Genomic DNA, 57,671 nt, shown 5'->3' with positions numbered 1-57,671 from the left:
CTGTTCGGTACCGGAACGACGGTCGCGTATCAGGCGAGCCAGGATGGCAGCGGCGGCACGCTGACTGTCTCGGACGGTACGCACAATGCCACGCTGCACCTGCTCGGCACTTACGATGCGAACGGCTTTAAGCTCGCTAATGACGGTCAGGGGCACACCGTCGTAGCCTACAACCCGGCGGAATTCACGCTAATCGGGGTCGGCGGTGGAACGAGCGAGTTCACGGTATGATGGAAAGAAGGTGAGCCCGCGGCCACGCGCGGCTCACCTCGTTCCCCGGCAGCCGAGAATTCAAGCTTACCAATTAAGGTTTACGCAAGGTTTACGAGCGGATCGCTTGGCTCGGGAGTAGGATCGGTTTGGGCACGCAGTTTGGACAGGGGGCGGTTCTCCGCTGGGTATTTTGAGTCTCGACAGAAAATCCAAGATTGTCAGGGAAGCGCTTCTCGCCTGCCGCCGCTATTTTCTGTTCGCGGCGGTGTTCAGCCTGGCGATCAACCTGCTTTACCTCGCGTCACCGCTGTACATGCTGCAGATCTACGACCGTGTCGTCACCAGCGGCAGCGAGACGACGCTGGTGATGCTCACCCTCGTGCTGCTGGCCGCTTTCCTGGCGCTTGCCGGCCTCGACCTCGTGCGCGCCGCGATCCTGACGCGCGCCAGCGCCCGGCTCGACCGGCTGCTTTCGGCCAGGATCCTGGCGACCTCAGTCGAGACTCCGTCAATGGGCGCTGCGCAAAGCCAGCCGATCCGCGATTTCGACATGTTCCGCCAGGTGATCACCGGCAGCGGCATCCATGCCCTCTTCGATCTACCGTGGTCGCCCATCTATATCGGGGTTATCTTCCTTCTGCACCCTTGGCTGGGTTTCTTCGCGCTGGGTTCGTCGCTGATCCTCATCGCCATGGCGGTGCTCAACGAACACATCGTCAGGTCACCGCTGAAGCAGGCCAACGACCTCGCCACCGCCAACTACAATTTCACAGAAATGAGCCTGAGGAACGCGGAAGTCGTCCGCGCCATGGGCATGATCGACGGCCTCGTCCGCCGCTGGGGGCGCGACCGCAGCATGGCGCTCCGCCGGCAGGGACAGGCCAGCGACCGGGCGGCGCTGATGTCGGGGATCATCCGTTTCCTGCGCCTTACCATGCAGTCGCTGATCCTCGGCCTCGGCGCCTATCTGGTCATCGAGCGGCAGATCACCGGCGGCTCGATGTTCGCGGCGAGCCTGCTTCTGGGCAGGGGGCTGCAGCCGGTCGAGCAGATCGTTGGACTGTGGCGCAGCCTGATCCTGGCGCGTGCCGCGCTCGGAAGGGTCGAGAATCTGCTTGACGGCAGAGCGCAAGGGGAACGGTCGTTCAACCTTCCCAAGCCCACCGGCAAAATCGCGGTCGAACAGCTTACCTTCGCCATTCCGAACCTGCAGAAGGTGCTGTTGCGCGATGTCTCGTTCAAGCTTGAGGCCGGCGAGGCTCTCGGCATCGTCGGACCGTCCGGTGCCGGTAAGTCGACACTCGCCCGTCATCTCGCCGGCATCATGCAGCCGAGCCGGGGCACGGTCAGGCTGGATGGCGCCGACATGACGCAATGGGGCAGGGAAGCGCTCGGCGACCATATCGGGTATCTGCCGCAGGACATCGAGCTGTTTTCCGACAGCGTGGCCGCCAATATTGGCCGCTTCAAAACCGATGTCGACCGCGAGGTGATCGAGGCCGCTCGGCTCGCTGGCGTGCATGAAACGATCATCCGCCTGCCGCAAGGCTATGAGACACAGATCGGCGAGGGCGGCGCAGTGCTGTCGGGCGGTTACCGGCAGCGCATCGCGCTTGCGCGCGCAGTTTTCGGCTCGCCAAACCTTATCGTGCTCGATGAACCGAGTTCCAATCTTGACGCCGACGGCGACCGTGCGCTCGCCGAATGCGCGCTGGAGCTCAAGCGTCGCGGTAGTACCGTAATCATCGTCTCGCACAGGCCCTCGACCTTGGCCAATGTCGACAAGATCCTGCTCCTCAGGGATGGCAGTGTCGAGGCCTTCGGCATGAGGAACGAGATCGTGGCGCTGCTCAACCAGCGCGCCGCGCCGATGGCTGTGGCAACCCAATGACCGATGTCGCCGCCACGTACCGCAGTCTGCCCGACGTCGTCAACGCGGGCGCCGACGCGGATTCGATCCGAGGGCCCGTCTGGGTCGGTTTGCTCATCATCGCTGCGTTCTTCGGCGTATTCGGCGGCTGGGCGGCGGTCGCGCCGCTCAACGGCGCCGTGCTTGCCGACGCGATGGTGAAGGTCGAGGGCAACCGCAAGAGCGTTCAGCACTTCGATGGCGGCACCGTGAAGGAAATCCGCGTGAAGGACGGCGACATCGTCAAGGCAGGCGATGTGCTGGTCGTGCTAGACGACACGCGTGCCCGTTCGGAGTTCAACCTCTACTCCCAGCAATATGCGCTGCTGCGCGCAACGGATGCGCGCATTCGCGCCGAGCTCGACGGCAGCGCGGCGGTCGCCTTCCCCAAGGATATTGCCGCTGAGCATCAGGGCTATCTGCAGGACGCAATGGCCAACCAGATCACCGACCTCGAGAGCCAGCGCGCCTCGATGGCCGGCGCCACGAAGATCCTGCAAAAGCGGATCGCCGAACTCGAGGAGCAGATCGAGGGCAAGGAGGCGCGCGTGGAATCTTACCGCGCGCAGCTCAAGTCGACCGTTGACGAGAAAGCGGGTCTAAACAAGCTGCTGAAGGCCGGTTTGACGACGCGCACCCGCATTTTGGAACTCGACCGCTCCGCATCCGACCTGCAGGGCCTCATAGACCAGGCGCTCGGCGAGATTGCCGGGAATCGCCAAAACAAGGCGGAACTCCAAAGTCAGATCGCGCAGCTGACCAATGAGCGTCGCGCGAAACTGTCGGCCATGTTGATCGACACGCAGTCGAACCTTTCCGACCTTGTGCCGAAGATGTTTGCCGCGCAAGCCACCGTGAACCGGGCCGAAGTGCGCGCGCCCTATGATGGCCAGGTGATGGACCTGACGGTCTTTTCGACCGGCGCGGTCGTCACCCCCGGCCAGACCATCCTCGACATCGTTCCGACGAGGAATTCGCTGATCGTGCAGGCCCAGGTCCGGGTCGAGGACATATCCAGCCTGCGCCAGGACATGACGGCCGAAGTCCGATTTACCTCCTACAAGCAGCGCACGACACCGGTCATCCGCGGCCGCGTTACTCGCATCTCGGCGGACCGTGTGACCGACGCCAAGACTGGTTTTCCGTATTATGTCGCCGACATTGCGGTGGACCAGCGGGAACTCGCCGCGACACCACAGATCCAGCTCTATCCCGGCATGCCGGCGCAGGTTACGATCGTGACCGAGGAACGCACCGCGCTGGATTATGTTCTGGGACCACTGACGGCGTCCTTGCACACCGCGTTCCGGCAGAAGTAGGCCATGCTACTATCACCGCATGCGATGTTGGCGCCCTGCCGAAGGTCTGATTCTGTCAGAAGTATACTGCGGAATTCGAGCAGACGCGCCTCTCCATGAGATCTAGCGGCGTAGAGAGGCCGAGGAATCATACAGGGACGATGGCGTGCGCTTGCCGAAATTGGCGCGCAACGCCCGCCAACTGGAGGCTTTTCGAACTTTCTGTCTGGCACTTCCAGCCGAATTGCTGGCGCTTGCGAAGGAGATTGGAAATTCTGAATCCGACACGGTGCAAGCTTGATCGGCACTGGCTGTGCGGGGCGAGACGGTCGAGGGACACCGTAAACAGCGGTGCGTACGTGTGCTGAGGGGGAGCTTTCAACCGCGGAAACTCGGCTCCGAATCAAGTCCCCGCAACCAATTTTATCATAAATCAATTACCGTCCCCGTCTAACCGGGGCGGCTTTTGTTGGATGGGTGTGTCTAGCCTACGTCGTTGAGGATTTAGGCCAACGGCGAATTCACCATCGTTGACGGCCAAATCCCAACCGAAGAATGCAATCCACACGAAATCAAAATGAGGAAGCGTGACGTTGCCCCCAGTTTCTATCCAGTTTTGAGTTCGTTCTGGCCCATCGAGAGGACCAGGACATGAAGCGCAGCCGCTTCTCTGAAGAGCAGATCATTGGAATTTTGAAGGAGCATGAGGCCGGGGTCTCGGTCGCCGCGCTTATCGGCGGACACCCGCATGTCAGCGCCCGCACCCTGTCAGAGTTGCTGCTCCCAATTCTACGGCTCCTGCAGTCCGAACGCCAAGTGACTGCTGCCCAGGGCGCGGCCACCGCCGCTACAGTGGCGGCCAAGCAGACCAGTACGCTTGCCGCCAGCCTGGATGAAGCGCGCCGTCGACTTTCCGAACAGGCGACGCAATTGCAGAATGCGCTCAATGAAGCCGCGCGGCTCAATCGCGCACTGACCGAGCTTACTCACGATTTAGAACAGCGCGTCGAAACGGCTTTGGCCGAGCGTCGGCTTCTCGCCGAAATTGTCGAGAATAGCGACGCGTTGGTGATGGTGGTGGATCTTGAGTATCGCTGGCTCGCTATTAACCGGACCGCTGCAGATGAGTTCGAGCGAATTTTCGGCTGGCGACCCGAGGTGGGGACGAATATGTCCGATCTCATTGCCGGCCGATCCGAGAACAAGGCCGCCATCAAGGGGCTTTGGAGCCGCGCGCTCGGCGGCGAGGAGTTCACTACAATCGAGGCGCTTGGCAATCCGGGGCGCGATCAGCGCCACTACGAGATGAAGTTCAGCGTCCTGCGCGACAAGGATGGACGCCGCATCGGAGCCTACCAGTTTGTCTATGACGTGACCGATCGTCTCGAGGCGGAAAAGCGGCTCGCCGAGGCGCAGGAGGCATTGCGGCAATCCCAAAAGATGGAGGCTGTCGGCCAACTCGCTGGGGGTATCGCCCACGATTTCAATAACCTGCTCACAGTCATCATCGGCGGATTGGGGCAGTTGGAGCGAGGGATCGCGTCAATTTCCGACCAGAACCTGACGACCCGATTGCGGCGCTCGTGCGAGATGGCACAGCAGGCGAGTCAACGCTCGGCCAAGCTCACCGCGCGTCTGCTCGCCTTCTCGCGACGCCAACCGTTAGATCCCAAGCCGATCGATGCCAATAGGCTCATTGCGGACTTGGCAGACATGCTGGCGCGGACCTTGGGAGAGGAGGTTCGCCTAGAAGTTATCACAGCGCCCGGTCTCTGGATGGCGCACGCGGACGTGAACGAACTCGAAAACGCAATCTTGAACCTGGCGGTCAACGCCCGGGACGCCATGCCGGAGGGCGGCCGCCTCACGATCGAGACAGGGAACACCTTCCTCGATGACGATTATGTTTCGACAATTGCAGAGCCCGTCGCCGCAGGCCAGTACGTACTGATCGCTGTGACCGACACCGGGGTGGGCATGGATGCCGGCACGCTCGCGCGCGTCTTCGAGCCCTTCTTCACGACGAAGCCCGTTGGCCAGGGCACGGGCCTTGGGCTAAGCCAAGTCTACGGGTTCATTCGCCAGAGCAATGGACATGTGCGCATCTATTCCGAACTTGGCCAGGGCACGACGGTGAAGCTTTATCTGCCAAGATTTGCAGCGTCGGCGCAACCGGACCGACACGCGCCTGATTCCACGGGGAGACTCGGAGGCGATGAAACGATTCTTGTTGTCGAGGACCACGACGATCTAAGGAGCTATTCCGTCGGCGTGTTGCAGGAACTCGGCTACCGCGTTCTTGAGGCGCCGAACGGCCCAGCGGCGTTGGATCTCCTCACTCGCGTCGACCGTGTTGACTTGCTCTTTACCGACGTCGTGCTCCCTGCGGGAATGGATGGACGACGCTTGGCTGATGAAGCGTTGCGGCTCAGGCCGGAATTGAGGGTGCTGTTCACGACGGGCTACTCGCGAAATGCCATTGTGCACAACGGCCGGCTGGACCCGGGCGTCCAGCTGTTGCCTAAGCCTTTTACTTTCGATGCACTTGCCGCCAAGGTCCGATCCGTTCTCGACCAGCCTAAGACTACTCTATAGGCGTTTTCCCGCCCTTAAGGGCGGCTGACGCATTGGTGGTGCGACCGGCGTTTTTGCTTCCCCGAACCACTTCGGTTCAGCAGTCTTCACGATTACCAAAATCCAAACTAAATCCAATTCGACTTGTCGCAGCCCGCGTCCGAATTATGGGAAAAGCGCCGTTACCCCGACAGCTTGTTTAGGCGGAGCCGAGAAGGCTGCTATAGCCCGAAGGCACGCAAGACGGCGAAAGCGAGCTGGAAATGGTGAAGCGCCACATCCGGGGCAGGACTTGAGCACATTGCAGGCCAGTATCAAATCATCGAAGAGATTAAGCTTTCCCAACCCAGGAATCGGAAGAGATGTGGCAACGCTGCTGGACTTTCTGCGCCAGCACGAAACGCATTTGGCGCCCTCCGAGAGAAGTTAGGCCTGCCAAACCAAAAGTGATGCACTACCGTGGCGGGGGGCTATCTTGACAGCCTGCGATAGCACAGGCCAACCTCGCGCAGTTTAGGGACTATCGACCTTGGGGAGTTTCTATGAAGAAGACCTATGAGAAGCCTGTGCTTGTTCGCAAGGCGAAACTCTCCGCTATTGTCGCAGGGCCGTCAGCGCCGCCTCCGCCCTGACGTGATCTCAGCAGATGAAGATCTACATAGCCCGCTGGCTTCGGCCGGCGGGTTTTTGTTACCCGGAGCCCCAACCCCGAACTGTTCCGCTGACTAGATGTTTGGGCCCGGCGTGCTGCCGGAGTTGACCGTGGCGCTCGTAGTAGAAGCGCGTGACGATAGCGTCCTTAATGGTGCGGTTCATCCTTTCGAGCTGCCCATTTGTCCGCGGGTACCTGGCCTTACCGACGATTCTGCGCTTGACGGGATCTTCCTTGCACCGCTGCCTGCCCACAAACATGGGGGAACATTCCACGCGAGATTAGGTTCAGTCGCCGTGACGCATGCCCCTCCCAAGCATTGCATTGGGACTGTCGAGTCATCCTCTGCGAGAAATGCCGCGCTGCCGCCAACTCTAACACCCGAAGCAGCGGAAGCGCGGGCCTTCCTGTCCGTGGAACTTTCGACTGGCCGTCGGTTTAGCCGCGACCCAATTTCACCTCGGCGACGTCATCCTTGTAGTCTTCCTTTGGATCACCCACGCCCAGGAACATCTTCACGCCGGCGACAAGGCTTGACGCATCCTTCCAAACTTCAGCTGAGCCAGGATCGAAACGCAGCAGGCATAGCTTCGGATCGTCCTTTCCGCCTTCGAACCACGCCGCCACAAAGCGATTCCAAAGCCGCTCGATCAGTTCCGGATCGTTGCGCACCTCCAACGTGCCATCTACCGTCGCGAATAGGTCATGGCCTTTCGCGGCGTAAATCAACTGCGCCTTGGGGGCAGAATCCGCTGCTTTCGCAAGGTCCGTCTCTTTGGAAGTGAAAAAGTAGATCACAGGCTGCGCGCCATCAAACTGCGCGGTCATAGGCCGGGGCCTCACCGATCCGGCCCCCACCATGGCCGTCATGTCGGATCGGATTGAATGCCAAAATTTATCGACAAACTCGTTATTTTCCTGCATCTCCGGGATACCTCCATTCCGCTAGAGCCAACGTTGCCTCTCATCGATTGTTCCCGTCCGCACAGTCTCGCCGTGCGGGGGGCGACAATCCGGTTAAGGCTCGACAGCCGGACGGTACCCCCAAGCGCTGTCATAGGTCTTCGAGCAAGAACCGGCACAGCAAGGGGCTGCGGCGCACGCCGAGAGCATGGCGAAGCTCATCCGCATCGGCGACGAGCGCGCAAAGGCTTTAGAACTGTCGACTTAGGTCGGCGGCTTCCCGCACTCCATGAAAGTCAAGCCGAGCGGCTGCGCCGCGAGATCCGACTATTTCTGGGTGTATCCATCAAAAGATAATTTGCTTGGCGGCTCGATCTGCCAGATCGGCGCGATGTACATGAGCAAAGTAGAATATAGCCAATCTTCGGGGTGTGCCGTCTGTCATGGCGGCGCCAAGATATTTGTTTGCAGCCGGTGGGAGACTTCGGGCGGAACCTGCTGTCCGGCTGGAACGCACAAGCAAGGTTGCCCGGGGCGAACAATGACGTGCACCTACTGCGGGGCAACCAACGTCAGAAGGTGGGTGCCAGCAGATTGAGGTGCGACATGCCGCCCGGCGCCGACCCGGCACGCTGCTGCTCCATCCTAACGGGACCACCAGATGGAGAAGCTTCTCACGCCCGGCGAGCCGTGCGCGCTATTCTGCACGAGGCGGCCCCGTTCAGTTTGGAGATTCTGTCGCTTCCACAGTGAGCGCGTGCGCGGGATAGCGTGCAGAGCAGCGGAAGGGCTGGACTTTGGTCATAGCAGCGGCCTGACAGTTCCACGTGTTGGGGTGCGTTGGCCTGAACCGCCGGGCCTAGCCGGCTCGGGTTGGGAGTCGGCCGACAGCACGTTAAATTGGCATTCGCGCATGGATGCATCACTCATTTGATGCATACCCGCCGATTTTTGCCTCTCTTAAGGTATTTGAAAGGGCAGGTGAATTAGCGTTATCTAATGCGATTTGCCGCGGTGCTCTTTGGTTGGGTGGCATTCTTTGGCTGGGATTTGACGGCCAATGATGGTGCGTTCGTGCAAACGATCGGTACCCGGATTGTTCATCTCATGCACCTGACGGGCCTCCTCTGAGGCAGTCCAGCTTGTCGAGCGTGGAAAGATTGCGTGCCTCATAGATCATCTCCGTCGTCGGGGCGATGTTCCCTGATGCTTCCAAAATCCCGATAAATCCCGTCGTCGGGGTGCTTTCTCTCATGCCAGGCGATCGACCATAACCGGTCTCTTGGAGCTCCTCCAGGACGCGGACTCGATCAGGATCGGTGGAAATTGCGCTTTGAGAAGGCTTGACTGCATCTACCCCACCGTCGCGATAGGCTCATAGGCATGTATCGTGGGACATCTCTTATCCCCGCAAGGCTTGCAGAAGCAACATCGCGCAACGTACGCAAGGGCTGCGTAGAGAGACAACGGCACCAGGAGGCCTTGAATTAGCCTATTATGAAGGGCATCAGCGCTGCGGCGATGTCGGCACAGCGCAGACCCGACCGGTACTCGATTGCTCATCTGATGCGCACCGGCTGGTTCCGCCAAGCCTACATCAAGTCGCAGGCTTACTACCGCACGAAGCTTCTCTTGACGCACCGGCGCAACCTGAAGGCCAAGTTCCTCGACCTGGAGAACGCCATCCGGCACTCGCTGAAGGCGTTCGACATTCGCCTGAGCAAGGTCGGACGGGCGGCTTTCGAGCAGGCTGTGCGCACTGCGGCGGCAGACGATCCGCTCTCGGCCGAACTGATGGACGCCATGCTGACGGCGCGCGCGGCACTGTGGAAACAGTATTGCCGGCTGCACGATGTCGTCGTGAAGATCGTCGCCCGCAACGAGACCTGCCGGCGCTTCATGGCCATCCCGGCGTCGGGCCGGTGACGGCGCTCTCGTTCATGACCGCGGTCGACGACCCGTCGCGCTTCCGTCGCTCGCGTGACGTCGCGGCCTACTTCGGCTTGACCTCGCGTCGCTGGCAGTTCGGCTCGACGATCGACGTCCAGGGACGCATCTCGAAGGCCGGCGACGCGGATATGCGGCGCGCGCTCTACGAGGCGGCGTCCGGATTGATGACGCGCTTCAAGGGCGCCGACAAGGTCAAGAGCTGGGGCCAGGCGCTCGTACCACCGCAAGGCCTGTGTCGCGGTGGCGCGCAAGCTGGCGGTGATCATGCATGCCATGTAGTGCGACGGAACGCTCTATGTCGGCGATGCTGCTGCAAGCCAGGCGGATGCCGGCCGGCGCGAGCACGACAAGGCCCGCAAGCTGTTGGGGGCGCATCGATGAGCAGAAGACCGACCGTTCAAACGCATGGCGCCCGCACGCTGATGGGCGCCATCTGAGACCAAGGAGATCCGCTCCGGCGGATGAGGACCGATGCAGACCAGGAACGGCGGAACGCACGTTATCCTGCCTGCGGCCGCGCCGATCGAAAGACGGCCGGACCGCGCTCGATTGCCTGTGACGCTGCTCCGTCAGACCCATGGCAAATTGCGCCACGACGGCTCGAGCGCTGCAGAAGTGCAGCCGAAACACCCCGTCGCAGAGCGCGGAAGACTGCACGGCGCATCGGAACTCGACCTCCGAATCCCGGATCGTGACGCAGAGAATAGATTCGTATATTATCGCACTCTGGAAGAGGAACGACAATGTTGCAGAAGTCTCTCGAAGCACAGCCGATTAAGACGGCAGGATAAAAGGGCGCACATTGCGCGCCATGGCGGTCGTTTGTTTTCAATGGGCTGGGTGGCAATTTCACAATGTATGAACATTCGCTGCACCCTGCGGCGATGACGATTTCTGAATGGTTTCGGAGGCTTAACGCAATGTGCGGCGCTTCGGGGATGGCCGAGCAAATTTCAGCCGGGAAGGGTGAGTGCCGAGCGGCCGCATGCCGATGGGCCATTCATCCGTCGTCTTCGCCTCGACGGTAACGACAACGGTCCCCTCATTCGCAATTTCGCTCTTGGTCGGCTTGGTCCTGATCATCGCGACGGCCTGGATGCGCGCGCCGCCGGCACTTCCTGAAAAAGAAGCATGTCCGCCATTGGGGGCGCGGCGCCACACCCAGCAGTTTCACTATTCGTTCACATATGTGCGCCTACTAATATTGGGTGGCAGCGAATACGCGCATTTGGGATCTAATTCGGGAAATCCGCCAGGGAGCTGGCGGAAACGTTGCGACCATCTTCGCGCTGACCCTGCCCGTTGTCGTCGGCGGCGCAGGACTGGGTGTTGAGACCTCGTATTGGTATTATTCGAGCCTAAAGCTGCAGGCGATCGCCGACGCTGCCGCCTACGCCGGCGCGCTGGAAAGGGTTCAGGGGTCAGATACGACGACCATCACCGCGGCTGCCACGTCGTCAGCGGCCTCGAACGGACTGGGCAGCGGCACCATCGTCGTCAACACGCCGCCAACCTCGGGGCCGAACACTGGCAAGAAGGCGGTGGAGGTGATCCTCAACCAGAACCTCGACCGGATATTCACCTCCATCTTCACCCAGACCAAGGTGCCAGAACAGGCGAGGTCAGTCGCGCTAATCACGGACGCTTCAAAGGCCTGTGTTCTGGCGCTAAATCCCTCAGCCTCGAAGGCGGCGCTGTTTTCCGGCAACACGAGCGTTAAGCTCACCGGCTGCTCGGTCATGGCGGATTCGATTGCCAGCGACGCCATCAAGGTGCAGGGCTCGGCAGGCCTGCAGGCCGACTGCCTCATCTCTGCGGGCGGCATTTCGCTGAACAACCCGGTGACCACGGTTTGCAAGTCACCGATCACCGACGCGCTGCCCGTCTCCGATCCGTTCGCCAGCCTGCCGGCACCCGCTGCTACCAACCCCTGCCAGACCATCAACAACGGCAAGCAAGCGCAAACGCTCCAGCCCGGGACCTATTGCAGCGGCATGAGTCTGAGCGGCACCGTCACGCTTTCCCCCGGGGTGTATGTCGTCCAGGGCAATATGAAGATTAATGCCAACGCGGTTGTTTTAGGCAGCGGCGTGACCATCTTCATGGCCGGCAGCAACACCGTAAGCATTAACGGCAACGCCACCGTGACGCTGAGCGCGCCCACCTCGGGCACCTATTCGGGAGTGCTGTTCTACGGCGACAGAGCAGGCAGCAGCGCCTCCAGCACCTTCAACGGCACCGCGACTTCGCTGTTGACCGGCGCCATCTACTTTCCCAAACAGCAGGTCAGCTATCTCGGCAATTTCTCTGGCGTGAACGGATGCACGCAGGTCGTCGCCGACACTATCCAGTGGTCGGGCAATTCGACCATCAACCAAGACTGCTCAAGCTTGGGGATGAAGGACATGCCGGCCGCCCAGTCGGTTGCCGTGGTCGAGTAAATCAGCGGGACGATTGAGTATACAATCCTCGACAGACAGGCACGATCACAGAGTTGTAAGTCGTTTAGGCCTCGCCTTTTAGGTTTAGCCTCCAGAGCGGAGACTCGCGAAATCGATATTCTAACCGCTTCGCCGGGAATGGTCTTCGCCCCGCAAAATGAGGGCAACATGGCGAATTCAAAAGCTCTTTTCTGCAATGGACGCCGAAGTCTTGCGATTAGCCTTCCAAACCGAAGTCCGTGACAAGAAAATGCCCGAAGGTGAGTGGCGGCCGTTAGCCGAGGCGCTTGTCCGGACCTACACAGGGTCTCAGTCCATCGATCCTCAATTGCTGGATTGGATCGTCAGAAAGTAATGCCTCGTCGCGAAACTCCACTGCAAATTGCAGAGCCATGGCAGAGAAGGCGCGGCGCTGATCGCTCCCAGCGCACCCTCATCGACAGGTTGGCCAGGGACGGTCACCCGACCGACGAAGCGCAAGAATTCCTGAAGAACTTCTTGGAGGCCGAGGCGGAGCACATCGCTCATTTGCAGCGGCTTTTCAATTCAAACTGATCGGTGCGGTTACGCTGAAAGGTGCCCGGCTTGTCCTCTCTTGGCGGAGATGGTTCGGCTATGGAGCGTTGAACAAGCCGGGCAATGCGCTGGTTAGAGCGGTGGCGGGCTCTAAGGCCTGCGCAGGGTGAGAATGGCTGATTTGCTATTCAGCTTACAATTGCGACCTAGGTCTGATCGGCGCGGCGCATAGGTCCGATTCCCGCAACAGATGGTAAGTGCACGGCATCAGTCCCTTCTCGCCGGGAAGCGCGGCCGTCTGCATCGTTGGTGAAGAGGAAGATTCCAAAGCCATTCTGCTGCCGATGAAACCTAGTCGGGCCGGTCCGCTTATCATGGTGACACAGGATTTCACGGACCGGTCCGAGCCCCGCGTTGGGGCGGAGCAGCATATCTCAGCCAGACAGAGGCCAGGATTTCAAGATCGTTAAAACCTTCGAGCATTGACGGCGTTACGCTTCGCACGCGTGCAGCAGGAGGATGCCATTTGAGCAAACCAATAGAAAGCCGGCAAAACAGCTTCACGGCACCCGAACTGGCCGCAAAATTCGGCCTGACCCTCGATCAGGCTCGTGTCGTTATCAGCTCCAACGGCCCTTCGCGACACGGATGCGAGATCGGCGCGGCAGCGTTTCGCAATGCCCTCAAGATGCGAACCGGGCGAACGGCGCGATCGCCAGGTGTCATCACTTCACCCGAATCGACTCACGACAAGACCACCGCATGAAATGATCGCGAGTTGTCTTGAGCGCCGGCTCGTTGGGATAGAGTAAGAGGCCCGCCACGAAATGGCGGGCCTCCTACGGTAGCCGAAGTGGAATTCGGCGCCCGTTTTGATCCGGGGGTGTGGATCGCCTTGACACTTAGAGCAAACGGCGAAGCGAGACGATTTACAACTCTGTGATCGTGCCGGCCTTAGGCGCCCACCGCCCTGAAGAGACAGCGCGCTCCCGCCCAACCGTCTGCAAAGATGCACGGGAACGAATTGTCCCGAATGGCGTTTCTACAGGTTTTTTCTAAAGAGGGCTGGGGATGAGAGAACTGCCGCTGGGCACAGCTATCGCCGAGGGCAACGCCGGTGACGACGCGAAGTTTGACTACCGCGATTTCTTCGAGAACGGTGCCGTCGCACTGCACCTGGTCGGCACAGATGGCGTGATTCTTCATGCCAACAAGGCTGAACTCGAGATGATGGGCTATCCCGCGGAGGAATATGTCGGCCGGCACATCGCCGAGTTCTATCGTGACCGCGACGTGATTGAAGACATCCTGGGCCGCCTCTGCCGTGGCGAAAAGATCGTGAGGTATCCGGCGCGCGTGAGAGCCTCCAACGGATCGATCAAGCATGTCGAAATCACGTCGAGCGGCCATTTCCGCGATGGCAAGCTGATCAACACCAGATGCTTCACCGTCGATGTAACAGACCTGGAGCTTGCTCGCGGCGAGGTGAGGCGCAGGGAAAGCGCCTATTTCCAGATCCTGGATGCGCTTCCCATGGCCATCTACACGACTGACGCGGAAGGGACGATCACTTACTACAACCGCGCCGCAGCAGACCTCGCGGGCCGGAAGCCCGAAATCGGCAAGGACAAATATTACGCCACATTCAAGCTGTTCACGCCTAACGGCAAGGAACTGCCTCACGACGAATATCCGATGGCGATTGCGCTCAAGGAGAACCGGCCCGTATACGACCGGCGGGCCATAGCCCAACGCCCGGATGGGTCCTTCTTCCCGTTCCAGCCCTACCCGACACCGATACAAGACGAGGATGGCAATCTGATCGGTGCGGGCAATATGTTGCTTGACCTGACGGAGCGCGACCGGGCCGAGGATGTCCGCAATCGTCTGTCGGCCATCGTGGAATCCTCGTTCGATGCCATCGTCAGCAAGGATCTGAACACGATCATCACGAGCTGGAACCACGGTGCCGAACAGCTGTTCGGCTACACGGCCGAGGAGGCCATCGGGCGGTCCGTGACGATGCTGATACCAGACGACCGCCAGGATGAAGAGCCCCGCATCATTGAACGGATCCGCCGCGGGGAACGGGTCGACCCCTTCGAAACGGTACGACAGCGAAAGGACGGCAGCATTGTTCCAGTCTCGCTGACGATATCGCCTGTGCGCAATGCGGCCGGGCAGATCATCGGCGCTTCGAAGATCGCCCGGGATATCACGGCAACGAAGGAGCATGAGCATCGCATTCGCATGCTGATGCGCGAGGTCAACCACAGGGTCAAAAACCAATATTCCGTCATTCTCTCGATGATCAGGGAAACCAACAAGCGGGCGGACAATCCCACAGCTTTCGAACGGCAGGTTCGTGAGCGGATCATGGCCCTGTCACGCTCGCATGATCTCCTTGTCAGCGGCGACTGGAAGGGAGTGACGGTCTTCGAACTCCTGCTGTCGCAGGCTGAGCCGTTCGGCAGCGAGGGACGTATCTCCATGTCCGGGCCGACCATCGTTCTCAACCCCAATGCGGTTCAGCATATCGGCATTGCCTTCCATGAACTGGCCACCAATTCAGCCAAATACGGCGTGCTTTCGGGAGACGACGGAGCGATTTCGGTAAGCTGGGAGATTTCGGGTTCAGGAGCTCAGCGGCTATTCCGGCTTACGTGGAATGAGACAGACGGCCCAAAAGTTCAGACCATTGGACAGGGCGGATTTGGATCGGTGGTGCTGAAGCGGGTAGCTCCCCAGGCGGTCTTGGGCAGCGGCAACCTGGACTACGGCGACCATGGCATCGTCTGGACGCTGGAAGCCCCCCTGCCGGCAGTGGAGGCTTCGATTGTCAGTGGGGCCTAGAAGGGGAGAAGCGACTCGCAAAAATCTGCGAAATTGCTTAAATATGTCAACTCATCATGGCGGGTTGAGGGATTTGCCATGGAAGCGCCGATAGCTCTCGTCCTCGAAGACGAAATGCTCATCGTCCTCGACGTAGAAGCGCATTTGGCCGAAGCTGGCTTTGCGGTGATAGTGGCGCGGTCCTGCGAGGAGGCCGATCGGCTCCTCGGCGATCTCACGCCAAATCTGGCTATAGTCGACGTCGAGCTGGCGGACGGCTCATGCAACGCTATCGCCGGCACACTTGCGGAAAGAGACGTGCCATTCATAGTCCATTCCGGAACCCCTCTGGATGAGAGGACCGACGTGTTCCGCAAGGGCCATTTTCTCCTGAAGCCGGCCTCCATGCCGAAGCTCGTCGAGATTGCCAAGGCGATGGTCGAGAACTGAGGGCTATTCGACACCCAGGTGGACATTAGGCCTGCTGTGACACTCACCGGCCCACCGCGGCACGGCGGCATTGAGCCCGAAACTAAAAGACCGCGGCCGGGGTCAACGGGTAAAAGTTGGCCGTGGTCTCGACCGTACACTGACAAATTTTAATGCGCTTCCACCCTCGCGGACGCATTCTAACCATTCGTCCTCCTGAGCTTGCCTGGAGTGCTTTGTCAATAGTCAGCAATATGCGATCAGGATCGATTGCTACCACCCGGTTAGCGAAAGATGGACTAATTTCATTCATAGTCATCGCAAGTTACCGATGCCGAGGACCACGCTCCCACCAACACACTGGACTTCAGAGCGGCCGGTCTGCCTTAGGCACGAAGCAGTCAGGAGAGGATGACCGCCAAGCTCTCATCCGACCTTAAGAGCAGCTAATATGCCGGGAAACGGCGATGGCAAAGGCGCTGCTTGCCGGTATGCGTGATCGTTCCATTCGCGAATATTCGCAAGACTTCCAATACTGAACTCGGCCCTTTAGAACCGGCACTGCCGACAGTGGATATCCGATCACATCATAATTGATTGCGGAATTCACACGCTTGCCGCACTCTTTGCGCTTGGTAGCTTTCAAGGAGGAAAGGCTATGTTGTATCCGGGCCAGGTCGTCACGAGTGACGAACTCGAAATGCTTACCCGCGTATACAGGAGCATCAGCCAGGAGCGGGGTATTCCCGCAAACAGTCCGCGTTGCGAGAAAGTTGCCGTCCACATCTTCAAACTCTTTATGAACGGGCTGACGGAGGAGGATGAACTCCTGTTTGCCGTGCGTAATCGAGGCCCGCTTGTACCGGCCGACCAGATCGAGCAGGCGCACGTGAACTAGCGGCTATCGTTCCGGCACAGGATCTCATTCGACTTGGCACGCCCAAGACCTCGACCACCGGAACCGATTACGATCTGAAGACGTGGAAGCTCAATGCCGGCGTCGACGGCCTGCTGCATGAGAGCGAGGCCGGCATCCTGCTGGGCAGCAGCCTTGCCGCCGATTGAGTTAGGGTCCAAGGAGACAGACAGAGCCTCAAGGTAGCGGCCGACGCAGCGCCTGGATGAGAAAGTCTTTATATCGGGACTCTTACCGTCGGCCCGCGATGGACCACACTCTCGAGCCCTAGAACAGTTGGACCAACGGTCATCTGCCATCCAACCGGTGGACAAGTCGGACGCCTGGTCCCCCACCATTCTCCGGTATGAATTCGACGCCAGCTGATTCAAGAGCGCGGCGAAGAGCTTCGACAGTAACTTGGTTGGCCCGAAGGGGACCCGATAGCGGTTCCAAGCGCTTTATGGTCGCGGTTGAAACTTTTGATGCTAACGCCAGTTTCTTCTGATCCCATTGCAGCAGAGCCCGTGCCGCCCTCAACTGCTCACTCGTAATCATCGATTATGATTCCTATGGCATCATATGATGCTAAAAGAATTGAAAGCGCTTCCTGCATCATTTATGACTGTTCGTTGTAAAGCGGCCGAACAGGGTGGTGCGACACCCTATTCGGCCTGACCACAACCCAAGCTGTTAGGAGCTCGGATCATGGCTGATTCCGACAATACCACGCCTTTGTCTTTCGTCACCCGGCGGCGGCTGATGACGCAGATCGTTTCGGTGGCTGGATTGTGGCCATTTGGCGCTCGGGCGCGAGAGGATATTTCGATCAAGGGTCGGCAGGACGATCCAGCTCTTCGGTTGTGTGAGAGCTGGCACGAGGCTCACAGCTCGACCTTGGCGCTGTGCCAGAAACAACAGCAGTTGGAGACATATCTCGTCAAAGTGATCGGGTTTCCCTGTGCTAAGATGCAGCTTGCCGGCGGCGGGGAAAAGACGGTCCACTCCGTCGAGAGTCTCGACGAACTCTATTCTCCCGAAAACGAAGTGGCATGGGGCAGAGCGTTTTCGGAGCTAGAGGCACATCAGGCGCGCTGGGACGCTGCTGATGCCGAGATCGGGTTTTCGAGAACTGACGAACTAATACAGAGGGCGGAAGCGGCGGAACAGGCGCTCATGGATGACCTGCCGCTGACTCCGGCATGCTCCGTTGAAGGCGTCTTGGCTAAGCTCTTGGTTATCCTGCGCTACGGTGAACATTGGGAGGATTCAGACGAATTCCCCTGGCGTCACATCCGGTCGGTGCTCGATGACCTTGCCCGCTACCATCACATTGATCCGACAACCATCATCGCTTCATGCGCGCAAGGAAGGCATCAGGAGTGCAAAGGAAGCGCTGGCGTATCGGGGATTTCGCCGTAACGGCGATCGCGTGGGTGTGCTCTGGCGGCCATTGCGGAGACGACATAGGGAATCACCTTGGTTTTAAGTGTTCGAGTGTCTGCAACTGCTCTCACCAAAACCAGTTGGAACGCACGATAGTCCCGGTCAACGGGTGTCCCTTTAACTGAGCGCTATCGCCTCTCTCGGCGATTAGCTGGGAGACGAAACCGCCCGGCGCAAGTCATTGTACGCTGTGGCCCTACGACATCAACTTTGTGCTTTCCTTCGCCGTCCGAAGGACTCTGATGGCGGGTCGATCCACCATTGGGAGAGCGACCGCGATGGCAGAGGAAACCAGCACTGGGCCGAAGGCGTTGGTTCCGGCGAACGACAATGGCGACCTCGTGAGCCCAGAGGGGCGCTCCGAACTCACGGCGGCGGCCAGGATGGACCGGGTGGTTCTGGATATCGCCCGGCTGATCGGCCGGCAATTGGCGCGGGAAGCATTCGAGGCGGGGCCGGCGGCGAACGACAATCGGCCGGGCCGCCGAGAGGGAGAGGGCAGGGGGCAGGATGGCAGCCCCCTTGGGACCAGGAGAGAGGATCTGCCGCCATGACCCGTGTCGCACTCTATGCCCGCTATTCCTCCGACAGCCAACGGGATGCCTCGATCGAGGACCAGTCGAGGCTGTGCCGCGAGCAGGCGGCGCGCGAGGGTTGGAGCGTGGTGGGAACCTATCAGGATGCTGCGATCTCAGGCGCCAGCACAGTCCTGCGGCAGGGCATCCAGCATCTGATACGCGATGCGCAGCGCGGCCGCTTCGATGTGGTGCTGGCCGAGGCGCTCGATCGCATCAGCCGCGACCAGGCGGACGTCGCCACTCTCTTCAAGCATCTCAAATTCGCCGGCGTAACCATCGTCACTCTGGCCGAGGGCGAGATCAGCGAACTGCATGTCGGCCTCAAGGGCACGATGAATGCCCTGTTCCTGAAGGACCTTGCCCTCAAGACCCATCGCGGCCTGCGAGGCAGGGTGGAGAAGGGTAAGGCCGGGGGCGGGCTGTGCTACGGCTACCGGGTGGTGAAGAAACTCGATGCCGCAGGCGAGCCCGTCCGTGGCGACCGCGAGATCGTGCCGGAGGAAGCGACCATCGTGCGCCGCATTTTCCGAGAGTTCGCCTCCGGCAAGAGCCCCAAGGCGATCGCCGTCGACCTCAACAAGGAGAACATTCCCGGTCCGCTCGGCCGGCACTGGGGCGATACCAGCGTGCGCGGGCATGTGATCCGGGGGACCGGCGTCATTAACAACGAGCTCTACACCGGCGTGCTGGTGTGGAACCGCCTGCACTTCGTCAAGGATCCTGCCACTGGCAAGCGCGTCTCTCGGCCCAATCCGCCAATCAAATGGATCCGCACCGAGGTGCCGCACCTCAGGATCGTCGAGGATGAATTGTGGCAGGCCGTGAAGGAGAGACAGAAATCCATCGCCAGCCAGTTCGAGGCGGTGGCGATCGCCACGCGCAAGGCCCGCGCCAGGAAGCTGCACACGATGAAACGGCCGGTCTCTCTGCTTTCCGGCTTGCTTACCTGCGGCTGCTGCGGCGGGCGCTACGGGCTGTTCACTCGCGATCGTTATGCCTGCCTGAACCACCAGCGCCGCGGCATCTGCGACAACGGCCGTACCATCACCCGCGAGAAGATCGAGCAGCGAGTGCTCGCAGGCCTGAAGGAAAGGCTCGTCTCGGCCGATGCCGTGGCTGAAGCGATCAGAGCTTATGCTCAGGAGACCAACCGCCTCAACCAGGAGCGTCGCGCGCAGAGCGAACAGGACCGCAAGGCGCTCGACAAGATTGAGAGCGCCATCGCCGGCATCATGGCCGCGATCGAGGATGGCCTGTACCAACCTTCGATGAAAGCGAGAATGGAAGACCTGGAAAAGCAGAAGGCGGAGATCATCGCGCGTCTAGCCGAGGCGCCCACTGACGTGCCCAACCTGCATCCCAACATCGCGGTTCTCTACCGCAAGCGGGTGGAGCAGTTCACGCAGTCGCTCGACGACCACGAGGACGGACGTCCCGCCGCCGAGGCGTTGCGCTCGTTGATCGGAGAGATCGTGCTCACGCCGAGCGACAAGCGCGGTGAGGTGCATGCCGAGCTACGCGGCGAACTCTTCGGGATCCTCGAAATCGCCAAAGCTGGCCAAAATCAAAGGCCTGACAATGTTATGACAAAAGGGGCATCGGGTCCCCGCAACCAATCTCAAAAAACGCCCGCCTCACGCGGGCGTGCTTGTATCCAGCTCCGCTCCCCGCAATCAGAGACTGGTGCGCAAACCAGGCCCTAAGTAATGTTAGCCGGCGGAGCTTAAACTCAGCTGGCTTGCGCGTCGCACGCATCTCGCGAGTGCGGAGATTCTGAAGCGACCGCATCGCGTCCTCGACCGGCCCGGCCTCAGACGCTCTCCAGATAGGTCTCGATCTCGAAGTCGCTGACGTTGAGGGCGAAGGTGTTCAGCTCCTGGCGCTTGCAGGCGACGAAGGCGTCGCGCAGCACGTCCGGGAAGATCTCGGCGACACGCGGGCCGGCCTCGAAGGCGGCGATTGCCGAGGCCCAGTCGGGCGGCAGCTTGGCGAGCGTCAGTCCCTGACCCTCGCCGCCGGTCGGCTCGCCTGGCGAGAGCTGGCGCTCGATGCCGATCAACGCCGCGCCGAGAATCGCCGCCAGCACCAGATAGGGATTGGCGTCTGCGCCGGAGACGCGATGCTCGATGCGTCGCGCGGCCGAAGGGCCGCCAGGAATGCGGATCGCCACCATGCGGTTTTCATAACCCCAGGCGACGGCGGTCGGCGCATAGGATCGCGGCCGCAGCCGGCGGTAGGAGTTGAAATGCGGCGCGAACACCAGCGTGCTCTGGGCCATCGCGGCGAGCAGGCCGCCGACGGCGTGGCGCATCGTATCGGAGCCTTGGTCCGAGCCGTCGTCGAAGATGTTGCGGCCCTCTCTGTCGAGGACGCTGAAATGGACATGGAAACCATTGCCGGCGCGCTCGCCATAGGGCTTGGCCATGAAGCAAGCGGCAAAGCCGTGCTTGCGGGCAATGCCCTTGACGGTGCGCTTGAAGAGCACGGCGTCGTCCGCGGCGCGTAAGGCGTCGGGCACATGGTTGAGATTGATCTCGAACTGGCCGACGCCGTTCTCGGCGATGGCGGTATCGACCGGAATGTCCTGCATGCGGCAGGCTTCGTAGATATCGTGGATGAAGGCTTCGAAATCGTCGACCTCGTCGATGGAAAGCGCCGCGTCGGAATCGAGGCGCCGCCCGGTCACCGGCGAGACCGGGCCGACGGGCCGTTGCGAGGTCGGGTCGACAAGGTAGAATTCGAGCTCGGTCGCGGTGACGGGCGTCAGGCCGAGCGCGGCGTAGCGGTCGAGGATGCGGGCCAGCGCCCGGCGCGGATCGCCAAGATAGGGAGCGCCGCTGTCATCCGCCAGCCAGACCGGCAACAGCGCCGTCGGATGCGCCGTCCAGTTGACGGGCAGGATGCCGCGGCCCGTCCAATGGCAAAGCCCGTCGGCGTCGCCGGTCGAGAACACCTGGGCGTTGCCTTCGATGTCCTCGCCCCAGATGTCGAGCCCGATGGCGGAGTAGGGCATACGCAGCTTGCCTTCGAGCGCCTTGCGCGCCTGCTCGACCGGAATGCGCTTGCCGCGCATGATGCCGTTCAGGTCGCACACCGCAGCCCTGAGGCTCTGGATGTCCTTCCTGCTGTCCAGCCACTTCAAAACGTCCGCAATCGCATCGCTCAATTTCCAGCCCCCTTTCTGGGTGCTGTAGCCCTGCCGGCTACGATATCCAATTTTCAGCTTGTGAGTTCGTGAAGGTCAGCGCGGCTGGTGCCGAGCGGGTTTCCTTCATTTTTTCAAGTCACTAGCCGGGATATCGGGAGGCATTTCGGGTCCGCTTTGCGCGATCTGCGATCGCAACATAGCTGGCGAGTGGAGGAAAGCCAAGGGGCATTCGAGCAGTCGTTACTGGATAGGATGCAGCTGAAACCATTGATGCCGGCGCGAAGGATCGCCAACATCCCGAATGCTAATGCCGCTGTTTCGGGAACCTGATCTGCTCCAGGATGTGCGTCGCGCCTTCGGCGATATCGCGCACGATCGCGGCTCGCGCCCTTTCGCCGTCGCGGGCCTCGATCGCCGCCACGACTTCCTCGTGATAGTCGATGCCGAGAATGCCGGCGAGGTCGTCCTCGAAGCCGATGCGCAGATTACGCAGGAAAGGGCCGACCTGCATCCACACCGTCTCGATCAGGAAGATCATCTGCTCGTTGCCGCAATGGCGGTAAACCCCGAACTTGAAGTCGTGGTTCTTGCGCAGATAGGCGTCGATGTCGCCGCTGCGGGCGGCCTGGGTGAGCTCGGCGCAGAGACGGCGGATCGCGCGCAGGTTGTTGCCGTTGATGCGCTTTGTCGCGAGCTCGGCGGCCGTGCCTTCCAGGACCGTGCGCACGGCGGTCAGCTGCTGGAAGCGGTCGGCCGAAAGCAGCGGCACCTCGACGCTGCCGTTCGGCATCGGGCTCAACGCCCGCAGCGCCTGCAGCCGCATGAAGGCGCTGCGAACCGGCATGTCGCTGGTGCCGAGTTCCTTGGCGAGCTTGCGCGAGGTCAGCTTCTGGCCGGGCTGGAGCTGGCCTGACATCAGCGCCCGCACGAGTTCCAGATAGACTTTTTCATGCAGGGGCACTGTATCGAGGGCGGTCAGTCCGAATCGTGTTTTGTCGGCCATTGGCTCTGCGCTGCCTGATCCGTCCTGAAATCTGTTTCGTCACTCGATCCGACGCCGGGATAGCCGGCCGGCCGTTTCGGCCGCACGATAGACGTTCATCGCGAGCTGCCGCAAGGCGGCCGGGGTTGCTATCCGATCCGCGCGTCGATGATCTCGACGAAGCGGGCGAAGAGACCGGCCTGCGACTTGATCTTCAGCTTGCGGTAGATGTTGCGGCGGTGGACCTTGACGGTTCCCGGCACGATGCGCAGCGCCCTGGCGATCGATTCTGTGGAGTGCCCTTGAAGCACCAGGTCGACGACCTGCTTTTCGCGCGAGGTCAAGGACAGGCTCTTCCAGATATGCGCCCGGTCGTGTTCGTTGGTCATCGCGATGGCATCGCCGGATGGCTGGGCCGCAACCTCGTCGGTGGGCAAAGCCGGCCAGCGCTGCTTGCAGAAGCCGATCACCGCCGGTGCCATGTCGCGCAGCAGCCTGGCGTCGGCGGTTCCGAACGGACCGGTGGCGCGCAGCCGCATCAGCGACAGCACCAGCGCGTCCTTGCCGACCAGCGGCACGAAGAAGCCGACCTCCTCGGCAAGCCGGGTCTGGCTGTAATAGGAGCGATAATATTCGCTGGCATAGAAGCGGTCCGGCGCCAGCTCGCGCATGCGCCAGAAACCCTCCTTGCGCTCGACCGCGGCGTGATGGAAGGGGTCGAGCAGATAGGGCCCTTCCTGATAGAGCGCGACGAAGATGTGGCTCTCCGCCGGCGAGAAGGTCTCGAACAGGAGCGGCGGCCGCGCGGCGCCGCGATAGCCGAAGATGACGCAATGGTCGAAGCGGACATGGCCGCGCAGCCAGCCGACGATCGCCTTGCCGAAATTGTCGCCGCCGGTCTCGCGCGCGGCGGCTATCACCGCAGCCAAGGCATTGTAGTCGTCACTGCGGGAGGCGGCCAATCCATACCCCTCTAAACGATAAAATCGGCTAAATATACCACCTGCGAGGTATATACTAGGCGCCATTGGCTCTGCTAGCGTCATGACATTGCCTCATGCTGTCGCTGGAGCCCGTGGCTTGACTGCAGTGCCCGATATCGAATTTCGCGCGGTCACCAAGCGCTATGGCGCGGTCACCGCGGTGAGCGGCATCGACCTTGCCATCCCGCCCTCCGCCTTCGTCGCGCTGCTCGGTCCTTCCGGCTGCGGCAAGACGACGTGCCTGCGCATGATCGGTGGCTTCGAGCAGCCGAGCGAGGGTCAGGTGCTGATCCGCGGCCGTGACATGGCCGGAACGCCGCCCTACCGGCGCCCGGTCAATATGGTGTTCCAGCAATATGCGCTGTTCCCGCATCTCGATGTCGAGGAGAACATCTCCTACGGGCTGCGCCAGGCGCGGCCCAGGCTGTCGTCGCGCGAGATCAGCCAGAGGGCGGGCGAGGCGCTTTCAATGGTGCAACTCACCGGTTATGGCCGCCGCAAGATCCACGAGCTGTCCGGCGGCCAGCAGCAGCGCGTCGCGCTCGCCCGCGCGCTGGTCAACAAGCCGGCGGTGCTGCTGCTCGACGAGCCGCTGGCGGCGCTCGACAAGAAGCTGCGCACCGACATGCAGATCGAGCTGCAGAACCTGCAGCGCGAGATCGGCATTACCTTCGTGCTGGTGACGCACGACCAGGAGGAAGCGCTGTCGATGAGCGACTTCGTCTGCGTCATGAATGGCGGCCGCGTCGTTCAGCTCGGGCAGCCGAGCGAGATCTATGACGAGCCGGCCGACCTGTTCGTCGCCGATTTCGTCGGCAAGACCAATCTCTTGAGCGGCAAGGTGGCCGGGCTTTCCGGCGACCTCGTCGACATCGCGCTCGCCGACGGCACGGTGATTGCGGCGCGCAAGCGGGTGCCGCTCAGCCGGGGCGAGGCGGTATCGGTCAGCCTGCGGCCGGAATCGCTTAGCCTCTCGCCAAGCGAAGGCGCCCTGCAAGGCATCATCCGCAACCGCATCTTCCTGGGCTCGACGGCGGAGTACGCGATCGAGGTCCAGGGTATCGGATCGCTGCTCGCCAAGGCCGATCACGTGACCGGCCAGGGCAATCTGTTCAAGCCGGGCGAACCCGTCGCCATCGGCTTTGCCGCCGGAGCGCCGCTGGCGTTTCCGCACGCCAACAATAACGGGACCAACCAGAGGGAAGACCAAAATGCCGAAATCCTATCGTGACGGACTGCCGATAAGCCCCGATAAATTCGTCGATCAGTTGATGCGCCTGAAGCGCGGCTCGATCAGCCGGCGCGACTTCCTCGGCCTCACCGGCCTCGGTGTCGCCACCGCGGTGATGGCGCGCGAGCTCGGCATCATGCCGACGCCGGCCTTTGCCGCCGAAAACCTCGGCGACCGCATGTCGATCGCCACCTGGCCGAATTACCACGACCCGCAGACCTTCGAGAATTTCAAGGCCGAGACGGGCGTTGCCGTGGAGGTCAACGTCTTCGGCTCGAACGAGGAGATGCTGGCCAAGCTGCAGGCCGGCGGCTCGGGCTGGAGCCTGTTCGTGCCGACCAATTACACGATCTCGACCTACAAGAAGCTCGGCATCATCGAGCCGCTGGACATGGCGAAGCTGCCGAATTTCGACGGCAAGTCGGAAGATGCGCGCTTCACCGCCGAAGGCACGATCGACGGGACGATCTATGCCGTGCCGAAGAACTGGGGCACGACCGGCTTTGCCGTCAATACCAAGAAGCTCGCCAAGCCGATGACGAGCTGGAAGGAGTTCTGGGATACCGCCATGGCGGAAGCCGACGGCCGCACAATGGTGCATGACTATCAGCTGACCACCATCGGCAATGCGCTGAAATATTACGGCTACTCGTTCAATTCGCTGAAGCAGGATGAGCTCGCCAAGGCCGAGGAACTGCTGCTCAAGGTGAAGCCGCATCTGTTCGCGGTGTCGAGCGACTACCAGCCGGGGATGCGCGCCGGCGATGCCTGGATGACGATGTGCTGGACCAATGACGGCGCGCAGCTCCATCGCGACATCCCCGAGATCGCCTACGTGCTCGGCAAAGAAGGCGGCGAGATCTGGACCGATTTCTACGCCATTCCGAAGGACGCGCCGAACAAGCCGGCCGGTTACGCGCTGCTCAACTATCTGATGAACCCGAAGGTTGCGGTGAAGGAGCATCTTGCCAATGGCGCGCCCTGCACGGATGCACGGGTCAACGCGTTGCTGCCCAAGGAAGTGCTCGACAATCCGATCCTCTATCCTGCGGCCGACCTGTTGAAGCCGCTCGAGTTCGGCGCCGCCGCGACGCTGACCGATCCGGGCCGCGCCGAGCTGATGGCGCGCTTCAAGTCGGCTTGAGCAAGACCGGTCACAAACCCGATCCTGACAATGCGACCGGCGGACGAAAGTCCGCCGGCTCCCAACCGGCTTTCCCGATGCGCCGCAGTCTCTTCCGCAAAAATCTCGTGACGGCGCTGCTGCTTGCTCCGGCGGCGCTGTGGCTGGTGATCTTCCTGGTGCTGCCCTTCGTCGCCATCGCCATCTTCAGCGTCGGCGAGCGAGCGCCCGAAGGCGGCTACCAGGCAGCGCTGACCTTCGCGCAATATGCCAACCTGCCCGCGCGGGCGACCGCCTTCTGGAACACGATGGTGCTGGCGCCGATCGGCGCGCTGGCCTGCCTGCTCGTCGCCTATCCCGTCGCCTACTACCTGGCGCTGCGCGCGCCGCATCGCTGGCGGCTGATCCTGCTCGCGATGATCGTCATTCCGTTCTGGACCAGCCTGCTGATGCGTACTTATGCCTGGATGTACATCCTCGGCGGGCGCGGCATTCCGGCTTTGCTCGCCTATGTCGGCATCGAGGATCTGAGGCTGATCAACACGCCAGGCGCGGTGCTGCTCGGCATCGTCTACGGCTACCTGCCGCTGATGATCCTGCCGATCTATGTCAGCCTGGAGCGGCTCGACCGCCGCCTGCTGGAAGCCTCCGCTGACCTCGGCGCGACACCGCTGTCGACCTTTCTCGGCGTGACGCTGCGGCTGTCGCTGCCGGGCGTCATGACCGGCTTCTCGCTGGTGATGATCCTGCTGCTTGGCGAATATCTGATCCCGACGCTGCTCGGCGGCGGCAAGGTGTTCTTCATCGGCAACGCGCTGGTCGATCTCTTCCTGCAATCGCGCAACTGGCCGTTCGGATCGGCCATCGCCATCACGCTGGTGCTGGTCTCGGTCGTGGTGCTGATCGTCGCCAACCGCATCTCGACCCGGTTGTCGGGCGCACGCCGGGTGGACCTGATCTGATGCGCGTCTTCGTCGTCGCCGTCTTTGCCTTCCTCTACCTGCCGATCGTGCTGGTCGTGCTGTTCTCCTTCAATGCCGGCCATCATGCCAGCGAGTTCACCGGCTTTTCCGTGCAATGGTACGGCAAGGCGCTGTCCAATCCCTTCCTGGTCGAGGCGCTGAAGAACAGCCTCTTCATCGCCACCACCAGCGCGCTGCTCGCGGCTTTCTGCGGTACCGCCGCGGCGCTCGGGCTGCAGCGGGTCGGCGCACGGACGCGGGCGCTCTTCGATGCATTGCTAGGCGCCGCGATCGTCGTTCCGGGCGTGGTCATCGGCATCTCCACGCTGGTCGCGCTGGTGCAGCTCTTCGCCGTCGTCAATCCGTTCCTCGCCTCGCTGTGGCCGACCGACCAGCCGCCGAAGCTTGCGCTGGGCTACGGCTCGATCATCGCCGCGCACGGCTTGTTTTCAATGGCGCTGGTGACGATGATCGTCGGCACGCGGCTTGCGAGCCTCGACCGCAATCTGGTCGAGGCATCGAGCGATCTCTACGCCACGCCGCTGACGACATTCCGCTCGATAGTGCTGCCGCAGATCATGCCGGCGGTGATTGCCGGCTTCCTGCTCGCCTTCACCTTCTCCTTCGACGATTTCATCATCGCCTTCTTCGTCGCCGGCGCGCAGACGACGCTGCCGATCTATGTCTTCGCCTCGATCCGCCGCGGCGTGACGCCGGAGATCAACGCCATTGCGACGATCGTGCTCTGCGCGTCGGTCCTGCTCGTGCTGCTGGCGCAATGGCAGCTCGGCCGACGGAAGCCATCGCCTTGAGAGACACAGCCATGATCTTGAAAGACCGTATCGCCGTGGTGACTGGCGCCGGGTCGGGCATCGGACGCGCCGGCGCGATGATCATGGCGCGGGAAGGAGCGTTCGTGGTGATCGCCGACCGCGACCCGGTGGCGGGCGAGGCCACTGCTTCAGACATCCGCGACGCCGGCGGCCGCGCCGAGGCCGTCGCCACCGATGTCGGCGACGACAGGGCCGTCGAGGGCCTCATCGAGGGAACGCTCGACCGGCACGGCCGGATCGACATCCTGCACAGCCATGCCGGTATTCAGGTCGGAGGCACGCTGACCGAAGTCGGCACCGATGGGATGGACGCCTCCTGGCGCATCAATGTGCGGGCGCAGTTTCTGGCGGCCAAGACGGTCATGCCGGCGATGATCGCGCAGGGCGGCGGCGTCATCCTCAACACGGCCTCCAATTCCGGCGTATTCTACGATCGCGAGATGATCGCCTATGCCACCTCCAAACATGCGGTGGTGGCGATGACCAGGCAGATGTCGCTCGACTACGCCAAGCACAATGTGCGCATCAACGCGCTCTGCCCGGGCTGGGTCGACACGCCCTTCAACGCGCCGTTCATCGCGCAAATGGGCGGACGCGATGCGATCGAGAATTATGTCCGCACAAAGATCCCGATGGGGCGTTGGGCGAACCCAGAGGAGATTGCCGAAGCCATCCTGTTCCTCGTCTCCGATCGCTCGTCCTTCATGACGGGACAGGCGCTGGTCGTCGACGGCGGCGAGAGCATTGGCTGATCTGGTCCAGCAAAGCGGGCTTGCGCCGGCAGCGATGATGGTTCAAATCATCGGTTCCACACTTTGTTTTCACGCAATTCCGGACGGAAAACTGCTCACATTTTTCCTGGAATTGCTCTAGCGAGACCCATCATGCAAGCTGCAAAACAGCAATACCGCGCCAGGCATTTGGTTGCCTCCGGTATTTCGTTTGCGCACGTCGGGCTTCGCTGATCATGCGCTGCTGCCGCCACGAGAACCTGCAGCGCGCGGAGGAGACGAAGGTCGGCTCGCATGTCGTTCGCGACGGCTGGACCGAAGGGGTGCAAGGCGCTCCGCACCCGGCCCTTCGGCCGGTCATCAGGCGGGCGTCCGTCCTCGGATAACGCAGCTTAGATAACGCCCTACCGGAACGGACATGCCCGCCGAAGCGATCTCTCCTTCGTACGGACATGACCAATGCCTGACAATCTGAACACCTCATTTCCCGGCGCGGACACGCAAAGCTGGTTGAAGACGCATGCGATCAACGAGGTCGAATGCTTCGTGCCGGACGTCAACGGCGTGCTGCGCGGCAAGACCTTGCCGGTCGCCAAGTTCCTGAAGTCGCTCGACGACCGCGCGCTCTATCTGCCGAGCAGCGCCTTCCTGGTGGCGATCGACGGCCGCTATTCCGGCTCGATCGACGAAGGCTTTGCCTACCAGGATCCGGACATGTGCATGGTGCCGGACGTTTCGAGCCTGTGCCTTGCGCCCGGCAGCGCCGGCAAAGCCTATGTTTTCGCCGATACCTTCCACATGGACGACCGGCCCTGGATGGCCTCGCCACGCCATGTGCTGAAATCGGTGCTCGGCCTTTACGAGCAGCGCGGCTGGCGCGCGGTGATGGCGCCAGAGCTCGAATTCTATCTCACGGCGCCAAATCCCGATCCGGATCGCCCGATCACGGCGCCGGCGGGGCGCAACGGCCGGCCGGAAAGCGTGCAGCATCCCTACGACATGCAGGCGATGGAAGAGTTCGAAGCGGTGACGCGGCGGCTCTATGAACACGCCGCCATCACCGGCTTGCCGGTGGAGACGCTGATCCACGAATCCGGCACGGCGCAGCTCGAGATCAATCTGCTGCACGGCGATCCGCTGACGCTCGCCGACCAGGTGCTTCTGTTCAAGCGCCTGGCGCGGCAGATCGCCCAGGCGAACGGCATGCATGCCACCTTCATGGCCAAGCCGATCGCGGCGCAGGCCGGCAGCGCCATGCACCTGCACATGTCGATCGTCGATCGGAAGGGCGAGCCCCTGTTCGCCGGCGAGGACGGCGAGGACAGCGCGATGTTCTCGCATTTCATCGGCGGCCTGCAGAAATACATTCCCGAAATCATGCCGCTGTTTGCGCCGCATGCGAATTCGTACCGGCGCATCCGGCCCGGCCATAGCGCGCCGGCCAACATCGAATGGTCGCACGACAACCGCTCCTGCGGGCTGCGCGTGCCGCTGGGCGGGCGTGCCGCGCGCCGCATCGAGAACCGGCTGCCGGGGGCGGACGCCAATCCATACCTTGCCATGGCCGGCTCGCTGATCGCCGGCTATCTCGGCATCGAGGAGAAGCTCGCGCGCTCTGAAGAGGCCTTCGGCAATGCCTATAAGAGCAAGAGCACGCTGCCCAAGACGATGGAGGAAGCGCTCGACCGCTTCGCCGCCTGCGAGCCCGTGCGGGCGCTGCTCGGCGAGGATTTCTTTCAGACCTATCTGCGCGTGAAGAGCGTCGAGCTCGACCTGTTCCAGAGCGTCGTGACGTCCTGGGAGCGCGACCACCTGCTGCTCAAGGTGTGACCATGGCTTCGCGTTCGACGGGTTTCAATTCCGGTCTCGATATCGGCAAGTCCTATTATGTCGCCACCGCCAACCCGGCGCCCGACCATCCGGCGCTTGCGGGTGATGTCGAAGCCGATCTGGTGGTGGTGGGCGGCGGCTGCACCGGCCTTTCGGCGGCGCTGCATGCGGCGGAGCGTGGTCTTAAAGTTGTGCTGCTCGAAGGCGGCAAGATCGGCTGGGGCGCCTCGGGCCGCAATGGCGGCCAGATGATCCCCGGCCTGCGCAAGGGCGCCAGGGGCCTGGTCAAGTCCTTCGGGCCGGAACGGGCGAAGGCGCTGTTCGACCTCGCCTTCGAGGCGCGCGGGCTGGTGCTCGACATCATCGAGCGCCACGGCATCGAATGCGATTTGCGTCAGACCGGCCATCTGGTCGGCGCCGTCACCAACTCCGATGTGCGTGACTTCGAGGACGAGGCCGAATGCCTCGCCAAGGTGATGAACTTCACCGATGTCGAGATCCTGTCGGCGGCCGAGGCGCGGCGGATGGTCGACACGCCCTATCAGGGCGCGGTCTACGAAAGGCTCGGCGGCCACATGCATCCACTCAACTACACGCTGGGACTTGCCCGCGCGGCCGTCGCTGCAGGTGTCGTCATCCATGAGAACTCGGTGGCCGTCCGGCTGGAGCGCGAGCCTTCCATCCGGGTGTTCACCGACAAGGGCTCGGTCCGCGCCAGGCATGTGGTGCTGGCCGGCGATGCGCTGCTCAAGGGGCTGGAACCGCGCGTCAACAGCCGCATCATGCCGGTCGGCAACTATATCGTCGCCACCGAGCCCTTGGGCGCGCGCAACGTCATCCCGGCCAATGTCGCGGTCTCGGACACGCTGTTCGTCGTCAACTACTACCGCATGTCGGCGGACGGCCGCCTGCTGTTCGGCGGCGGTGAGCGCTACACGCCGTCGCCGCCGGCCGACATCGCCGGCTTCGTGCGGCCGCATCTGGAAAAGACCTTTCCGCAGCTCAAGGGCTGCCGCATCGACCATGCCTGGGGCGGGCTGGTGTCGATCACCACGTCGCGTCTGCCGCATGTCGGGCACTATGGCGAGGTCTATTTCGCGCATGGCTATTCCGGCAAGGGCGTCATCTTGTCGACGCTGTCGGGCAAGCTCCTGGCGGAAGCGATCACGGGCGATGCCTCGCGGCTCGACCTGTTCTCGACGCTGACGCCGCTGCCTTTCCCGGGCGGCACGGCGCTACGCGGCCCGCTCTATGTGCTCGGGATGCTGTGGTATGCGATGCGCGATCGGCTCCGACACTGACTGGTTTCCTTTCCCCGGCGTGGCTAATGTCGCCACGCCGGGGAGTGACAAGGAAGTGCGATGAACATCGAGTCGGGTCGACTGACCAAGAAAGAGCGCCATGAGCTGATCCTGTCGGAGGTGCGGCGCTCGGCTTCGATCCGCATCTCGAAGCTGGCGCGCCGGATCGGTGTCGCCGGCGAGACCATCCGCCGCGATCTGATCGAGCTCGGCGAGGCCGGACTCATCAACCGCACCTATGGCGGCGCCACCATTTCGCTGGTGACGTCGGAACCGGTGATCGCCGAACGCGGCCTCATAATGGTCGAGGAGCGGGCCCGCATCGGCCGCGGCGCCGCCGGACTGATCGAGAAGGGGTCCATCGTGATGATCGATGGCGGGTCGACAACCTACGAGGTCGCGCGCAGCCTGTCGCAGCTTGGGCGGGATCTGACCATCATCACCAACTCCGTCGGCGTGGCTTCGGTGGCCGGCGCCAATCCGGGCTTCCGCGTCATCCTTTGCCCAGGCACATATGACAGCCGCGAGGCGGCGGTGCTCGGCGAGGACACCGTCGAATTCGTGCGCCGCTACAATGCCGATATCGCCATCATCGGCGCGTCGGCGCTGAATGCCGAAGGGCCGAGCGACATGATCTCGGGCGCGGCGGCGGTGAAGCGGGCGATGATGGCACGATCGCTGTCGACGATGCTGGTCGTCACCAACGACAAGTTCGGCCGCAGCGGTCTGGAGCGCATCTGCGCGCTGAGCCAGATTTCCGACGTCGTCACCGACAGCGAGCCGGCAGCGGAGCTGCGCGCCGCGATCGACGAGGCGGGCGGCGAGCTGCACGTATTCGCCGAATAGACAATCGGCTTTATCGTTTTGTTTTGCGCAATTCCGGACGGAAAACCGCTACGCACTTTTCCTGGAATTGCCTTAGATCGTGATGGCGTTTCGCTGAATCGCCCTCACGATCTAACTCTTTGTTGGAGCATGATCTTTCTCCGAAAACCGGTTCCCACTTTTCGGGATCATGCTCTATCTCCTTGTTTTTACGCAATTCCTGGCGGAAAACCGCTCACACTTTTCCTGGAATTGCTCTAGGCGTCGCGGTTGGTCAGCACGATGTGGCAGCAGCCGGAGCCGTGGCCCGGCGTCCAGGTGACATTGGCGAAGCGCACGCCGGTTGCTTCGAACAGGCCGCGGTCGAAGGCGCCGGCGATGCGGCAGAGCGTGGCAAGTTTCTCCTCGCCGACGCCGGCCTCGACCCAGGCGTCCTTCAGCGGGCAGCGCTTGACCTTGAAAGCGATGTGGCCAGGCCCGCGCTCGACATCGGTCGGATACATGCGGCCGCCGTCCGGGCTGACGGCGAGGAACGCCTCGCCGATCGCCGGCGCGTCGTTGGGGCCGAAACCGGCGAAAGCGGCCGCCGCGACTTCCCGGCCGCGTCTCTCGATGGTCCGGATCATCACCGCCTCGGCCTGTTCGGCGCCGAGCTCCGCGGTCAGCTCGTCGAGGAAGAGACGATAGAGATCGGCGCGGTTGCGGAAAGCGGAATCGAGTTCGCGCGACAGTTTCTCGGCCCTGGCGGATTCGGGATAGGTCATGGTGCGTCCTGATCTTGTTGTTTGACCATGGTCTTGTCCGCAAATCGGTTGCCACTTTGCGGGATCATGGTCGGTTGCTGGTCAATCTTGGCGTCGCCGCCACCAGCGCCTTGCCGATCGCCGATTGCGGACTGGCGATGACGGCGCGGGCATCGCCGCTTTCGACGATCCTGCCGGCGTCGAGAATGACGACGCGGTGCGCCACGGCACGGATGACGCCGAGGTCATGCGAAATGAACAGATAGGCGATCCGTTCCTGCCTTTGCAGGTCGAGCAGCAAATCCAGGATCTGGCCGCGCACCGAGACATCGAGCGCCGACACGGCTTCATCGAGCACGACGAGCGATGGCCGCGTGGCGATGGCGCGGGCGATCGCCACGCGCTGGCGCTGGCCGCCGGAAATCTCGTGGATGGCGCGCGTGGCAAGGCCGGCATCGAGGCCGACGCGCTCCAGCAGCGCCGCGACGCGGCGTGGACGCTCGGCACGTGTGGCGATGCCATGGATGCGCAAGGGATCGTCCAACACGCGCGCCACGGTGGCGCGCGGGTTGAAGGCGGCGAGCGGATCCTGGAATACCATTTGCAGGCGGGCGCGGCGCGCTCGCAGCGCCGCGCCCGACAAAGCGCGGAAGTCGGCGCCTTCGAACTCGATTTGACCGGCGTCGGGCTCAATGAGCCGCAGTACCAGCCGCGCGATCGTCGATTTGCCGCTGCCGGAGGGGCCGGCGAGCGCCAGCGTCTCCGCCGGACCGATCTCGAAGGACGCATCGTCGACTGCCGCGAACGGTTTATCGCCGCGACGATAGCGCTTGGTAAGACTGGAGACGGCAAGCACCGTCATGCCGAGGCGCCTTGCCGGCCAAGCAACGGTTCGGCATCAAGGCCGAGATGGGCATCGAGCAGCGCGCGCGTATAGGCATGGCGCGGCGCCTCGATGATCTGGCGGGTCTCGCCGAGCTCGATCAACTCGCCATGGCGCAGCACAGCGATGCGATCGGCAAGCGAGGCTGCGAGCGCGATGTCGTGGCTGATGAAGACGAGCGTCATGCCGTCTTCGTCCACCAGCCTTCGGATCAGCGAAACGATCTCCGCCTGGACGATGGTGTCGAGCGCGCTGGTCGCTTCGTCGGCGATCAGGAGTTTCGGGCCGGCAGCTATTGCCGCGGCGATGGCCACGCGCTGCTTCTGGCCGCCGGAGAGCTGGTGCGGGTAGGCGCGGAGTGCCGCGTCCGGGTCGGGGAGGCGGACGCGTTGAAGCAGGGTTTCGGCCTTGGCGTAGGCTTCAGGCCAAGTCAGTTCGAGATGGGTTCGGGCGACTTCGGCGATCTGCTTGCCGATCGGCATCACCGGGTCGAGGCTGGAAGAGGGGTCCTGGAAAACGAAGCCGATGTCGCGGCCGAGGCGGGGGATGGTATCGCGAGGATGAGAGGTTTGCGATTTCGGTATCGGCCAACCGATGCTTCCGCCGATCACGGCGGTCCCCGCCAGCAACCCCGCGACCGCCAGCGCCAGCGTGCTTTTTCCGGAACCACTTTCGCCAATGATCGCCAGGCGCTCTCCAGCCTCCACATTCAGGCTGACGCTCTTCAGCGCCGGCATCTCGACACCATCACGCCGATAGGCCACCGACAGATCGCGGATGGACAGCAGCGCGGTCACGACAGGCTCCTGCGCACCGCGGCGCTTTCCACCACGCCTTCGCCGGCGAGGTAGACGCCGAGCACGGTCAGCACAAGCGCGACGCCAGGCACGACCGACAGGAAGGGCGCGGTGCGCAGCACCGTACGCCCCTCGGCGATCATGCCGCCCCAAGTGACGCGGTTGGGGTCGCCGAGGCCGAGGAAGGAGAGCGCCGCTTCGGTGAGTATCGCCGCCGCCACGATCACCGCTGACAGCGCCAGCACCGGCGGCAGGGCATTTGGAAGCACCTCGCGAAAAGCAATTTCCAGTGGATGCATGCCGATAACGCGGGCGCCGGCGACATAGTCGCGCTCGCGGATCGACAGCACTTCCGCGCGCGCCACCCGCGCCGGTCCGGTCCAGGCGCCGAGCGCGATGGCCGCGACGACCACACCGAGCGAAGGACCGACGATGCTGACGAAAGCGAGCGCCAGCAGGAAGCTCGGCACGGTCTGGAAGGCATCGGTGACGCGCATCAGCACTTCGTCGACAAGGCCGCCAGCGAAGCCGGCCAAGGTGCCGACCATCGCGCCGATGAGGAGCGCGGCCGCCGCCGCCGCCAGCCCCACCGCCAGCGAGGTGCGGGCTCCGTGGAACAGCTCGGCCAGCACGTCGCGCCCGAGCCGGTCGGTGCCGAGCGGCAGCGACCAGTCCTGGAAAGGCGGCAGCAGCGCCGGGCCGGCGATGGCCTGCGGGTCGCCGGGAAAGAGCAGCGGCGCCGCTAGCGTCATCGCGGCCAGCAGGGCGAGGATAAGCGCGCCGGCGATCGCTTCCGGCGTGCGGAAGAAACGGCGCAGGCGGTTCATGCGCTTGCCTCGCCGGCGCCGACGCGCGGATCGAGGATAGCGTAGGCGAGATCGACCAGAAGGTTGATGACGACGACCAGGACGGCGCTGACCAGGATGATGCCGAGCAGCAGCGGCGTGTCGCGTCCGGCGACGGCCTCCTGCGCCAGCCGGCCAAGGCCGGGCACGGCGAAAACGCTTTCGATGACGACGCTGCCGCCCAGCATCTGCGCCGATTGCAGGCCGAGCATAGTGACCAGCGGCAGAAGTGCGTTGCGGGCGACATGGGCGAGCACGATGCGGCGGCGGGGCAGTCCCCTGGCGCGGGCGGCAAGCACGAAATCCTGCCGCCAGGCCTCGGCCATGCCGGCGCGCATCATGCGCAGATAGAGCGCGAGATAGATGAAGCCGAGCGCCGACACCGGCAGCACGAGATGGACGGCAATGTCGGTGGCGCGGGAAAATCCGGTTTTACCTGAGGCGATGGTCTCGATGCCGCCGATCGGCAGCCAGCGCAAATCGACGGCGAAGACGACGATGAGCACGAGGCCGAGCCAGAAGCCCGGCACGGCGTAGAGCGCCAGCGAGCCGATCGACAGGAAGCGGTCGCGGAAGCTGCCGGGTCGGGCGCCGGTATAGATGCCGAGCGCAGAGCCAAGGCCGAAGGAAAGCGCGGTGGCGCTGCCCATCAGGATCAGCGTGGTCGGCAGGCGCTCGAGGATGATTTCGCGGATCGGCCGCGAGAAGGTGACGGATTGGCCGAGATCGAGATGCAGCAGCGCCCAAAGGTAGTTTGCCAGCCGCGTCAGCTCCGATTGGTCGAGGCCCCAGCGATGACGCAACAATTCGATCATGCCGGCATCGCCGCCGGTCGAGACGATATAGGCGTCGACCGCGTCGCCGGGAGCGGCTTCGAGGAGGAGGAAGCTGCCGATGACGACGATAAGGAGAACGAAGATGCTGCCGACGAGACGGCGGCGCAGGAGGTTGAAGGCGCGGGTCATGGAGAAAAGACGCTGCTCGCAACCCTTGGCGGCCGCGCTCTACGGCGCCCCCCTCTGTCCTGCCGAACATCTCCCCCTCTAGGGGGAGATCAGCCGTCACATCGACTTTCGCCAATTTCCGACGCCGCAGGAATGAGCGAGGCGCAAGAACTGCTAATCTCCCCCCAAGAGGGGGAGATGTCCGGCAGGACAGAGGGGGACGCGAAGGAACTGTCATTCTCCGAAGCTGAGCACCCCTACTGTCGAACCGCAAGGGCAGGATCAACCCGCCAAATAAGTGTCCGCCCAGTTCGACACCGCCCAGCGCGGGTTGTTGGCGATGTTGCCCACGGTGTCGCGGGCGACGCTGATAAAACTCCATTCGGCGACGTTGATCAGCGGCAGGTCGGCCGCGACCTTCTTCTGGAACTCCTTGTAGAGATCGGTGCGGGCGGACGTGTCGAGCGTCTCCGATGCCTTCGCGATCAGCGCGTCGAGCTCGGCGTTCTTGTAGCCGCCCTGGTTGGAGAAAGGCACGCCGTCGGGAATGCCGCTCTGCACCAGGATGGTGGTCGAGATCGCCGGATCGCCGCGGAACACCGGCGGGCCGACGGCGAGGTCGAAGGCATGGTCGGTGTAGACCGCCTTCATATGCGCGGCCGCATCGTTGTTGACGATCTCGGCCTCGATGCCGATGACCGCGAGCGCCTGGCGCAGGTAGTCGCCGAACTGCTTGGTCTCGTTGAAATAGGGCGCCGGCAGCAGCTTCAGCGCAAAGCGCTTGCCGTCATCGGCTCGCTTGTAGCCGGCTTCGTCGAGAAGCGCATTGGCCTTGGCGAGGTCGAAGGGATAGGTCGGCACGTCGGCGGTGTAGAATTGCGGGTCGTTTTTCGGCACCGGGCCCGTCGCGGTCGCGGCGTAGCCGAGAAAAATCGTCTTGACGACGAAGTCCTTGTCGATGGCATGCGCGATCGCCTGCCGCACTTTCAGATCGGCCAGTTCCTTGCGGCGGTGGTTGATCTCGACGACGAGCTGGTAGGTCAACCCCTCATAGCCCTTGGTGATGACCTTCAGGCCGGGCACCTTGGAGATGCGGTCGAGATCGGCGAGCGGCACGGCGGAGAAGGCGGCGAGCTGAATTTCTTCCGCCTCGAGCGCGGCAGCCGCAGACGTGCGATCGGGCAGCACCTGGTAGACGATTTCGTCGAGATAAGGCTCGTCCTTGCCCCAATAGGCGTCGTTACGGGTCAGCCGGTAATATTGGCCGGCCTTGTATTCGGCGAATTTGAACGGGCCGGTGCCGACCGGCGCGTTGTTGGCCGGATTGTCCTCGATCTTGCCCACCTCATAGATGTGTTTCGGCACGACGCTCGACAGCGCCGGCAGCGCGTTGCGGATCAGCTGGAACGGCGTCGGCTTGGCGAATTTGAAGATTGCGGTCAGCTCGTCCGGCGTGTCGACGGCCTCCAGGTCCTTGAACACGGTGCGGCCGAGATTCTGCAGCGGCTTCCAGATCCGCAGCGCCGAGAAGGCGACATCGGCGGAGGTGAAGGGCTTGCCGTCATGCCATTTGACGCCGTCGCGCAATTTGAAGGTCACCGACAGGCCGTCGGCGGTACCCTCCCAGGAAAGCGCGAGCCGCGGCTGAAGCCCGTCCTTGCCGTCGAAGGAGGCTTCGGCCAGCGTCTCGACGATCTTGCTGGAAATGAAGAAGACGCCGTTGGAGGCGACGATGGCCGGGTTGAGGTTGCGCGGTTCGGAATCGGCGGCCAGCACGAGGCGGCCGCCCTTCTTCGGCGTCTGCGCGAGGCCGATGGCCGGCAGCGCGGTCGAGGCCAGCAGCAGCGCCGAGCCGGCCAGCAGGCCGCGGCGTGAAATCGTCAATTCGGACATCGCTCAAACTCCCCTCTTCGCGCCGTCGGGGGCGCGGCAATCGGGCGATTATGGCCCTTGGCAAAGGTTTCGCCAGAGACGGATTTGGCGCATCATGGCTTGGCTTTGAAATTTCCGTCCGCTGGACCACCCAGCTAAAAGGAGTTCCGATCTCATGATCTGGTAGGACCAGATGGTGAGGAGCGGGATTGAACCTCGAATCGAAACCGCCTTTTGGCGCGAAAGTGATCAATTCTGGCTGGACCAGAGTGGCCAAAATGATGCAGATTTGGCCGACAGCCATAATTCATGACAATTCGGCGCCCTTGCAGCCGATGAAAATCAGGGAGAGGCAGATGAACATCGCTCCGGGCAAGACCGAGGTCAGCAGCGTTCCATTCGACCAGGCGCGCGTGGACCGGCTGATGGAAGAGGCCGGCATTGACGTGCTCTTCGCCACCTCCAAGCACAACACGCAATATCTGCTTGGCGGCTACAAGTTCATCTTCTTCGCGGCGATGGATGCGATCGGCCACAGCCGCTATCTGCCGATCGTCCTTTACGAGAAGGGCGGGCCCGAGCATGCGGCCTATATCGGCAACAAGATGGAAGGCGGCGAGCACCAGAACCATCCGTTCTGGACGCCGACCCTGCACGCCGCATGCTGGGGCACGCTCGATGCCGCCAATCTGGCGGTGGAGCATCTCAAGCAGATCGGCAAGTCGGCGGCGCGCATCGGCATCGAGCCGGGCTTCCTGCCGTCCGACGCCTATGCGCTGGTCCGAAAGGCGTTGCCGGATGCCAAGCTGATCGATGCGACCGGCATGCTTGAGAGCATGCGCGCCATCAAGACCGAGGCGGAGCTGGAACAGCTGCGCATCGCCTCCGAGCTGATCACCGACTCGATGCTGGCGACGATCGCCTGGGCGCGCGAAGGAACAACAAAGACCGACATCATCGAGCGGCTAAGGCGCGAGGAGACCAATCGCGGCGCGCATTTCGAATATTGCCTGCTGACGCTGGGCTCCAGCCACAACCGTGCGGCGTCAAGCCAGGCGTGGAAGAAGGGCGAGGTGCTGTCGATCGATTCCGGCGGCAATTGTCACGGCTATATCGGCGACCTTTGCCGCATGGGCGTGCTCGGCGAGCCGGATGCCGAGCTGGAGGATCTGCTGGCCGAAGTCGAGGCCGTGCAGCAGGCGGCCTTTTCCAAGGTCAAGGCGGGCACGCTGGGCGGCGACATGATTTCGCATGCGGAAAGCGTGCTGAAAGCCTCGAAAGTTGCGGCCTACACGGATTTCTTCGCCCACGGCATGGGGTTGATCACGCATGAGGCGCCGTTCCTGATGACCAACCATCCGGTCGCCTATGAAGGCACCTATGCCGCCAAGCCGCTGGAAAAGAACATGGTGCTGTCCGTCGAGACGACCATGCTCCACCCGACGCGCGGCTTCATCAAGCTGGAGGACACGGTCGCGGTGACGGAGAGCGGCTACGTGATGTTCGGCGACCGCGGGCGCGGGTGGAACAGGGGCGGGACGGTCTAACCGAAATAGGCCAGCACTGCTATTTTTAGGCTTGGTATGACCACGAGTTCGGATTCTCGCGCTCTCGTGAAATAGGTTCCCGGACGTTTCATCGCCTCCCAGATGGCTTTATCCATGGCGTTCGAATTGTTCATGCAGGTCAGAGATAGCGAGAAAATACCTTCGCCGCCGACCCAGCCTTCGGGAATGGGCGTTTCCTGCCATTCCGCGTAACTGTGATAATACGCTTCTCGCGTATCTTCCAAGTAGCCCCGACCCTGGCGGGCGCTCAGAAAGAAGGACAGACCTCGCTGCTTTATCGCCGAGACTGTTTCATCTGTCAGGCTAAAGATCACTCCGCCGCATGCTTCGCGGGAAAGTATCGTCGCGTCACTTCCTCTGGTGACTATGCCATTAACCTGGATTGGTTCGGGTAAGGCACTCTCGTAGAAAACCCTCTGGTAGTGTTCCCAGGCAATCCAGATTGATAGCGCAGCTACGGCCGGAATTATCATCAAGTACCGGCGCAAGAGCATACCCCCTTCCTGGTCGGCGATAACCGGTGGAATCGTTTCAAAATTCGGTTATTCGGAGGCGCTGATTTGCAGATTTCTACGATGTTGAACTTTCTCCGCCCGGCGGCAGCAGCCTGAAATCCGGCAGGGCGCGCAGCGCCAGTTCCGGGCCGGCGGGCGAGTAGACGACGAAAAGCTGCATCGGCTGGTCGCCGGTGTTGAGCGTCGAGTGAAAGCGGCTTTCCGGCACATAGATGGTGCAGCCGGGACCGACCTTCGCCACCACCGGATTGCCCTTCTCGTCCTCGACCATCTGCTCGCCATGGCCCGAGATGACGAAGATGATCTCCTCGGCGCCAGGATGGTTGTGGCGGGTGTGGCCCCTGCCGGGCGGCAGGTCGACGACGCCGCCGGAAAAGCGCGCGGCGCCGTTCACTTCCGGCGCGACGGTCAACGACAGTCTGCCCCAGTCGAAGCCGAAGGCGCTGACATCCTTCGGGTAGACGAACACCTTGCTCCTGTCGGCCATTGAATCATCCCTTCCTTTTCGCGATCGTCTTGAAATCCGCCGTCTGCCTGGCGATTGCCGCTTCGGCCGGCAGACGCTCCATCGAGCTCGCGCCATAGAAGCCGTGCAGTCCCTCGCAGCGCTCGAGGATATAGCGGGCGTCGTCAGGCATCGAGATCGGCCCGCCATGGCAAAGCAGGATCACGTCCTTGCGCACCGAGCGCGCGGCATCGGCTATGGCGTCGATCTCCACCACACAGGCGTCGAGCGTCTTTGCCGAGGTGGCGCCGATCGAGCCGCCTGTGGTCACGCCCATATGGGCAACGACGATATCGGCTCCGGCTTTCGTCATGGCGCGCGCCTCGTCCGGGTTGAAGACATAGGGCGTGGTGAGTAGGTCGAGCTTGTGCGCCTCGGCGATCATGTCGACCTCGAGCCCGAAACCCATGCCGGTCTCCTCGAAACTCTGGCGCATGGTGCCGTCGAACAGGCCGATGGTCGGAAAATTCTGCACGCCGGAAAAGCCCATCGTCTTCAGCTCGGAAAGCAGCAGCGGCATGATGACGAAGGGGTCGGTGCCGTTGACGCCGGCCAGCACCGGCGTCTTCTTCACCACCGGAAGCACCTCATAGGCCATTTCCTTGACGATCTCGTTGGCGTTGCCATAGGCGAGCAGGCCGGCGGCCGAGCCGCGCCCGGCCATGCGGTAGCGGCCGGAATTGTAAATGATGATCAGGTCGATGCCGCCGGCTTCCTCGGCCTTGGCCGACAGGCCGGTGCCGGCGCCGCCGCCGACGATCGGCACGCCGTCGGCGATCATCTTGCGGAATTTTTCCAGGATCGTTTTGCGTGGGATGGCAGCCATGCTTGTCTGTCTCACTTGTTGGCGATGTCGAGAAAAGCCTCGGCCGCGGCCTTGGCGAAGGCGGGATCGTTGATGTGCAGCGGTAGGCGCCTGACGGTGCGGTCTTTCGTCGGCACGATCGTCCGCTCGATCGCGTCGAACAGCGCTTGATCTGCCTCCGCGTCGAAGAAGGCGCCGCCTTCGATATCCAGCGCCGAGACGCCCTTTTCCGGGATCAGGAAGCGGACAGGACCGTCGCATCGCGCGAGGCGGCCGCCGATCCATTCGCCGATCCGGCGGCATTCGTCGGCCGTGGTGCGCATCAAGGTGACGTTTGGGTTGTGCTCGTAGAACAGCCGCCCACGATATTTTTCGGGAACGGTCGGCGGCGCCCAGAAATTCACCATGTCGAGCGCGCCAACCGAGCCGACATAGGGCAATTTCGTACGGGCGATGGCGCCGAAGCGATCGTCGGTTGCCGGCAGCACGCCGCCGAGCAGGAGATCGCAGACCTCGGTCGTGGTGATGTCAAGGACGCCGGCAAGCAGGCCGCTGTCGGCGAGCTTCTCCATCGAGCGGCCGCCTGTGCCGGTGGCGTGGAAGACCGTGCAGTCATAATCGGCGCGCAAGCGCTCGACGATCGCGGTCACGCAAGGCGTGGTGACGCCGAACATGGTGAGCCCCAGCGCCGGCTTGCCGGCGGCGGCCGGAGCCGGCTTCGCCGCCATGCCGGCGATCGCCTGGGCGGCATTGTGCAGCACCGTGCGGGAGAGCCTGTTCAGTCCCGCCATGTCGGTCACCGACGGCATCATGATGATGTCGGAGACGTCGACGTATGGCGCGGTATCGCCGGAGGCCAGCGTCGAGACCATGAGCTTCGGCAGGCCGAGCGGCAGCGCGCGCATGCCGGCGGTGACGATCGAGGTGCCTCCCCCGCCGCCGATGCCAATCACGCCGGCGACGTCGTCGCGCGAGCGAATGAAACCGGCGAATGCGGCGGCCATGCCGGCAACGGCGGCGCCGCGGTCATTGGTCCCGAGCACCGCTCCGGCTCCCTCGGGATGATGCGCGGCGACTTCGCTGGCCGGGATATCCACCGGGACGGTCGCGCCGCGCGTGCCGATATCGACACGCACGACCGCGCCGCCGGCAGCAGTGACGGCATCGGCCAGGAAGGCAAGCTCCTCACCTTTGGTGTCGGCGGTGCCGACCACATAGATGCGCTTCATGCGCGGTTCCCCGTCGTCGGGCATGGTCGGCTTTGCCGCCTGCCTTTCTTGCCCACCTTTGAGCTCCTCGGCGAAGGCTCGTCGCCAGTGGGGACCTATCATTGCCCGGCATTGCGCCATTGCAAATTTTTGAGACGCGCGTATCGTATTGATATGGATGTCTCACGTCAACAAGCCGTCGCCAAGGATGAGGCCGCCCAGGCGCCTGGCGTCGAGAAGGGCGCGCGCGCCCGCACCAGGCGGTTGATGCTGGAAACGGCGACGCGGCTGATGCAGTCCGGCATGACACCCTCGGTCAGCGAGGTCGCGGAGGCGGCGGAGGTGTCGCGCGCCACCGCCTATCGGTATTTCCCGAGCCAGGCGGCGCTGGTGCAGGCCGTGGTCGATGAAGGGCTCGGCCCGATCCTCACTTGGAAGTCGGCCTCCGACGATGCCGAACGGCGCGTGGCGGATCTGTTCGCCACCGCGATGCCGCGCATCGAGGCCTTCGAGGCGACATTCAAGGCGGCGCTGAAGCTGTCCCTCGACCAATGGGCGCGGCGCCAGGCCGGCACGCTCGGATCCGAGCCCGCCTTCACGCGCGGCCATCGCGTCGACCTGCTGAAGGATGCGATTGCGCCGCTCAAGGGCCGCCTGAAACCACGCCAGTTCAGGCGCCTGGCGCAGGCGCTGTCGCTGGTGTTCGGCGTCGAGGTGGTCACGGTGCTGAAGGATATCTGGGGGTTGAACAGCGCCGAAATGATGGCGGTCGCGCAATGGGCCGCGGGGGCGCTGGTGCGCTCTGCGATGGCGGAATCAGAAGCAAAATCGGCAGGAATGTCGGCGACGCCAAAGGCGCCGGCCATTTAAATCTGGTTCGACCAGATTGCGGGGCCGGGTGCGAATGTTAATTGTGGCAAGCAGCTCATGACAATGGTCTTGCGTATCGCAGAGTAGGAAAAACAAGGGAAAACAGCCAGATATCGTAAGGATTGGCGCTTTCGACTGCTTTCGGTCGCTGAAGAAAGCGCTTGACGCCAAGCTGAGATTGGTAATACCAGATATAGCCAAATAAAGCGGATCAAAATTGATGGCCGCGTTCCATTTCCGGCAGGGCGAGGAGGCCTGGAACCGGCAAGGGTGCCATCGCAGGAGGAACTACCAGGGCCGGCTTCGCTGCCGGTTCGCATGACACGATAGAATGCGCACAAGGGAGGAAAACTATGCGCAAGATAGTGACCAGCGTGCTTGCTGGTGTCGGCCTGGCGCTTGCCTGCGGGACATCCGTCCATGCGCAGGAAAAGTCGCTCACCATCTTCTGGGCGGAGTGGGACCCGGCTAACTACCTGCAGGAACTCGGCAACGAGTATGAGAAGGAAACCGGCGTCAAGATCACGGTCGAGACCACGCCGTGGTCCGATTTCCAGACCAAGGCCTTCACCGAATTCAACGCCCATGGCGACGCTTACGATCTGGTGGTGGGCGACTCGCAGTGGCTCGGCGCGGGCTCAACCGGCGGTCATTATGTCGACCTGACCGACTTCTTCAACAAGCACAAGCTCAACGACGTGATGGCGCCGGCGACGGTCAAGTACTACGCCGAATATCCCGGCAACAGCGGCAAGTACTGGGCAATCCCGCTCGAGGGCGACGCCGTCGGCTGGTCATATCGCAAGGACTGGTTCGAGGATCCGAAGGAGAAGGAAGCCTTCAAGGCCAAGTATGGCTACGACCTCGACGTGCCGAAGGATTTCAAAGCGTTGCGCGACATCGCCGAATTCTTCTACCGGCCGGACCAGAAGAAATACGGCATCGCCATCTACACCGACAATTCCTATGACGCGATGGCGATGGGCTTCGAGAACGCGCTGTTCTCCTATGGTGGCGAGCTCGGCGACTATGCGACCTACAAGGTCGACGGCCACATCAATTCCGAGAAGGCGGTCGCCGCGCTCGATGCCTATCGGGAACTCTACAAGTTCACGCCTCCCGGCTGGGCCAAGTCGTTCTTCGTCGAGGACAACCAGGCGATCACCGAAAACCTCGCGGCGATGAGCATGAACTACTTCGCCTTCTTCCCCTCGCTGATCAACGAGGCCTCGAACCCGAACGCCAAGAACACCGGTTTCTTCGCCAATCCTCCAGGCCCCAATGGCGACCAGTTCGCGGCGCTTGGCGGCCAGGGCATCTCGATCGTCTCCTACTCGCAGAAGCAGGACGAGGCAATGAAGTTCCTGGAATGGTTCATCAAGGACGAGACCCAGAAGAAGTGGGCGGCTCTCGGCGGCTATACCTGCAGCGCCGCGGTGCTGAAATCGCCTGAGTTCCAGAGCGCTACGCCCTACAACAAGGCGTTCTATGAGACCATGTTCAAGGTGAAGGATTTCTGGGCGGTGCCGGAATATGCCGAACTGCTGCAGCAGCTCAACCAGCGCATCTATCCCTATGTGATCGGCGGACCTGGCACCGCCAAGGAAACGCTGGACGCACTCGCCGCCGACTGGAACGCAACCTTCAAGAAATACGGCCGCGTGCAGTAATCGACATGCCTCGCGGAGGAGGCTCGAGAGCCTCCTCCGTTTGTTTTTCAAGCATCCGGAGCAGGGTTTTGGCGACCACGATGATCACCACGCTCGACAGGTCCTCGCGGGCCGCGGCGCGCGGCCTCAGCGACATTTCGATCCGCAATCTCTTCATCATTCCGACGATCCTGTTCCTGATTGTCTTCAACATCTTCCCGCTGATCTATTCGTTGGGCTACTCGTTCACCGACTTCCGCGCGTCGACCAATGCGCCGGCCAATTTCGTCGGATTGCAGAATTACCGCGACCTGCTCAACGATCCCTATGTCTGGTCGAACTTCGCCATCACGGCGAAATACGTCATCATATCGGTTGCCGGACAGCTCTTCGTCGGCTTCGGCGTGGCGATGCTGCTCAACCGCGACATACCGATGAAGGGGCTGCTGACGACACTGCTGCTTTTGCCGATGATGCTTTCCATGGCGGTGGTGGGCCTGTTCTGGAAGCTGCTCTACGATCCGTCTTTCGGCATCATCAACTATGCGCTCGGGCTCGGCACTTTCGAGTGGCTGGCCGACCCGAAGATGGCGCTCTACGCGGTCGCGCTCACCGACATCTGGATGTGGTCGCCCTTCGTCATGCTCTTGTCGCTTGCCGGGCTCTCGGCAGTGCCGAAGCATCTTTACGAGGCCGCTGCGATCGACCGGGCCGGGCCGTTCTACACTTTCTTCCGCATCACGCTGCCGCTGGTCGCGCCGATCCTGATGATCGCCGTCATCTTCCGCACCATGGAAGCGTTCAAGACCTTCGATCTCGCCTACATCCTGACCAGCCAGCCGACGGCCGAGCTGATCTCGATCCGGCTCTACAAGATGGCCTTCCAGGAATGGCAGACCGGGCGCTCCTGCGCCATGGCCTACATCGTGCTCATCATGGTGCTGGCGATCACCAACATCTACGTCAAATACCTCAACAAGGTGAAGGAGCGCTGAGATGGCTGCTGTCCGCACTTCTTCCGAGGTCGCCTTCAACCGCGCGGCAATCGTCGCCGTGCTGGTGGTGACGGTCATCTTCCTGGCGCCGATCTACTGGATCGCCTCGACGGCCTTCAAGCCGCGCAACCTCGCCACGACGATCCCGCCGACGGTCGTGTTCCAGCCGGAGATATCGCCCTTCGTCAAGCTGTTCACCAAGCGCTCGCAACTGCGCAGTCCGCCGACGCCGGAAGAGTACGCGGCCGCCCCGTGGTGGGAACGCGTCGTGTTCGACGGCGGTGAGAAGATCGTGCGCGACGGCAAGGGCGCCGTGCAATGGTCGGGCTATCCGAATCGGTTCATGAATTCGCTGATCGTGGCGATCACCTCGACCGTGCTTGCCGTCGGCATGGGCACATTCACCGCCTACGGCTTCTCGCGCTTCAAGGTGAAGGGGGAGGCGGACCTGCTCTTCTTCATCCTGTCGACGCGCATGCTGCCGCCGGTGGTGGTCGCAATCCCGATGTTCCTGATGTACCGGGCCGTGGGACTGAACGATTCCCATCTCGGTCTGATCATCCTCTACACCGCCTTCAACCTGTCCTTCTCGGTCTGGCTGATGAAGGGCTTCATCGACGAGATCCCCAAGGAATATGAGGAGGCGGCGCTCGTCGACGGCTACACGCGCATGGAAGCCTTCTTCAAGATCGTGTTGCCCGAAGCCGCGACCGGCATCGCCGCAACGGCCGTGTTCTGCTTCATCACGGCGTGGAACGAATATGCCTTCGCGCTGATCATGACCAACCGTCGCGCCCAGACCGCACCGCCTTTCATCCCGAGCCAGGTCGGCTCCGGCCTGCCGGACTGGACGGTGATTGCCGCCGGCACGTTCCTGTTCCTGCTGCCGGTCGCGATCTTCACCTTCCTGCTCCGCAACCATCTGTTGCGCGGCATGTCCTTCGGAGCGATCCGCAAATGAGCTTTCGCGCGATCAACGAGAAATATCTGGAACCGGGCTCGCAAATCCTGATGGTGCTGGGCATCGTCGCGCTCTGCCAGCCGTGGAACATGCTACTCCACACCTATGGCGTGACGATCATCCTGATCGGCCTGATCGGCTTCAACGTCACCTCCAAGATCCCGCGCGAGGAGCAGGCCGGCACCGGGCAAGGGGCCGGCCAACAGGTGCATAATGCGGGGGCGCAGCATTGACCCAGATAGAGCTTCGCGGCGTCCAGAAATTCTTCGGCGCTGTCCAGGTCATCAAGGACCTGAACCTCAAGATCGACGACAACGAGTTCATCGTACTGCTCGGGCAATCGGGCTGCGGCAAGACGACGACGCTGCGTGCCATCGCCGGGCTGGAGACCATCGACCAGGGCGACATCCTGATCGACGGCAGGCCGGTGCAGCAACTCAAAGCGGCCGATCGCGACATCGCGATGGTGTTCCAGTCGTTCTCGCTCTACCCGCATATGAACGTCTACGAGAACATCGCCTTCCCGCTGCGCGCGACGCGCAAGAGCAGGAGCGAGATTGACACCGAGGTGCGCTCGGTGGCCAAGACGCTGCAGATCACGGACCTGCTCACCAAGAAGCCCTCGGCGCTGTCGGGCGGCGACATGCAGCGCGTGGCCATCGGCCGGGCGCTGGTGCGGCGTCCGAAGGCGATGCTGATGGATGAGCCGATCGGCGCGCTCGACGCCAAGCTGCGCGAGGAGATGCGCGCCGAGATCAAGCGGTTGCATATCAAGCAGGGCTCGACCAGCATCTATGTGACGCATGACCAGATCGAGGCGATGAGCCTCGCCGATCGCATCGTCATCATGCATGAAGGCGTGCTGCAGCAGGTCGGCACGCCGGACGAGGTCTATTCCCACCCAGCCAACCTCTTCGTCGCGCAGTTCGTCGGCAGCCCCGTGATGAATGTCGCCGAGGCCAAGGTCGCAGAGACCGCCTCGGCCGCTTCGGTCACGGTCGGCAACGCGGCCGCTGGCTTCGAGTTTCCGCGCGCGCTGCTTTCCAAGCTCAACGGCCATGCCGGCGGCCAGCTCACCTTGGGCATCAGGCCGGAGGGCGTGTTGGTGCGCCGCGAGGCGACGGAGGGCTTCCTGCCGGTCGAAACGCAAATCGTCGAGCCGCTCGGCTCCTTCGACATCGTCGACCTGAAAGTCGGCTCCAACATGCTGCGCGCCCGCACCAAGAGCGGGTTCATCAGCGGCGCGGGCGAAAGGGTCTACGCGCGCATCGATCCTTCGCAGGCGCATTTCTTCGACCCCGCGAGCGGCAAGTCGCTCGGAGTGAGACTGTAATGGCCCATATCGAACTCAAGAACATCACCAAGAAGTTCGGTGGCCACACTGCGCTGACCGGCCTCAATCTCGACATCGCCGACGGCGAGTTCTTCGTGCTGCTCGGCGAGACGGGCGCCGGCAAGACGACGACCCTGCGCCTGATCGCCGGGCTCGATAAGCCGACCGAGGGCCAGGTCTTCATCGACGGCGTCGACGTCGCCGATTGGGGGGCGGCAGAGCGCGATGTGGCGCTGGTGCTGCAGCAATACTCGCTCTATCCGCGCTACACGGTGCGGCAGAACCTCGAATTCCCGCTGAAGCCGAAGATCCGCCGGCTGCCGGATGCAGAGATCAAGGATCGCGTCGCGCGCGCCGCCCGCACGCTTCGTATCGAGCACCTGCTCGACCGCAAGACGGACCGGCTTTCCGGCGGCGAGATGCAGCGCGTCTCGATCGGCCGCGCCATCGTGCGCAAGCCGCGCGTCTTCCTGATGGACGAGCCGCTGTCGGCGCTCGACGCCAAGCTGCGCGAGGCCCTGCGCACGGAGCTCAAGAACCTGCAGATGCAGCTCGGTGCCACGTTCCTGTTCGTCACGCATGACCAGATCGAGGCCATGTCGATGGGCGACAAGGTCGGCGTGCTCAACCATGGCCGCATCGTCCAGACCGGCACGCCGCATGAGATCTACAACAATCCGCGCGACACCTATGTCGCGAGCTTCGTCGGTTCGCCGCCGATGAACCTCATCGACGGCAAACTGGTCAATGACCGCGCGGTGATGGCTCCGATGAATTTCGAACTACCGCTGTCAACTGGGGCCAAGACCTTTGGCGGGGGCAGGACGAGCGGCGCGACCGAAGGTCGGCCGCTCGTCTTCGGCATTCGTCCCGAGGATGTCTATCTGGAAAGCGGGGCGCCGGTCGAGGCGCGGGTCCACGATGTCGAGAACCACGGCGTCGAGAAGATCGTGACGCTCAGGGTCGGCGACACGATGCTGCGGGCCACAGTGCCGGCCAGGACCGATGTCGCGATCGAACAGCCGGTGCGCTTTGCCTGGAACCCGGACAAAGTGGTGATGTTCGACAAGGGCAGCGGGGTGAGCCTGCGCCACGCCGGATAGCGATCGGGTTGGCTGCTGCCTTATTGCTTCGGCAGATAGGTCTCGTAAGGCGTGTCGTTGATCAGCAGGATGACGCATTCGGTGTCCGACAGGCAGGCGTCGTCGTGCATCTCGTCGGCCTTCTGCGTCCAATAGGAGCCGGGCGGCAATTCGACCTTGGTGGCTTCGCCGCCCTGCATCTGCCAGTGCGCCCACAGGCCCTTGATGACCACGGCGCGGTAATCGGCCGTATGGGCGTGGACGGGCGCGCGCCAATTGCCGGGAACTTTCAGCAGCGTGCCGGCCGGTCCCTTCGCGCGCTCGCCCCATAGCGGACCAAGCCGCTGCGGCTGGCCCGGCGCCTCGACGGCATAAGGGATCTTGTCGGCGGGCAGATAGCTGTCTTCCAGCGCGAAAGCCCGGCCCGGCAGGATGGCGGCGGCGGCAAGCGCAAGCGATGCGAGACGATTGGGCATGGCGGTTTCCTCCGCCATCGAGCTTAGGCTGCCTCGACCGGCGGGGAATGGCGCGTCGTCCAAAAGATTTGGCAATTCCTCCAACGGCTGCAACTGCCCGCCGGATATCAGGATTGCTCCTCGGCGCCGGTGTGACGGAAATGGCTCGGCGCCACGCCCATCACCCGCTTGAAGGCGCGGCTGAAAGAGGCTTCCGAATCGTAGCCCAATCTCGATGCCGCGACCGAGACCCGCATGCCGTCGCGGGCAAGCCATTGCCTAGCCTGGTGCATACGCACGCGCAGCACGTACTTGGCCGGCGTCTCGCCAACCACGGTGGCGAAGCGCTGCGCGAAGGCGGAGCGCGAGGCGCCCATCATCCTGGCCAGTGCCTCGACCGTCCAGTCGCGCTCCGGCTGCAGGTGGATGGCGGCAAGCACCTTGCCGACATCCGGATTGCGCACGGCGGCGATCCAGCCGGTGGCGTCGCCGCAGCCATTTTCCACCCAGGAGCGGATGATGGTGGCGGCGAGCACATCGGCCAGGCGGGCGAGGATGCCGCCGGAGCCCACCCGGTCCATCGTCACCTCGCCGGCCATCGCGTCGAGCAGGTGCTGGATGCCGGGGGCATTCGCCATCAGCTTATGCGCCTGCATCAGGTCGGGCATCATCTCCAGCAGCGGGTGCGAGCCGTCGAGGTTGAAATGCATCGAGCCGCAAAACAGCAGGGTCTTGCAGCCGTCGCAGCCGTTCGAGACATCGTAGATATTCTCGCACACCGGCTCGATCGTGTAGCGGCCGATCGGCACCGGCGGCACGCCGGGCGCGCTCGCCAGCACATGCTCGGCGCCGCGCGGGATCAGCAGCGCGTCGCCCACCGAGAGCTCGATCCATTCCTTCGCCGGCGAGAACAGCCAGCAGCCCTGCTGTCCGATGAAATGGAAGCGCGCGGCCTTCTGAGCCGGGAAGGAAACGGCCCAGGGCTCGCCCAGCACGCAGCGGCCATAGTCGACACCGTCGAGGCGCAAGCCACGCAACATGTCGGTGAGGGGGTCGCCCGACGTCTCTAAAACGGATTTGGACGAATTGTAATTCATTTCGGCGTTTCTAGCATGGAAAGTCCAGACAGTCACTCCCTATGTTGCACTGCAGCCCAAATGTTGCGCTGCAACTCACCGGAGATTTGTCATGACCGAGCCCGCCACAGGCGCCATTGACGCCGCTGTCCTCGACAGAGCCGAACCAGAAGAACGAAGCGAACCTGCCTGGGGCGCGGTGGTCTCGCTGGCGCTCGGTGTTTTCGGCCTGGTGACCGCCGAATTCCTGCCCGCCAGCCTGTTGACGCGGCTGGCGCAGGACCTCGGCGTCAGTGAAGGTGCCGCCGGTCAGGCGGTGACCGCGACGGCCGTTGTCGGTGCGATCGCCGCGCCGACCATGGCGATCGTCACCAAGCGGCTCGACCGCCGGTATGTGATGTGGATCCTCTCCGTCCTTCTGATCGTCTCCAATCTCGTCGCCGCCTTCGCCTCCTCGCTCACCATGCTGCTTCTCGCCCGCGTCGTGCTGGGCGTCGCGCTCGGCGGCTTCTGGTCGATGTCGGCGGCCATGGCGCTCAGGCTCGTGCCGATGCGGCTGATGCCGCGCGCCATGTCGATCATCCTGACCGGTGTCTCGGTCGCCACCGTCACGGCGGCTCCGGTCGGCGCCTATGTCGGCGACGTCTGGGGCTGGCGCACGGCGTTCATGATCGCCGCGGTCGTCGGTGCGCTTGCGCTTCTGGTGCAACTCGCCACGCTTCCCAGCCTGCCGCCGACGGCCGTGGCGAGCTTCCGCACGCTGGTCGAGGTGCTGAAGCGGCCGATGATCCGCATCGCGCTGCTGGTGGTGCTGCTGGTCGCGTCCGGTCAGTTCGCCGGCTTCACCTATGTGCGGCCGTTCCTGGAGACGGTGCCGGTGATGTCGATCGAGACCATCTCGCTGGTGCTGCTCGCCTATGGTATCGGCGGCTTCTTCGGCAATTTCGCCGGCGCGTTCCTGGCCGAACGCAATTTGAAGATGGCGGTCGGCCTGGCGCCGCTGCTGATCGCCCTGTCGGCGGCGACGCTGCTTGCGCTCGGCGCCTCGCCGATAACGGCGGCGGTCGCCGTCACCGCCTGGGGCTTCGCCTTCGGCGCCGTGCCGGTCGGCCTGCAGACCTGGCTGGTGCGCGCCGCGCCCGACCAGGCCGAGAGCGCCGGCGGGTTGATGGTCGCGACCTTCCAGGTGGCGATCGCGCTCGGCGCCATCGTCGGCGGCCTGCTGGTCGATCATGCCGGTGTTGCCAGCGCCTTCGCCTATGGCGGCGTCGCGACCTTGCTCGCGGCGCTGGTGGCTTTCGCAAGGGGGCCGAAGCAGGCCGCCGAGTAACGGCCCGCCCACTCACTCGGGCACCGGCCCGGCTCTCAGGGGAGCCGGGCCGATACCTGCAGCTTAGGCCGAGCGGCCGTCGAACTCGAACACGTCGATGCCGGCGGTGTCGACATCGTCGAGGCAGTTGATGTTGATGTAGGCCGTCCGCCCGCTGCCTTCGCCGACGTCTTCGGCAAATGGATGGATGCCGCAGGTGCGGCAGAAGCGATGCGCGATCTGAGCCTTGCCGAAAGTGTAGCGGCCGAGGTCGTCGCCCCAGGCGACCAGGCGCAGGCTGCCATGCGGCACGGCCCACAGCAGCGCGCCCTTGCGAGCGCAGATCGAGCAGTTGCAGCGTACCACGCCGCCGATCTCACCCTTGACCTCGAACGCCACCTTGCCGCAGTGGCAGCTGCCTTTGTACAGCATCAGCATCTTCCCATCGCTGGCAGGGTGCAAAGGCACACTTGCCGGGTTATCTCTTCGTCGGCCCAAATCAGGCCGTGCCTGAAAGACGCTGCAACTTTGCAAGGCCCGACATCGAAAATGCAATCCGTCCGCGACCATGTCGAAATCATCCTGTCACGTCTTGCCAATCGCGCGGCCGATGAGAAGGTCTACGTGAAGCTCTATGCCGAGGCTGCGCGGGCGGCCGCTGACGCATCCGACGCCCGCCGCAAGGTCGGTTTGAGCCTCGGCCCGCTCGACGGGCGCATCGTCTCTATCAAGGACCTGTTCGATGTCGCCGGCGAGCCGACGGCGGCTGGTTCTCTGATCCATGCCCATGCGGCGCCGGCGACGCGGGATGCGGCGATCGTGCAAAGGCTGCGGCAGGCGGGCGCGGTCATCCTCGGCAAGACCAACATGACGGAGTTCGCCTTTACCGCGATCGGCGACAATCCGCACTACGGCACGCCGGGCAATGCCGCCGATGCCGGGCTGATCCCGGGCGGCTCGTCGTCCGGGGCGGGCGTTGCGGTCGGCGAGGGCACGAGCGACATCTCGATCGGGTCGGACACCGGCGGCTCGGTCCGCATCCCGGCCTCGCTCAACGGCGTCGTCGGCTTCAAGCCGACGGCGCGGCGCGTGCCCTTGGCCGGCGCCTTTCCGCTGTCGATGACGCTGGATTCGATCGGCCCGCTTGCCCGCAGCGTCGCCGATTGCGCGATCGCCGATGCGATCATGGCGGGGGAAGAGCCGGCGGCCCTTCGTCCGGTACCGTTAGCGACCTTGCGCATCGGCATCCCGCGGGGTGTGTTGTTCGGCGATACGCAAGCGGAGGTCGGCGAGGCTTTCGAGGGCTGCATCGACAGGATCGGACGAGCCGGCGTCCGTGCTGCCGAGTTGCCGATCGACGATCTCGTCGCCGAGATGCGGACGGCGACCAGACGCGGCACGATCGCCTCGATGGAAGGCGCCGAAGTGCATGCCGACTGGCTGGCGAGCGGCGCCGCGGTGCCGGTCGATCCGCATGTCACCGGGCCATTGTCGCGCGCGCTCACCGTTCCCGCCTCGGCCTATATCCGCACGATCCGCCGCCGCGGCGAGCTCGCGGCGGCGATGGCGGAACGGCTGGAGGCTGTCGATCTCCTGGCATTGCCGACCGTGCCGATGGTCGCCCCGTCCATTGCCGCCATGGCCGGCGACGAGGCGCTGCGCGACAGGACCGAAGGGCTGCTCCTGCGCAACACGCAACTCGCCAACCAGTTCGACCTCTGCGCGATCTCGCTGCCGATGCCGGGCACCAAGCTGCCAGCCGGGTTGATGCTGGTGGGCAAGCATGGGGATGATCGCCGGTTGCTCGCGATCGCGGCGGCCGTTGAGGCATTGCTTGGCCGTTGATAGGGATGTAGCGCTGATCGACCCCCACTCCGTCTCGGCTTCGCCGAGACACCTCTCCCCCGATCGACGGGGTAGAGGAAAGGCGCCAAGCTTTTTTGCCGTCAACGCTCCTCCAGCAAGGCTCTCTTCCTTTCCCTCCGGAGGGGGGAAAGGTGGCGCTGCGAAGCAGCGACGGATTGGGGGAACCACGCGGCAATCAAGCCTCAGCCCGATCAGTCACGCCAGTCACAGAGCCAATCTTATTGGTGAGATGTCCGGCAGGACGGAGGGGGCGCTGTCCTGCAGGCGTCCCCGGTCTACATCGTCGCTCGCCGACGAACTAATCGCCGGCTGGAAACCGTCGCCGGTAATGCTCGACGGCTTCCGGATTGCGCAGATTGACCGGCAGTTTGCCGGCGAGCACCAGCAGCGTCTCGTTCGCCGCGCCGACGCCCATGCGCATCATCGATTCCTCGGTGATGCCGGCCATATGCGGGGTGACGATGACATTGTCGAAACCGAAATAGGGATGGTTGGGCGGCAGCGGCTGCGTGGAAAAGACGTCGAGCGCGGCGCCGCCGATCCGGCCTTCTCGCAAGGCTTCGATCAGCGCCTCGTCGTCCACCACCGGACCGCGCGAGACGTTGATCAGCAGCGCGCCGGGCTTCATGCGAGCGATGCGCTCGCGGCTGATCAGGCCGCGCGTCTCCTCTGTCAGCGGGCAGCAGAGCACGATGATATCGCTTTGCTCGATCAGCGCGTCTATCGACAGGAAGCCGACACGCTCGGGCGCCGGACGCAGACTGCGCGTCGTCGCCACGACATTGAGGTCGAAGCCATGCGCGGCGATGTGGCCGACGGCCTGGCCGACCGCCCCGAGACCGACGATGCCGATGGTCTTGGCGGCCAGCTCGCTGGTCGAATTGGCGTGCTCGCGCCCGGCAAGCCAGCCCTTGGCGCGCAGGTCGCGGTCCATCACGCGGAAGCGCCGCAGCAGGGCAAGTGCCACAAACATCACGTGTTCGGCGACCGAGCGGGCGTTGACGGCAGGCACGTTCGCGACCAGCACTCCGGCGGCGGTCGCCGCTTCGACCGGGATCATGTCCAGCCCGGCGCCGTGGCGGATCGCGGCGCGCAAATTCGCCGCGCCTTGAAACAGCTCCGGCGGCAGCGGCGCGCGCACGATGACGATGTCGGCGTCGCGGGCCTCGGCGGTCAGCGTCCTGGGATCGAGGGCGGAAGCGATCGCAAGGCGGCCGGCACCGGCCAGCATGGCCGTGGCGCGCGGATGCAGCGGATGCGTCGACAGGATCTTGCGCATGAGGTTTTTGTTTTCTCCGCATTTCCGCCGCGCCAAGCGATAACGCTTGGCTGCAAAATGCTCTAGGCCTTTTCGAGCGCCGCGCTTTTCGGTTCCGTCCCGCGGCCTTCGATGATCCCCTTCCAGTAGCTTTCGGCGCCCTGCAAATGGGCGCTCATCAGGGCCTGGGCGAGATTGCCGTCGCGGCGAAGCAGCGCCTCGTAGATCTGGATGTGCTCGGCATGCGAGCGCACGCTACGCTCGGGGTCGTTGAAATAGATCGGCAGGCGCTGCTCGCCCATCAGGTAATAGACGCTGCAGATGTTGTGGAAGACGCTGTTCTTGGTGGCGCGCACGATCTCGAGATGGAACTCGCGGTCCTCCTTGGCGAGGCCTTCGCCGGCGGCGATGCGCTCTTCGGAAGCCTTCAGGATCTCGCGCAGGCGTTCGAAATTCTCCTCGGTGGCGCGCGAGCAAGCAAGCTCGGCCGCCTTGATCTCGTGGATCTTGCGCAATTCGACGGTCTCGTAGATCTGCACCGGATCGAGCGGCAGGCCGGCGCGGGCGAAAAGCGCCAGCGCTTCCACGCTCGCCTGCTTGGTATCGATATAGATGCCGGATTTGGCGCGGCGCTCGACGATGCGCATGGCTTCGAGGATGGCGAGCGCCTCGCGGATCTGGCCGCGGCTGACGCTGAAATGTTCCGCCAGCTCGCGTTCCGACGGCGTGCGGCCGGACTCCTTGTCCGAGTTGGAGAAGAGATAGGCGGCAAGTTCCGCGAGAAGGTTCTTTTCTTTCATCGTCAAATACGTTGCGCGTGCGCCTCCAGGAATCGCTCCGAGATGGTGAATCCCAATCCAGGCTTTTCAGGGATCGCTATCATACCGTCCTTCGCTTCGACAGTCTCCTCGACGAGGTCGTGGATCATCGGATTGGCGCCGAGCGAATATTCGATGATGAAGGAGGCGGGCGAGGCGGCGCACACATGCAGCCCGGCGAAGAAGCAGGGCGCGCCGGCCCACAGATGCGGCGCGAAGCGCAGGTTGAAGGCGCTGGCGATGATGCCGATCTTCATCGCCTCGCTGATGCCGCCGCAAAACGCCGGATCCGGCTGGAAGATGTCGGCGGATTTCAGCATCGCCAGGTCGCGGAAGGCGTAGCGCGTCGCCTCGCTTTCGCCGGTCGCGATCGGCGTCGAGCCCGAGGCGCGCACCTCGGCCATGCCTGGCTTGTCGTCGGCGATCACCGGCTCCTCGAACCAGGCGAGGTCGAGATCGGCGGTGAGCTTGATGAAGCGCTTGGCTTCGGCCACGGTGTAGGTGCCGTGCGCGTCGACCATAAGATCGACGTCGGGACCGATCGCCTGCCTTGCGGCGCGCACGCGCGCGGCCGAAAGATGCGGGGCGCCATCCATGGCGCCGACGCGCATCTTCAGCGCCTTGAAGCCACCCTTGGCGATGTAGGATTGCAACTGCTCGCCGATGGCGTCGGGGGAAGCCCAGCCGCCCGAGGCATAGGCCTGCATGCGTTCGACCTTGCGGCCGCCG

At 63.1% G+C, this 57,671-nt stretch carries 51 protein-coding genes and 3 pseudogenes (2 of these 54 only partly in view); 32 read left to right on the top strand and 22 right to left on the bottom strand.

Features of this window, described 5'->3' with window-relative positions; translation table 11 throughout:
- From MJ8_RS28295 to MJ8_RS28280, 5 genes and pseudogenes are all read left to right on the top strand, one after another.
- On the top strand, positions 1-231 hold the end of the coding sequence (locus tag MJ8_RS28295; protein ID WP_201411885.1) for a VCBS domain-containing protein. It extends 15,942 nt beyond the left edge of the window; the window shows 231 of its 16,173 coding nt (coding positions 15,943-16,173); the start codon falls outside the window, past its left edge; the stop codon is at positions 229-231.
- Between the two features lie 172 nt (positions 232-403).
- On the top strand, positions 404-2,104 hold the full coding sequence (locus tag MJ8_RS28290) for a type I secretion system permease/ATPase (protein WP_201411884.1): 1,701 nt from the start codon (positions 404-406) through the stop codon (positions 2,102-2,104).
- Complete coding sequence (locus tag MJ8_RS28285; protein ID WP_201411883.1) at positions 2,101-3,441, top strand: HlyD family type I secretion periplasmic adaptor subunit; 1,341 nt, start codon at positions 2,101-2,103, stop codon at positions 3,439-3,441. The genes MJ8_RS28290 and MJ8_RS28285 overlap by 4 nt, the downstream gene beginning before the upstream one ends.
- Positions 3,442-4,071: 630 nt before the next feature.
- Positions 4,072-4,164 (top strand): annotated as a pseudogene (locus MJ8_RS32845) (transposase); the annotation flags it as partial.
- 327 nt (positions 4,165-4,491) lie between these two features.
- Complete coding sequence (locus tag MJ8_RS28280) at positions 4,492-6,015, top strand: PAS domain-containing sensor histidine kinase (RefSeq protein ID WP_263649713.1); 1,524 nt, start codon at positions 4,492-4,494, stop codon at positions 6,013-6,015.
- Between the two features lie 723 nt (positions 6,016-6,738).
- On the opposite strand, the pseudogene MJ8_RS32480 reads toward MJ8_RS28280, so the two are convergent.
- Together MJ8_RS32480 and MJ8_RS28275 are read right to left on the bottom strand one after the other, a co-directional pair.
- Positions 6,739-6,840 (bottom strand): annotated as a pseudogene (locus MJ8_RS32480) (IS481 family transposase); the annotation flags it as partial.
- Positions 6,841-7,084: 244 nt separating this feature from the next.
- On the bottom strand, positions 7,085-7,570 hold the full coding sequence (locus MJ8_RS28275; protein ID WP_201411882.1) for a pyridoxamine 5'-phosphate oxidase family protein: 486 nt from the start codon (positions 7,568-7,570) through the stop codon (positions 7,085-7,087).
- A gap of 1,494 nt (positions 7,571-9,064) precedes the next feature.
- Between MJ8_RS28275 and MJ8_RS28270 the strand changes: the two are divergent.
- The 5 genes and pseudogenes from MJ8_RS28270 to MJ8_RS28250 form a co-directional block, all read left to right on the top strand.
- Positions 9,065-9,880 (top strand): annotated as a pseudogene (locus tag MJ8_RS28270) (IS110 family transposase); the annotation flags it as partial.
- Between the two features lie 827 nt (positions 9,881-10,707).
- On the top strand, positions 10,708-11,940 hold the full coding sequence (locus MJ8_RS28265) for a pilus assembly protein TadG-related protein (protein WP_225248063.1): 1,233 nt from the start codon (positions 10,708-10,710) through the stop codon (positions 11,938-11,940).
- 1,042 nt (positions 11,941-12,982) lie between these two features.
- Positions 12,983-13,222: a hypothetical protein gene (locus MJ8_RS28260; protein WP_201411881.1), complete on the top strand. Its 240-nt coding sequence runs from the start codon at positions 12,983-12,985 to the stop codon at positions 13,220-13,222.
- A gap of 305 nt (positions 13,223-13,527) precedes the next feature.
- On the top strand, positions 13,528-15,309 hold the full coding sequence (locus tag MJ8_RS28255) for a PAS domain S-box protein (RefSeq protein ID WP_201411880.1): 1,782 nt from the start codon (positions 13,528-13,530) through the stop codon (positions 15,307-15,309).
- 78 nt (positions 15,310-15,387) lie between these two features.
- Positions 15,388-15,738 (top strand): response regulator, encoded by a 351-nt coding sequence (locus tag MJ8_RS28250; protein ID WP_201411879.1) that lies wholly within the window; start codon positions 15,388-15,390, stop codon positions 15,736-15,738.
- A 415-nt stretch (positions 15,739-16,153) separates the two neighbouring features.
- Here MJ8_RS28250 and MJ8_RS28245 read toward each other — a convergent pair whose 3' ends face one another.
- On the bottom strand, positions 16,154-16,606 hold the full coding sequence (locus MJ8_RS28245) for a hypothetical protein (protein ID WP_201411878.1): 453 nt from the start codon (positions 16,604-16,606) through the stop codon (positions 16,154-16,156).
- 714 nt (positions 16,607-17,320) lie between these two features.
- On the opposite strand from MJ8_RS28245, the gene MJ8_RS28240 reads away from it, so the two are divergent.
- The 3 genes from MJ8_RS28240 to MJ8_RS28230 all read left to right on the top strand — a co-directional run bounded on the left by MJ8_RS28240 (position 17,321) and on the right by MJ8_RS28230 (position 20,339).
- Positions 17,321-18,034 carry a hypothetical protein gene (locus MJ8_RS28240; protein WP_201411877.1) on the top strand — a complete coding sequence of 238 codons (714 nt, stop codon included), beginning with the start codon at positions 17,321-17,323 and terminating at the stop codon, positions 18,032-18,034.
- Positions 18,035-18,336: 302 nt separating this feature from the next.
- Complete coding sequence (locus MJ8_RS28235) at positions 18,337-18,612, top strand: hypothetical protein (protein ID WP_201411876.1); 276 nt, start codon at positions 18,337-18,339, stop codon at positions 18,610-18,612.
- The gene (locus MJ8_RS28230) at positions 18,609-20,339 is read left to right on the top strand and encodes a recombinase family protein (RefSeq protein WP_201411875.1); all 1,731 of its coding nucleotides are present in this window, start codon (positions 18,609-18,611) and stop codon (positions 20,337-20,339) included. The genes MJ8_RS28235 and MJ8_RS28230 overlap by 4 nt, the downstream gene beginning before the upstream one ends.
- A 107-nt stretch (positions 20,340-20,446) precedes the next feature.
- Here the strand turns inward: MJ8_RS28230 and MJ8_RS28225 are convergent, their stop codons facing one another.
- The 3 genes from MJ8_RS28225 to MJ8_RS28215 form a co-directional block, all read right to left on the bottom strand.
- Positions 20,447-21,802, bottom strand: coding sequence for a glutamine synthetase family protein (locus tag MJ8_RS28225; RefSeq protein ID WP_201411874.1), 1,356 nt, complete (start codon positions 21,800-21,802; stop codon positions 20,447-20,449).
- A 286-nt stretch (positions 21,803-22,088) separates the two neighbouring features.
- Positions 22,089-22,787, bottom strand: coding sequence for a GntR family transcriptional regulator (locus MJ8_RS28220; protein WP_201411873.1), 699 nt, complete (start codon positions 22,785-22,787; stop codon positions 22,089-22,091).
- Between the two features lie 128 nt (positions 22,788-22,915).
- Complete coding sequence (locus MJ8_RS28215; RefSeq protein ID WP_225248061.1) at positions 22,916-23,728, bottom strand: helix-turn-helix transcriptional regulator; 813 nt, start codon at positions 23,726-23,728, stop codon at positions 22,916-22,918.
- Positions 23,729-23,846: 118 nt separating this feature from the next.
- Here MJ8_RS28215 and MJ8_RS28210 point away from each other — a divergent pair, with 118 nt between their 5' ends.
- From MJ8_RS28210 to MJ8_RS28175, 9 genes are all read left to right on the top strand, one after another.
- Positions 23,847-24,980: an ABC transporter ATP-binding protein gene (locus MJ8_RS28210; protein ID WP_225248060.1), complete on the top strand. Its 1,134-nt coding sequence runs from the start codon at positions 23,847-23,849 to the stop codon at positions 24,978-24,980.
- Positions 24,961-26,124: an ABC transporter substrate-binding protein gene (locus tag MJ8_RS28205; RefSeq protein WP_201411870.1), complete on the top strand. Its 1,164-nt coding sequence runs from the start codon at positions 24,961-24,963 to the stop codon at positions 26,122-26,124. The genes MJ8_RS28210 and MJ8_RS28205 overlap by 20 nt, the downstream gene beginning before the upstream one ends.
- Before the next feature lie 77 nt (positions 26,125-26,201).
- Entirely contained in the window at positions 26,202-27,065 is an 864-nt protein-coding gene (locus tag MJ8_RS28200) for an ABC transporter permease (RefSeq protein ID WP_201411869.1), read from the top strand.
- The gene (locus MJ8_RS28195; protein WP_201411868.1) at positions 27,065-27,877 is read left to right on the top strand and encodes an ABC transporter permease; all 813 of its coding nucleotides are present in this window, start codon (positions 27,065-27,067) and stop codon (positions 27,875-27,877) included. Before MJ8_RS28200 ends, MJ8_RS28195 begins: the two co-directional genes overlap by 1 nt.
- Positions 27,878-27,888: 11 nt before the next feature.
- Positions 27,889-28,650, top strand: a complete 762-nt coding sequence (locus tag MJ8_RS28190; protein WP_201411867.1) for an SDR family NAD(P)-dependent oxidoreductase — start codon at positions 27,889-27,891, stop codon at positions 28,648-28,650.
- Positions 28,643-28,771, top strand: a complete 129-nt coding sequence (locus tag MJ8_RS32600; protein WP_263649376.1) for a hypothetical protein — start codon at positions 28,643-28,645, stop codon at positions 28,769-28,771. The genes MJ8_RS28190 and MJ8_RS32600 overlap by 8 nt, the downstream gene beginning before the upstream one ends.
- A gap of 317 nt (positions 28,772-29,088) precedes the next feature.
- Positions 29,089-30,459, top strand: coding sequence for a glutamine synthetase family protein (locus MJ8_RS28185; protein WP_201411866.1), 1,371 nt, complete (start codon positions 29,089-29,091; stop codon positions 30,457-30,459).
- A 2-nt stretch (positions 30,460-30,461) separates the two neighbouring features.
- Positions 30,462-31,760: an NAD(P)/FAD-dependent oxidoreductase gene (locus MJ8_RS28180; RefSeq protein WP_201411865.1), complete on the top strand. Its 1,299-nt coding sequence runs from the start codon at positions 30,462-30,464 to the stop codon at positions 31,758-31,760.
- 60 nt (positions 31,761-31,820) lie between these two features.
- Positions 31,821-32,606 (top strand): DeoR/GlpR family DNA-binding transcription regulator, encoded by a 786-nt coding sequence (locus tag MJ8_RS28175; protein WP_225248059.1) that lies wholly within the window; start codon positions 31,821-31,823, stop codon positions 32,604-32,606.
- 236 nt (positions 32,607-32,842) lie between these two features.
- Here the strand turns inward: MJ8_RS28175 and MJ8_RS28170 are convergent, their stop codons facing one another.
- The 6 genes from MJ8_RS28170 to MJ8_RS28145 form a co-directional block, all read right to left on the bottom strand.
- The gene (locus tag MJ8_RS28170) at positions 32,843-33,349 is read right to left on the bottom strand and encodes an L-2-amino-thiazoline-4-carboxylic acid hydrolase (protein WP_201411864.1); all 507 of its coding nucleotides are present in this window, start codon (positions 33,347-33,349) and stop codon (positions 32,843-32,845) included.
- A 64-nt stretch (positions 33,350-33,413) separates the two neighbouring features.
- Entirely contained in the window at positions 33,414-34,190 is a 777-nt protein-coding gene (locus tag MJ8_RS28165; RefSeq protein ID WP_201411863.1) for an ABC transporter ATP-binding protein, read from the bottom strand.
- Positions 34,187-35,008, bottom strand: a complete 822-nt coding sequence (locus MJ8_RS28160) for an ABC transporter ATP-binding protein (protein ID WP_201411862.1) — start codon at positions 35,006-35,008, stop codon at positions 34,187-34,189. The genes MJ8_RS28165 and MJ8_RS28160 overlap by 4 nt, the downstream gene beginning before the upstream one ends.
- The gene (locus tag MJ8_RS28155) at positions 35,005-35,835 is read right to left on the bottom strand and encodes an ABC transporter permease (RefSeq protein ID WP_201411861.1); all 831 of its coding nucleotides are present in this window, start codon (positions 35,833-35,835) and stop codon (positions 35,005-35,007) included. Before MJ8_RS28155 ends, MJ8_RS28160 begins: the two co-directional genes overlap by 4 nt.
- Entirely contained in the window at positions 35,832-36,818 is a 987-nt protein-coding gene (locus MJ8_RS28150; RefSeq protein ID WP_201411860.1) for an ABC transporter permease, read from the bottom strand. Before MJ8_RS28150 ends, MJ8_RS28155 begins: the two co-directional genes overlap by 4 nt.
- A gap of 261 nt (positions 36,819-37,079) precedes the next feature.
- Complete coding sequence (locus tag MJ8_RS28145) at positions 37,080-38,690, bottom strand: ABC transporter substrate-binding protein (protein ID WP_201411859.1); 1,611 nt, start codon at positions 38,688-38,690, stop codon at positions 37,080-37,082.
- 335 nt (positions 38,691-39,025) lie between these two features.
- Between MJ8_RS28145 and MJ8_RS28140 the strand changes: the two genes are divergently transcribed.
- On the top strand, positions 39,026-40,216 hold the full coding sequence (locus tag MJ8_RS28140; RefSeq protein ID WP_201411858.1) for a M24 family metallopeptidase: 1,191 nt from the start codon (positions 39,026-39,028) through the stop codon (positions 40,214-40,216).
- Here MJ8_RS28140 and MJ8_RS28135 read toward each other — a convergent pair.
- The 4 genes from MJ8_RS28135 to MJ8_RS28120 form a co-directional block, all read right to left on the bottom strand.
- The gene (locus tag MJ8_RS28135; RefSeq protein ID WP_201411857.1) at positions 40,213-40,731 is read right to left on the bottom strand and encodes a hypothetical protein; all 519 of its coding nucleotides are present in this window, start codon (positions 40,729-40,731) and stop codon (positions 40,213-40,215) included. The two genes, MJ8_RS28140 and MJ8_RS28135, sit on opposite strands and share 4 nt — an antisense overlap.
- Positions 40,732-40,807: 76 nt before the next feature.
- Positions 40,808-41,239, bottom strand: a complete 432-nt coding sequence (locus MJ8_RS28130) for a cupin domain-containing protein (RefSeq protein WP_201411856.1) — start codon at positions 41,237-41,239, stop codon at positions 40,808-40,810.
- Between the two features lie 4 nt (positions 41,240-41,243).
- Positions 41,244-42,083, bottom strand: coding sequence for a phosphoenolpyruvate hydrolase family protein (locus MJ8_RS28125; RefSeq protein WP_201411855.1), 840 nt, complete (start codon positions 42,081-42,083; stop codon positions 41,244-41,246).
- A gap of 11 nt (positions 42,084-42,094) precedes the next feature.
- A complete protein-coding gene (locus tag MJ8_RS28120; protein WP_201411854.1) occupies positions 42,095-43,291 on the bottom strand; it encodes a Tm-1-like ATP-binding domain-containing protein in 1,197 nt (398 codons plus the stop codon).
- A 153-nt stretch (positions 43,292-43,444) separates the two neighbouring features.
- On the opposite strand from MJ8_RS28120, the gene MJ8_RS28115 reads away from it, so the two are divergent.
- From MJ8_RS28115 to MJ8_RS28085, 7 genes are all read left to right on the top strand, one after another.
- A complete protein-coding gene (locus MJ8_RS28115; protein WP_201411853.1) occupies positions 43,445-44,140 on the top strand; it encodes a TetR/AcrR family transcriptional regulator in 696 nt (231 codons plus the stop codon).
- Positions 44,141-44,493: 353 nt separating this feature from the next.
- Positions 44,494-45,810: an ABC transporter substrate-binding protein gene (locus MJ8_RS28110; RefSeq protein ID WP_201411852.1), complete on the top strand. Its 1,317-nt coding sequence runs from the start codon at positions 44,494-44,496 to the stop codon at positions 45,808-45,810.
- A gap of 68 nt (positions 45,811-45,878) precedes the next feature.
- Positions 45,879-46,784 (top strand): carbohydrate ABC transporter permease, encoded by a 906-nt coding sequence (locus tag MJ8_RS28105; RefSeq protein WP_140747338.1) that lies wholly within the window; start codon positions 45,879-45,881, stop codon positions 46,782-46,784.
- A gap of 1 nt (position 46,785) precedes the next feature.
- Complete coding sequence (locus MJ8_RS28100; RefSeq protein WP_201411851.1) at positions 46,786-47,745, top strand: carbohydrate ABC transporter permease; 960 nt, start codon at positions 46,786-46,788, stop codon at positions 47,743-47,745.
- Positions 47,742-47,978, top strand: a complete 237-nt coding sequence (locus MJ8_RS28095; RefSeq protein ID WP_201411850.1) for a hypothetical protein — start codon at positions 47,742-47,744, stop codon at positions 47,976-47,978. The genes MJ8_RS28100 and MJ8_RS28095 overlap by 4 nt, the downstream gene beginning before the upstream one ends.
- Complete coding sequence (locus MJ8_RS28090) at positions 47,975-49,078, top strand: ABC transporter ATP-binding protein (protein WP_201411849.1); 1,104 nt, start codon at positions 47,975-47,977, stop codon at positions 49,076-49,078. The genes MJ8_RS28095 and MJ8_RS28090 overlap by 4 nt, the downstream gene beginning before the upstream one ends.
- Complete coding sequence (locus MJ8_RS28085) at positions 49,078-50,181, top strand: ABC transporter ATP-binding protein (protein ID WP_201411848.1); 1,104 nt, start codon at positions 49,078-49,080, stop codon at positions 50,179-50,181. The genes MJ8_RS28090 and MJ8_RS28085 overlap by 1 nt, the downstream gene beginning before the upstream one ends.
- A gap of 20 nt (positions 50,182-50,201) precedes the next feature.
- On the opposite strand, the gene MJ8_RS28080 is transcribed toward MJ8_RS28085, so the two are convergent.
- Together MJ8_RS28080 and MJ8_RS28075 are read right to left on the bottom strand one after the other, a co-directional pair.
- A complete protein-coding gene (locus tag MJ8_RS28080) occupies positions 50,202-50,636 on the bottom strand; it encodes a DUF4437 domain-containing protein (protein WP_201411847.1) in 435 nt (144 codons plus the stop codon).
- 107 nt (positions 50,637-50,743) lie between these two features.
- A complete protein-coding gene (locus tag MJ8_RS28075) occupies positions 50,744-51,712 on the bottom strand; it encodes an AraC family transcriptional regulator (protein ID WP_201411846.1) in 969 nt (322 codons plus the stop codon).
- Between the two features lie 91 nt (positions 51,713-51,803).
- On the opposite strand from MJ8_RS28075, the gene MJ8_RS28070 reads away from it, so the two are divergent.
- On the top strand, positions 51,804-53,021 hold the full coding sequence (locus MJ8_RS28070; protein WP_201411845.1) for an MFS transporter: 1,218 nt from the start codon (positions 51,804-51,806) through the stop codon (positions 53,019-53,021).
- Between the two features lie 63 nt (positions 53,022-53,084).
- Here MJ8_RS28070 and MJ8_RS28065 read toward each other — a convergent pair whose 3' ends face one another.
- Positions 53,085-53,432: a GFA family protein gene (locus tag MJ8_RS28065; RefSeq protein WP_201411844.1), complete on the bottom strand. Its 348-nt coding sequence runs from the start codon at positions 53,430-53,432 to the stop codon at positions 53,085-53,087.
- Between the two features lie 117 nt (positions 53,433-53,549).
- On the opposite strand from MJ8_RS28065, the gene MJ8_RS28060 reads away from it, so the two are divergent.
- On the top strand, positions 53,550-54,845 hold the full coding sequence (locus MJ8_RS28060; RefSeq protein ID WP_201411843.1) for an amidase: 1,296 nt from the start codon (positions 53,550-53,552) through the stop codon (positions 54,843-54,845).
- A 319-nt stretch (positions 54,846-55,164) separates the two neighbouring features.
- On the opposite strand, the gene MJ8_RS28055 is transcribed toward MJ8_RS28060, so the two are convergent.
- The 3 genes from MJ8_RS28055 to MJ8_RS28045 form a co-directional block, all read right to left on the bottom strand.
- Entirely contained in the window at positions 55,165-56,145 is a 981-nt protein-coding gene (locus MJ8_RS28055) for a hydroxyacid dehydrogenase (RefSeq protein ID WP_201411842.1), read from the bottom strand.
- Positions 56,146-56,207: 62 nt separating this feature from the next.
- Entirely contained in the window at positions 56,208-56,924 is a 717-nt protein-coding gene (locus MJ8_RS28050) for a FadR/GntR family transcriptional regulator (protein WP_201411841.1), read from the bottom strand.
- A gap of 2 nt (positions 56,925-56,926) precedes the next feature.
- On the bottom strand, positions 56,927-57,671 hold the 3' portion of the coding sequence (locus tag MJ8_RS28045) for a mandelate racemase/muconate lactonizing enzyme family protein (protein WP_201411840.1). The gene runs 425 nt beyond the window's last position; the window shows 745 of its 1,170 coding nt (coding positions 426-1,170); its start codon lies beyond the right edge, outside the window; the stop codon is at positions 56,927-56,929.

Origin of the sequence: Mesorhizobium sp. J8 (genome assembly GCF_016591715.1) — a bacterium.
In the GTDB taxonomy this organism is placed as follows: domain Bacteria; phylum Pseudomonadota; class Alphaproteobacteria; order Rhizobiales; family Rhizobiaceae; genus Mesorhizobium.
The sequence above is the reverse complement of the archived record's forward strand: the minus strand, read 5'-3'. Positions and strand labels throughout refer to the sequence as shown.

Bases quoted from the DNA above. Each gene is read 5' to 3' on its own strand.
- MJ8_RS28285 (WP_201411883.1), top strand. From the start codon at position 2,101: ATGACCGATGTCGCCGCCACGTACCGCAGTCTGCCCGACGTCGTCAAC.
- MJ8_RS28280 (WP_263649713.1), top strand. From the start codon at position 4,492: ATGGTGGTGGATCTTGAGTATCGCTGGCTCGCTATTAACCGGACCGCT.
- MJ8_RS28275 (WP_201411882.1), bottom strand. From the start codon at position 7,570: ATGCAGGAAAATAACGAGTTTGTCGATAAATTTTGGCATTCAATCCGA.
- MJ8_RS28255 (WP_201411880.1), top strand. From the start codon at position 13,528: ATGAGAGAACTGCCGCTGGGCACAGCTATCGCCGAGGGCAACGCCGGT.
- MJ8_RS28250 (WP_201411879.1), top strand. From the start codon at position 15,388: ATGGAAGCGCCGATAGCTCTCGTCCTCGAAGACGAAATGCTCATCGTC.
- MJ8_RS28240 (WP_201411877.1), top strand. From the start codon at position 17,321: ATGGCTGATTCCGACAATACCACGCCTTTGTCTTTCGTCACCCGGCGG.
- MJ8_RS28235 (WP_201411876.1), top strand. From the start codon at position 18,337: ATGGCAGAGGAAACCAGCACTGGGCCGAAGGCGTTGGTTCCGGCGAAC.
- MJ8_RS28230 (WP_201411875.1), top strand. From the start codon at position 18,609: ATGACCCGTGTCGCACTCTATGCCCGCTATTCCTCCGACAGCCAACGG.
- MJ8_RS28220 (WP_201411873.1), bottom strand. From the start codon at position 22,787: ATGGCCGACAAAACACGATTCGGACTGACCGCCCTCGATACAGTGCCC.
- MJ8_RS28205 (WP_201411870.1), top strand. From the start codon at position 24,961: ATGCCGAAATCCTATCGTGACGGACTGCCGATAAGCCCCGATAAATTC.
- MJ8_RS28200 (WP_201411869.1), top strand. From the start codon at position 26,202: ATGCGCCGCAGTCTCTTCCGCAAAAATCTCGTGACGGCGCTGCTGCTT.
- MJ8_RS28195 (WP_201411868.1), top strand. From the start codon at position 27,065: ATGCGCGTCTTCGTCGTCGCCGTCTTTGCCTTCCTCTACCTGCCGATC.
- MJ8_RS28190 (WP_201411867.1), top strand. From the start codon at position 27,889: ATGATCTTGAAAGACCGTATCGCCGTGGTGACTGGCGCCGGGTCGGGC.
- MJ8_RS28185 (WP_201411866.1), top strand. From the start codon at position 29,089: ATGCCTGACAATCTGAACACCTCATTTCCCGGCGCGGACACGCAAAGC.
- MJ8_RS28180 (WP_201411865.1), top strand. From the start codon at position 30,462: ATGGCTTCGCGTTCGACGGGTTTCAATTCCGGTCTCGATATCGGCAAG.
- MJ8_RS28175 (WP_225248059.1), top strand. From the start codon at position 31,821: ATGAACATCGAGTCGGGTCGACTGACCAAGAAAGAGCGCCATGAGCTG.
- MJ8_RS28170 (WP_201411864.1), bottom strand. From the start codon at position 33,349: ATGACCTATCCCGAATCCGCCAGGGCCGAGAAACTGTCGCGCGAACTC.
- MJ8_RS28165 (WP_201411863.1), bottom strand. From the start codon at position 34,190: ATGACGGTGCTTGCCGTCTCCAGTCTTACCAAGCGCTATCGTCGCGGC.
- MJ8_RS28155 (WP_201411861.1), bottom strand. From the start codon at position 35,835: ATGAACCGCCTGCGCCGTTTCTTCCGCACGCCGGAAGCGATCGCCGGC.
- MJ8_RS28150 (WP_201411860.1), bottom strand. From the start codon at position 36,818: ATGACCCGCGCCTTCAACCTCCTGCGCCGCCGTCTCGTCGGCAGCATC.
- MJ8_RS28145 (WP_201411859.1), bottom strand. From the start codon at position 38,690: ATGTCCGAATTGACGATTTCACGCCGCGGCCTGCTGGCCGGCTCGGCG.
- MJ8_RS28140 (WP_201411858.1), top strand. From the start codon at position 39,026: ATGAACATCGCTCCGGGCAAGACCGAGGTCAGCAGCGTTCCATTCGAC.
- MJ8_RS28135 (WP_201411857.1), bottom strand. From the start codon at position 40,731: ATGCTCTTGCGCCGGTACTTGATGATAATTCCGGCCGTAGCTGCGCTA.
- MJ8_RS28130 (WP_201411856.1), bottom strand. From the start codon at position 41,239: ATGGCCGACAGGAGCAAGGTGTTCGTCTACCCGAAGGATGTCAGCGCC.
- MJ8_RS28125 (WP_201411855.1), bottom strand. From the start codon at position 42,083: ATGGCTGCCATCCCACGCAAAACGATCCTGGAAAAATTCCGCAAGATG.
- MJ8_RS28120 (WP_201411854.1), bottom strand. From the start codon at position 43,291: ATGAAGCGCATCTATGTGGTCGGCACCGCCGACACCAAAGGTGAGGAG.
- MJ8_RS28115 (WP_201411853.1), top strand. From the start codon at position 43,445: ATGGATGTCTCACGTCAACAAGCCGTCGCCAAGGATGAGGCCGCCCAG.
- MJ8_RS28110 (WP_201411852.1), top strand. From the start codon at position 44,494: ATGCGCAAGATAGTGACCAGCGTGCTTGCTGGTGTCGGCCTGGCGCTT.
- MJ8_RS28100 (WP_201411851.1), top strand. From the start codon at position 46,786: ATGGCTGCTGTCCGCACTTCTTCCGAGGTCGCCTTCAACCGCGCGGCA.
- MJ8_RS28095 (WP_201411850.1), top strand. From the start codon at position 47,742: ATGAGCTTTCGCGCGATCAACGAGAAATATCTGGAACCGGGCTCGCAA.
- MJ8_RS28085 (WP_201411848.1), top strand. From the start codon at position 49,078: ATGGCCCATATCGAACTCAAGAACATCACCAAGAAGTTCGGTGGCCAC.
- MJ8_RS28080 (WP_201411847.1), bottom strand. From the start codon at position 50,636: ATGCCCAATCGTCTCGCATCGCTTGCGCTTGCCGCCGCCGCCATCCTG.
- MJ8_RS28075 (WP_201411846.1), bottom strand. From the start codon at position 51,712: ATGAATTACAATTCGTCCAAATCCGTTTTAGAGACGTCGGGCGACCCC.
- MJ8_RS28070 (WP_201411845.1), top strand. From the start codon at position 51,804: ATGACCGAGCCCGCCACAGGCGCCATTGACGCCGCTGTCCTCGACAGA.
- MJ8_RS28065 (WP_201411844.1), bottom strand. From the start codon at position 53,432: ATGCTGTACAAAGGCAGCTGCCACTGCGGCAAGGTGGCGTTCGAGGTC.
- MJ8_RS28060 (WP_201411843.1), top strand. From the start codon at position 53,550: ATGCAATCCGTCCGCGACCATGTCGAAATCATCCTGTCACGTCTTGCC.
- MJ8_RS28055 (WP_201411842.1), bottom strand. From the start codon at position 56,145: ATGCGCAAGATCCTGTCGACGCATCCGCTGCATCCGCGCGCCACGGCC.
- MJ8_RS28050 (WP_201411841.1), bottom strand. From the start codon at position 56,924: ATGAAAGAAAAGAACCTTCTCGCGGAACTTGCCGCCTATCTCTTCTCC.